Here is a 56,252-nt window from a genome sequence, read left to right as displayed (position 1 = left end):
GACGACTGGATCATGCTGGTGCTCGCCGCCGGTTCGGTCGGGTTGCTCGGGTTCATGGTGCTCAGCCCGCCCACGCGCGACGTCGGGTTCATCATCTTCTCCATCGACTGCGGGATCTGCGGGATCTTCCTGCTCGAGTTCCTGTGGCGGTGGCGGAAACGGCGGTGGGCGCGGAAGTTCCTCGTACGCAACTGGTACGAGCTGTTCGCCATGATCCCGGTCGCGCACCCCGCGATGGCCGCGCACAAGTTCATCAGCGTCGTCCTGCTGCTCGTGCGGATCGGGCGGGCCGCGGACCGGGCCGTCGGCGAGCAGTTCACCTACCGGCTCGTCGACAAGCTGTCCGAGCCGATCGTGAAGGCGATCAAGAAACCGGTGACCATCGCGGTGCTCGACGAGGTCGTCAAGGTGCTCGAAACCGGCAACTACCCGGAGAACCTGGCCAAATCGCTCGGGGCGCACAAGGACGAGCTGCGCTCGATCATCGCCGAGAAGATCGCCGCGGACCCGCAGCTCGGGAAGCTCAAGCGGCTGCCCTTCCACGACGAGATCGTGCGCGCCTGCGTCGACACCTCGTTCCGCGTGCTGCTGGAGGTCCTCCTCGACCCGCGGATCGACGACTTCTTCTCCGCCGTGGTCCGCGACAACCGCGAGCAGATCCGGCTGGCCGTGCAGCTCGGGCTCAACGAGGTCGACGACGAAGACCGGGAGAAGGCCCTCGGCGTGCGCACCCAGCGCGCGGCCGCGCACGAGTACGACCGGCTGCACCCGGGCTCACGACCGTGACTCCAGGTACGCGCCGAGCCGCGCGGCCGCGGCGAGCATCGCCAGGCCACGGGCGGTCAGCCGGTCCTGCCAGGTTTCGAGCGCCTCGGCCAGCGACTCCGTGCCACCCGCGGTGCGGACCTGCTCGACGACCGTCGCGATGTGGGCCAGCGGGTAGCCGCCGCGGCGGAGCAGGTGGGCCAGTTCGGCGTCGCGGATGTCGGCCGCCTGGAAGACCCGGTGGCCGGTCGCCCGGTTCCGCGAAGGCACCAGGATGCCCGCGCGTTCCCAGGCCCGCACGGTCGCCGCGGTGACGCCGAGGCGGTGCGCGAGCTCGCCGATCGACCAGCCGGCGGCGACCGGCGCGGGGGCGGGCCCGGTCGTCAGGTGCCCGATCGCCGTGCGGACCGTGTTGAGGGTTTCCCGGTCCCGGAGCAGCTGCTCGTGGCCGCGGTCGACGAGCGTCAGCGCGCGGGGTAAGTCGCCGTCGTTGGCCGCGTGCATGATCCCGCCGGCCGTGGCGTGCCCGTAGGCCGGGACCAGCGCGAGGAACGCGCGGAGGGCGGCCGCGTGGGCTTCGGTGTAAATCCGGTAGCCGCTCGCGGTGCGGGCCGCCGGCGGGAGGAAGCCGTCCTGTTCGTAGTTGCGGACCGCCTGCGTGGAGATGCCGTGCTCGCGGGCCAGGTCAGCAGGTCTCAACCGAGTCTTCAAGGATACGATTCAACCACATGGACCTCACCGACTTCACCGCCGAGCTGCTCGGGCTGGGCGAGCCGACCCACTTCGAGCCGGCCTGCGCGTGGCTGCGCAACGACCTCTTCGCCCGGCTCGCCGAGCACGGCTTCCGGTCGATCGCCCTGGAGACCGACCGCGTCGCCGCGCTCGACGGCGGCTTCTCGCACAACCTGGGCGAAGTGGCCGCCAACCAGCAGCTGCTGAAGTGGCTGCGCGAGTACAACGACAAGGCCGACGAGCCGCTGACCTTCCACGGCTTCGACGCCCCGACCGAGATGTTCAGCGCCCCCAGCCCGCGCGGCTACCTCGAGCACGTCCGCGACTACCTGGGCCTGGACGTCGACATCGCGGCGCTGACCGGCGACGACGAGCGGTGGAGCCGTCAGGAGGCGATCCTCGACCCGGCCCAGTCGCCCGGCGCGTCGCCCGAGGCCCGCGAGCTGCGGGTCATCGCCGACGACCTGCTCGTCGCCCTCCACGCCGTCGCGCCCCGGCGGGACGCCGCCTGGGAGCGGGCCAAGGTGCACGCCCTCGCGGGACGCGGCTTGCTGCGCTACCACGCGGCGTCCGCCCAGCCCGGCGACCGGGACACGAGGATTTCGCGGCTCGCGGGCATGCGCGCGGTGCTCATGGCCGAGAACCTCCTGGACATCCGGGCCATCGAGGCACCCCGCGGCCCGACGCTGGTGTTCGCGCACAACGGCCACCTGCAACGTTCGGGGGCCGGCGCGGGCGCGATCGTCGGGGCCCTCCTCGGCGACCGGTACGCGTTCGTCGCCGGCAGCCTCGGCCGCAGCGAAGCCATCGGCCTCGGCGAGCCGGCGCCGGACACCTACGAAGGCGTGCTCCAGCGGGGCACCGAAACCTGGCGGCTGGCCGCCGTCCCGGCCGGGCGCCGGCGCACCGACACCAAGCCCGAACGCGGCTATTTCGGCCTCGACGCCGCCGTGCTCGAAAGTGCCACGGCGGTGTGGCATATAGCCCTAGGCACGGAAAGCCCCCGCACCGAGCCGGGTGCGGGGGCTGCCGAGTACCCGGTTACGGGTAGCTGACCACGTTGACCGGCACCGTGCCCGAAGGCGTGACGCCGCCGGTGTCGTTGATGACGTGCGTGATCGTGCCGCGGTAGTTGAGCGACACCGTCAGCAGGCTGTGGAACCGGACGCCGCTGGTGTTCGGCACCTCGAACGCGTGGTAGCTGGACACCGCGGGGTTCGTGTCGAAGAAGCAGTAGCTCCCGAGACCCCACGCCTCATGGGACGTCACGTTCGACCCGACCTTGTAGGCGGCGTACCCGGCGACACCCGATGGCGCGTTCCACGACGCCTGGTTCGGCACGTCGTAGGGCATCTCGTTCTGGAAGAAGATCGTCCGGCCGCCCTGGCCGTTCCAGATCACCTGGTACTTCTGGTAGTGCTCGACGAACAGGCCGGTGGCCAGCACGTTCGCGCCGTTCACCACGAGCCCGGTGTCGGCCGTGTTGGTGTTCCAGCCGTACGTGCCCGCGTTGCCGTGGTCGGCCCGCCACGCCCAGATGTGGTCGATGATCGTGTTGGCGCTGTTGACGATCAGGCTGTTCGTCGCCTTGCCGGCGATCGCGCCGCCGATCCGGAAGAACACGTCCTGGACCGTCGTCGGGTTCGAAGCGTGCGACGCCGACGAGCCGGACTGCCCGACCGTGAGCAGGGCCTGCGAGTTCGTCGTGCCCGCGTCGAAGAGCAGGCCCTTGAGCCGCACGCCGTCCACATCGGACACCTGCATCGCGTTGACGCCGTTGTCGGGCACCAGCGTCGGGTAGCCGATGCCGAGGATCGTCGTGTTCGCCTTGGTCACGTTGAGCGTCTGGTTGAGGTGGTAGACGCCCGGTGTGAAGAACAGGTTGCAGCCGGAGGCGAGGGCGTTGTTGATCGACGCGGCCGTGTCACCGGACTTGACGACGTAGAACTGGCTCATCGGCGCCGACGTGCCCGGGGTGCTGCCGTTCGCCCAGCTCGGGCCGGACGCGTTGGTGCGCAGGGACGGCAGGAACACGCGGTACTTGCCGGTGCCGTCGACGTAGAGGTAAGGCACGTCGCGCGAGACCGGGGTCGTCGCGAGCGTGGTCTCGGGCGGGTTCGGGAAGGTGGTCGCCGGCGCGCCGCTGGTGCCGGAGAAGACCATGTTCCAGACGCCGCCGTTCCAGCTGCCGAGCTGCGAGTCGCGGGTGTACCACTGCTGCTGCGACACCGACGCGGCTTGGCCGGCCACCTTGGTGTCGGCGATGTAGCCGCCGCTGGCGAAGCCGTAGCTCGCCGGGTACAGCTGCAGCCCGCCGCGGACGTCCATCCGGCGGAACGGCGCGGCCTGCGCCACCGCCCACCGCTCGTTGCCGCCGGACGGGTTGACGGCCATGTTCTCGGCCGAGCGCCAGAAGTTCTGCAGCGCGACGCCGTTGTCGGAGGCGTTGAAGGCGTCGACCGTGACGTCCCCGTTGATCAGGACATCACCCGGGTTCTGCCCGAGACCGGCGACCGAGGTGTAGAAGCCGACGTTGTCGTGCACGTTGTTGTAGGTGCCCGGCTTGAACAGGTGCGCGACGCGCCGGTCCGCCATCTGCGCGGTCAGCGTGTCCTTCTGGTTGTTGAAGTCGGTGTCCAGCTGCGCCTGGATCGTCGCCGCGGACATGCCCGGGTCGAAGATCCGCACGTTCGGCCCGAAGTTCGGGGTGTCGGACTGCGTCGGGCAGCCGGCTTGCGTGCCGATCGTGTAGCTGGCGCTCGACACCGGGGACGTCGTCGATCCGGACTTGAGGGCGATCGCGTTGACCGTGCGGGAGTTCGGGACGCTGATCGGTCCGCTGTAGAGCGTGGAGGACGCGGTCGGCGTCGAGCCGTCCACCGTGTACCGGATGGTCGCGCCCGCGGTGGCGCTGCTGATCGTCACCGTCTGGGCGCTCGAGTACGTGCCGCCCGGCGGGCTGAACGTCGGCGCCGCGACCGTCGTCGTGCCGCCGCCGACGGTGTAGCTGAAGTGCGGGGTGTCGTACTGCGGGCCGCTCTTCTCGTAGGTGAACCAGTAGTCGAGGACGTTTCCGCTGCTCAGGCCGTTGACGGTGGTCCGCCAGGTGCCGGAGCCGTTGGTCATCCGGACGTTCTGCTGACCGACGCCCGGTACGCCGGTGTAGTGGATGTCCACGTACAGCGCCGGGGTCGTCGGGGTGAAGCTGATCTGCACCTGGCTGGCACTGGGCTGCGTGACGCTCTGCGTGTAGTCGTCCGCGGCCAGCGCGGCCGGGGCGCTCAGCCCGGCCACCACCAGCACTGCCGAGGCGACGAGCGCGAGGCCCGGGCCGCGTCGTCGTAACTTGTCCAAGGTCCGGTTCACGCCGTGACACCTCCGCCGTTGGGGATTCCACGAGGCATTTGTTGCGAGTCACAACAAAGTAGCTCCCGCTCAACGGTGCTTCGGTCACTTTTCGGTAACACTTGTCTGGACCAATAATTCGAAGGGGGTGAGAAGGTTCGTCGCCGTTCGTCCGGTTCGCCGCGCGGTGGGCGAATGACTGAACCGAGAAACATCCGCTTGCCGGGTGACCTCGAACGAGTGACGTGCGACGATCCGCTGCCACACCTCGTCCCCTACCGAGGAGTAGGCCATGGCGTCTCCACGGCTGTTCCGGTCCCTCGTCGTCCTCTCCCTGATCGCGGCCCCGCTGACGGTGGCCGGCTCGACCGCCGAAGCGACGCCGCTGCAGAGCGGTGGGGTGGTCAGCTTCGGCTGCGCGACCTCCGGCAAGTTCCACTGCCTCGGCAAGGTGATCCGGTCGCCGAAGGGCGCCGGCCCGCTGCTGAACTCGACCCCGGTCGGCTACGGCCCGGCCGAGATCCAGGCCGCCTACCACCTGGGCGGGCTGCACGCGAACGGCCGCACAGTGGCCATTGTGGACGCTCACGACGCGCCGACCGCCGAGGCCGACCTGGCGAAGTTCCGCGCCGCACGGGGACTTTCGCCGTGCACGACGGCCAACGGCTGCTTCACGAAGGTCAACCAGAACGGCGCGGCGAGCCCGCTGCCCGCACCCGACTACGGCTGGGCGATGGAGATCAGCCTCGACCTCGACGCGGTGTCGGCGACCTGCCCGGACTGCCACATCCTGCTGGTGGAGGCCGACTCCCCGGACACCGACCCGCTGATGACGGCGGTCGACACGGCCGCGGCGACGCCGGGCGTGGTGGCGATCTCCAACAGCTACGGCGGCGCGGAGGACTCGACCGTCCTCACCGCGGACGCCCACCTGAACCACCCGGGCATCGCGGTCACGGCGTCCTCGGGCGACTCCGGCTTCGGCGTCAGCTGGCCGGCGTCCTCGCCGTACGTGACGGCGGTGGGCGGCACGACCCTGAAGAAGGCGGCGACCACCACGCGCGGCTGGACCGAGACGGCGTGGAAGGGCAGCGGCAGCGGGTGTTCGGCCCTGGAAGCGAAACCGTCCTGGCAGCACGACACCGGCTGTGCGAAGAGGACGGTCGCGGACGTCTCGGCCGTCGCGGACCCGGCCACCGGGCTCGGGGTGTACGACACGTACAACAGCTGCGGCAGCTCGTCGTGGTGCGACCTCCTGCTGTCCCTGGGCCTGGCCCAGGGTGCGGACGGCTGGGTCCAGGTCGGCGGCACGAGCCTGTCGTCCCCGGTGATCGCGAGCGTGTACGCGCTGGCGGGCAACGCGGTGACGTCGGGGTCGTACCCGTACGCGCACACTAGCGGGCTCTACGACGTGACGTCGGGTTCGAACGGCACCTGCGGCGGCACGTACCTCTGCACGGCGGGCGCCGGGTACGACGGGCCGACCGGGCTGGGCACGCCGAACGGGACGTCAGCGTTCTGAGCGCCGGACCGGCTCGCCGATCGCCGCGGTCAGCTCCGCGTCGATCCGCGGGCGGAGGTCGCCGAAGACGCAGACCGTCTCCTCCCACGGGTGCCCGAAGGTGTCCAGGCGGAGGTCACGGGTGAGGTAGAGGGCGTAGTCCCCGTCCGGGAAGACGGCGCCGGGCCGGCGCGGTCCGGCGCCGCCGACCCGGGCGGGGTCGAAGCGGTAGCCGACGTGCTGCCAGTCGAGCGAGTACAGCTCCTCGCCGGGCTCGACGGCCGCGCGGAGTCCCTTGTGGACGATGTCCTCCAATGCGTTCAGCTGTGGGTCGGTGAGGTCGCCGACGTGCCAGGTCGCCGACCCGGGTGGTTCGGTGATGCCGGGGAACTCCCGCATGCCGGGCCGGAAGGCGAACCGCGCGGAGAGGCGTGCCCAGAGCTCGTCGTACTCCGGCTCGGAGAACAGCCGGCGGACCGGCCGGGTCCGCGCCGGCTCGCCGGGCGCGGCCAGGTGGTGGCGGGTGACCGTGGTGACCTCGCGCATCCCGGCGGCTTCGAAGGCGCTCCGCAGGGCACCGGTGGCCTCCGCGAGCAGGAAGCGCACCTCCGGGTACGGTCCGGCGAGCCGCCAGTCGTGGGCGACGAGCGTGGCGGCCAAGCCGGGATCGGTGACCCCGCCGAGCACCATGACCTCCCCGGACTCTTCCAGCCAGGCGGCACGGTCGCCGTCGAGGACGACCTCGGCCGACCGGTTCGAGTGGGCGGAGTCGGCGAGGAACTCCCGGAACGGGCGGCGGTGCGGGCCGCTCTTCGCGGCCGGCTCCGCGACCCGCTGAAGCCCGGCCCAGTCGTGGCCGGCCCGGGGCAGCGTCGTGGTGTCCGTCCCGATCGGACAGCGGAGCACCGCACGTTCCGGCTCGGCGGTGAAGCCGGCGGCGAGCAGGATCCCGGAGAGGCGTGCGTCGCCGTACACCGGCCACACCACCGGCTCGTTGCGCTGCGCGAAGGCCGTCACCTGCCGGTGCACCAGCGCTTCGAGGCCGCGCTCGGGCAGCGGTCCGTGACTCACCTCGCCGTGCGTGCCGTAGTGGGTCCGGACCACCGGGCCGTCGCGGTGGACCACCGCGCCCACCGGCGGCAAGCGGTGCGATGCCTCCTCCATGCCGCCGATCCTGCCCGGTCGGGTGACGTTCGCGCAGCGCGTTTTCGCTGCTCGGCCCGCGGGGTAAGGATGTCGGCATGCTGGACACCGAAGTCCTGTCGCGGACGGCTCCGCGGGCGCTCGACGTCGTCACCCCGCTCGGGGACGTGCGGTTCGCCGTCCGCGCCGGTGGCTGGGACGTGCCTGCGAGACCCGAGCTGACCTGGGGCCTCGCGTCCGGGGCCCGGCTCTGCCGCTGGCGGCACCAGGCCGTGCGGCTGGACGTCCTCTGCGGGGCCACCGCGTCCGGGCTGCCCGGGGTCACCCGCGAGACCACCATCCTGCGGGTGCTGGCCCGGGAGGACGTCGGCGAGTTCGTCGTCCAGGCCGAGCTGGCCGGCGCGCCGCACGAGGACCGGACCTGGGAAAGCGCCTTCACCGCCGAGACCGCCGACGCCGTGGTGAGCGTCGGCGGCCCCGGGGCCGAGCTGCTGCGGCGGTGCTCGCGGGCCGGCCAGCACGTGCCGCCGTACTGGTCGCGGCTGGTCGGCGGGGACGCCGTCGAGCGGACCGGGGGCCGGCTCACCTGGCGGCTGCCCCGGGTCGACCGCGGCGACTACGCCGAGCTGTGGGTGTCCGTCGCGTGGTGCGCGCCGGGCGGGGACCCGGGCCGCGCCGTCGAGATCGACGCGGCCCGGGTGCTGCGGGAGCTAACCCAGTGAAATCCGGTCCAGATCCGGCGCCCCGGCGCGGTCGTTGCCGATCCGGATCGTATTGGCGCCCGCGGTCAGCGGCACCGGGACCGAAGTGGTGTACGGGGTGTTGTTCCCGACGCCGGTGACCTTGACCTCCACCGGCGCACCGCCGTTCACCGACACGAAGTACGACCGGTCGCCGTTGACGGTGAAGTCCAGGTGCAGGGTGTACTGACCCGCCGACGGCACCGTCACGCCCGGGAACGTCACCGCCGCCCCCGGCCCGATGTTGCGCACCTTCTGCCCGCCCGAGCACGGCGAGCAGCCGGTGACGCCGGCGTCGCCGATGTCGTTCGCCGAGTCCTCCGCCTCACGCATGAAGACCCGGTCCGCGGGCCGCGCCTTCACCTGCACCGGCTTGCTGACGGACTTCGCGCGCCCGAGCGTCCGGAACGACGCCGTCACCGGGATGCTGACGTCCTGGGCCGCCGGCGCGGTCACCGTCCACGACCCGCTCAGCACCTGGCCGAGCCCGAGAGCGGACGTCGTCGCCGGGCCGCCCGTCACCGTCCAGCCCGCCGGGACCACCGGCGCCAGCGACACCTGGTCGATCGGGTCGTCGACGTCCAGCCGCAGCGACGCATCGATCCGCAGCGACTGCTGACCGGGTGAAACCCATTGGATGCCGGCGGGTTGCACGGTCAACGTGGTCTTCGGCGTGTACGACTCCGGTGGCATCGGCGCCACCGCGATCCGGTCGAGGTCGGCCGTTCCGGAGACCTTGATCGTGTTGGCCCCCGCGTTGAGCGGCACCGGGATCGCGCCCGGGGCGGCGACCGGGATCGGCGCGGCGCCGTTGACGCTCACCGAGAGCGTGCCCGGCCCGGTGGTGTCCAGCTGCAGCCGGGACGGACCGGTGGCCTGCACGTTCCGGAAGACGACGGCGCCGCGGTCGAGGCCGGTCACCGCGTTCGTGCCCGAGCAGGCCTCGCACCACACCGGCGTCGCCTTGCCCTCGAAGCCGTTGCGCCACGACTCCGCTTCCAGGGGCACCTCGCCGCGCGGGTCGGGGTAGCCGTAGGCGACGTCGATCTCGTCGAGGGCCAGCTGCCGGTAGTACGGCTTGGCCTGCGGCCCGGACCACGTGTTCAGCACCTCGAGCTGCAGGTACCGGGCGTGCACCTCGCCGACGTCGATGAACTGGACGCCCCGGTTGCTCGGCAGGGCACCGGTGCGGACCGTGCGCCAGGTCTTGCCGTCGTCGCTGGCGTGGACGCGGTAGTCCTTGATGCGCGCGGAATCCTCGGCGCGGCCGAAGGACTCCCGCGCGTACGTCGGCGACGATTCGCGCTCGTGCACCGCCAGGTAGGCTGTCGACCGCTTCCGGCCCAGGTCCAGCGTCACGGACACCGGGAGCCGGCCGCCCGCGTCCCAGAAGTTCAGGTAGCTGCCGTCGACGAGGTTCGCCGCCGAAGCCGCGTTGGCGGACGCGGTCGCCTTGATCGTGCTCTTGTCGTAGAAGTACTGCTGTCCGGCGGTGTCCACTTCGAACACCGTGTCGTAGGTGTCCCAGCTTTCGATGTCCAGAATGGACAGATAACCGCCGGACTGGGCGAACCGCATCGGCTTCCCGGTGCGCAGGTCGGACACGCCGGTGACGCGGTAGCCGTTGTCCCGCAGCCGGACCAGGTTCGTCGACGGCCGCGTGACGACGTGCACGTACTGCGTGCGGCCCTTGAGGGTGATCACGCCGTGGGCGCCGTCGTTCCAGAAGCCCGGCTGCATGCCGCCGTACATGTACCCGCCGCCCTCGGTGCCGGTCAGCGATTCGCGGATCGGCTGCGTCCAGGACGCCATGAAGTTGTTGAACGCCTCCTGCTGCGGCGGGAACTTGCCGTTCAGCATGGCCGTTTCGGCCATCAGCGACTTGATCGACGAGCCCGCGTTGGTGATGTAGCGGCCGGTGGAGAGCCGGAAGTCGACGGCCTGGTCGCCGCCGCTGTACCACCAGTCGCCGTTGGTCGGCAGCTTGTAGTCGGCCTCGGTGAGCCGCGGCATCGGCGTGTAGACGGCCTGCGGGTAGTCGTACGACGGCGTCATGCCGGTCTTCTGCTCGTTGCTGACCGTGTCCATGATCGGCGTGTCTTCGTTGTTGTTGCTCAGCAGCCAGGACGGCCGCTTCTCGCGGATGTGCTCGTAGAGCCCGTGCTGCTCCCAGTACTCGTTGTCGTTGTCGATCCAGAACCCGGCGAGATCGGAGTAGCGGTCCATGACCTCGTCGAACAGGTCGTAGGAGAACTCGCCGAAGCCGGGCCGGGTCGTCAGGTCGACCTGGTGGCCCTTGTAGGCCGAGTAGGCGGCCGAGTCGAGGGACTCGTGGCCGGTTTCGTTGTGCCACTGGGGATCGTCGGTCATGTAGAGCATGACGCGCACGCCCTTGGCCTGGCCCGCGGCGATCAGCTCGCCGAGGAAGTCGCGCTGTGTCGAGCAGCTGCCGGGGATCTTCGACGGCCACGGCCGCGCGTACCCCAGCCGGCTGTGGAAGGTGGTGAGGACGACGTAGGACGCACCCAGTTTCTTGGCTTCGTCGATCCAGTAGCCCGGCGTCCAGCCGCCGGCGGTGACGTCGCGCTCCCAGGCGGCGCAGTCGGTGTGCCGTGGCGCGGTGAACATGCCCCAGTGCAGGAACAGCCCGGCCGTCGAGGCCCGCAGCCAGTCCTGACGCGGGTGGTACAGCTCGGCGTTCGCGGGACTGACCAGGCTCGCCACCAGCGCGACGGCGGCGGCGAGGCAGGCAAGCATTCGGATTCTCAAAGGACCTCCTCGTCCGGAGAGATCCGATGATTGGTTCCTCATATATCGTACGTCAAGGGAAGATGCCGCTCATCGGCACATAGTCGTCCGATCTGTCACAAACCCGCGGCCCCGGCCGTCAGGGAGGTGATTGCACCCCGAAAGGACGGACCCCGTGAACGACGAGCTCCTGGCCCGCAGCTTCGAGACCCACCGCGACCACCTGCGGTCCGTCGCCTACCGAATGCTGGGCTCGCTGACCGAGGCCGAGGACGCCGTCCAGGAAGCGTGGCTGAAGCTCAGCCGGAGCGACCCCGCGGCCGTGGCGAACCTGGCCGGGTGGCTCACCACCGTCGTCGGGCGGGTCTGCCTCGACATGCTGCGCTCCCGGAAAGCCCGGCGCGAGGAACCGTGGAACACCCTGGTGCCCGACCCGATCGTCAGCCGCGAGGACGCCGGGCCCGAGCACGAGGCGCTGATGGCCGACTCGGTCGGGCTCGCGCTGCTGGTCGTGCTCGACACGCTCACCCCGGCCGAACGGCTCGCGTTCGTGCTGCGGGACATGTTCGCGCTGCCGTTCGGGGAGATCGCCCAAGTCGTCGGCCGGTCCGAGGCGGCGACCCGGCAGCTCGCGAGCCGCGCCCGGCGGCGGGTCCAGGGTGCCCCGGTCGCGCCGGACCCGGATCTGGCCCGCCAGCGCGAAGTCGTCGACGCCTTCCTGGCGGCCGCCCGCGGCGGGGACTTCGACGCGCTGGTCGCGGTCCTCGACCCGGAGGTCGTGCTGCGCGCCGACCACGGCGCGGCCCGGGGCGGCTCGATCGAGGTCCGCGGCGCGGCGGCGGTCGCCGACCAGGCACTGACGTTCTCGCGCCTCAACGCCGGCGGCGGCGTGGTGCACCGAGCGCTGGTCAACGGCGCGGCGGGCGTGGTCGCCACCCGCGAAGGGCGGCCGTTCTCGGTGCTGGGCTTCACGGTCGCGGGCGGCCGGATCGTCGAGATCGACATCGTCGCCGACCCCGCCCGCCTCGGCCGGCTGGACCTGGCCGTGCTCGACTAATGTCCTGAGTCGTTAATTATTGGTCACCGTAGGCATTAGTCAATGCCGAGCTCGAAGTTGGCGCCGCTGGTTCTGTCCGACGAAGAACGCCGGGTCTTGGAAGGCTGGTCGCGACGCCGGGCCACTGCTCAGGGACTGGCCATGCGAGCGCGGATCGTGCTCACCTGCGCCGAGGGTGGATCCAGCACCGAGGTCTCCGAACGACTGCAGCTCAACCGAAGCACCGTAGCGACCTGGCGGGCGCGGTTCGTCCGCGACAGACTCGACGGCCTGTCCGACGAACCGCGCCCCGGCCGACCCCGCACCATCACCGACGACCAAGTCGAACACGCCGTGGTCACCACCCTGGAAACCAAGCCGGCCAACGCCACTCACTGGTCGACCCGGTCCCTGGCCGCGCAGGTCGGGATGACGCAGTCGGCAGTGTCGCGGATCTGGCGGGCGTTCGGCCTCAAACCACACAAGGTCGACACGTTCAAGATCAGCAAGGATCCACTGTTCGTGGACAAGGTCCGCGACGTCGTCGGCCTGTATCTCGATCCGCCCGCCAAGGCCGTGGTGCTGTGCGTGGACGAAAAGACCCAGATCCAGGCACTGGACCGCTCCGCCCCGATGCTGCCCGGCGTGCCCGAACGACAGAGCTTCGACTACGTCCGCCACGGCACCACCAGCCTGTTCGCCGCCCTGGAAGTCGCCACCGGCCAGGTGATCAGCGCGGTCAAACGCCGTCACCGGCACCAGGAGTTCCTCGCCTTCCTGCGCACCATCGACAAGACCGTGCCCACTGAACTGGATGTGCACGTCATCCTGGACAATCTGTCCACCCACAAGACTCCAGCGGTGAAGTCCTGGCTGCTCAAGCACCCGCGATTCCACCTGCACTTCACCCCGACCAGCTCGTCCTGGCTCAACCTGGTCGAACGATTCTTCTCCGAGATCACCGTCAAACTCTTCCGACGCGGTGTCCACCGCTCGGTCAGCGCACTGGAGAAAGACATCCGCGGCTGGATCGAGCAGTGGAACACCAATCCCAAGCCCTACGTCTGGACCCGCACCGCCGACCAGATCCTCGAATCCCTCGCCGCCTACTGCCACCGAATTACCGACTCAGGACACTAACCGTCCACGACCGCGCCGGTTTCGCCGGTGGTCAGGGCGGTCTCGCCGGCGTCGTCGAAGTGCAGGTAGCGGGTGCGGCCGTCCGCGTACCGCCGCACCGCGTCGGCCACCACGACCACCAGTTCGCCGTCTTCGATCGCGTAGTGGTCGTCCGGGCTCAGGACTTCGTGGATGTGCGAGCCGTTCGTCACCAGGGTGCGGACGCGGCGGCCGGTGTGGTCGTAGCTGTACAGCGCGTTGACGCCGTCGTCGCCGTGGACCCCGCGCAGCCGGCCGAACGCGTCCCGGATCTCGCTGCCCGGCCCGGGCGCAACCGCCGGGCCGGGCTCGATGTCGCGCACCAGACCGCCCGGGCCGGTGAGCACGTGCCGTCCGTCGGCCCAGTGCTCGCTGACGCCGTTCGCGTAGTGCACCGCGGTGCGGCGGCCGGCCAAGTCGTAGTCGACGGCGTCGACGAACCCCGGCACGCTCACCAGCCGCCCGACCTCGTCGTACTGGTGGTGCACGGTCAGCCGCCCGTCGCCGGCATCGGGGTAGGACACCGCCGACACCCGGCCGTCGGCCCGGCGGGTCACGTCGAGCCGGTACTCGACGGCCACGTGCGCCGGACGCCAGCGCTTCTCGGCCGGCCGGCCGAGCGCGTCGTACCCGAACTGGGTCACCCCGCATTCATCGGTGACGCGCACCAGCCGTCCGCAGCTGTGCGGCCCCGCGCCGTGCGGCACCGCGAGCCCGCCGTCGTGGTGGGTGAACGTGGTGACCGGCGTGCCGCGCGGGTCGTCGACCAGCACCGCGACCACCCGCCCGATCGCATCCCGGACCCGGAACACCGTGTGCCCGCCCGCGGTCCGCGACTCGACGACGTGGCCGGCCGCGTCCCGGACGTGCACCGCGCCATCCGAGTCACGCAGCTCCCGCCCGAGCAGGTCATGCACGCCGACGGACGCAACCCGGCCTTCCCGGACCGGAAGCGGACGGCCCAGCGCGTCGTACCGGAACTCCTCCGGCGACGGCAGCGGGTCACCGTCCCGGAACGCCCGGCTCGTCCGGCACACCAGGCCGCGCGCGCAGTACTCGTGGTGCTCGTCGACGACGTCGCCGAGCAGTTCCGCGTGCCGCCGCTCCACCAGCCGGCCGGCGCCGTCGCGCAGCTCCGCGGTCACCAGCACTTCCGCCTCGCCCGACACCGCCCGCTGCTCGGTCGTGACGCGGGTGCCGTCGTAGCGGTGCCGGACGGTCGGCAGGTCCGCCGAGTCACCCGGCCGCACCACCGTTTCGGGCCGGCCCAGCGGGTCGTGGGTCAGCGTGGTCACCGCGCCCGCCGGATCGGTCACCTCGCACACCCGGGCCGTGCGGACGTCGTGGCGGGTGATCGTCACGTTGCCCAGCGGGTCCGTGGCCACCTCGGGGAAGCAGCGATCGGCCGAGTACCGGACCTCCCGGGTGTGACCGAGCGGGTCCGTCGTCGTGGTGCGCAGCCCGGAGACGGTGTCGAGCCGGCCGTGGAACGTCGTGACCCACCAGCCTTCCTCGCCGGGACGGCGGTGGTAGCCGTGGTGGCGCAGGTCGGGCGGGCGCGCGCCGTAGACGTCGGCGACGAGCGCGTCGGTGAGCACCAGTTCCTCCCGCGCGGTCAGCAGGCCGTGCGAACCGGCGAAACCGTCGGGCTCTTCGTCGTAGCGGAAGATCGTGTCGGACAGCACTTTCCCGGTGCCGTCCACCGCGCGGACCCGCGCCGGGAGCGCGGTGAACCGGTGTTCGGGATCGGTGACGTACTTCGTCCGGGTCTCGCGCACGACCGGGTCGTGCCCGGGCCGTTCGGTCGTCGCCACCTCCCGGGTCGGGTTCCCGGCCGAATCGAAGGCCGTCTCCGTCGTGGTGACCGAAACCGGCGTCTCCCGGCGTTCGAACTCCGTCGTCACCGATCGCGTCCACTGTGGACGGCGCAGGTGCTCGACGCGGCGGTAGGGCCGGTCCGCCGCCGCGGAGCCGTCGAGGCCGTAGACCTCTTCCTTGGCCAGCAGCCCTTCGCCGCCGAACCAGCGCACGGTCCGCAGGGTCGGGGCGTACTCGTCGCCGAGGTCGTCCTGGACGACGCGGCCGAAGCCGGGCGCCCGGCTGTCGTGGTACTCGAACTCCGTCACGCCCACGTGGCCGGTGCCCGACTCGCGCAGCGAGACCCGCCGGACCACCGGCACCGACGCGACGGTCGCGTACTCGATCGCGGTCCGCAGCCCCATCCCGTTGTCGATTTCGCACAGCCGCCCGGTGCGGGGCGGGTCTTCGAAGGAGTGGTACGGCACGGCGTCGAGCACGGACACCCCGCCGCCGGAGCGCGCCCGCGCGGCCACCTGGACCCGCCGCGGTGACGGTGCTTCCAGGGCGGCGTAGCCCAGCCGCAGGACCGGAGCGGCGGTTTCGGTGCCGTGCGTGTCGAAGCCGGTCAGGGCCACGGACGTCAGCAGGGACGCGCCGGTGACGTCGTCGGCGTCGTAGCCGAGGGTCCACCGCCGCACCAGCGGCCGCGCCGAGGCGGGCACCCGCAGATCGATCCGCGCGCACCGCAGCGCCGTCGTGACGAGGGTGCCGCCGCGGCCCCGGCGCAGCACGTCCGGCCGCGGTTCGTAGCTGAATTCCACTTCGTACGGGCCGTAGGCGACGCGCGTGAGGTAGGCCTGGCCGCTGTGGTGCGCCCAGGCGAACGTCGCGGCGGTGCCGAAGGCGTCCTCGGTCCGGTCGAGGTACCAGGTCGAGCCGTCGCCCGGGCCGAGGAAGTGCCGGAGGCCCGATCGGGTGGTGAGCAGGAAGCCGTCGCCGCGGCGGACCAGCCGGCCCGCCGCACCGGACGGCGCGTGGTCGTCCGCCGGCCCGACGTGCGGCAGCGGCACGGTGAACCCGCCGCCGAACGGGCCGTTCGCCGCACCGGTCGTGTACCGCAGGGCGAGCGCGGGCGCGCTGCCGCCGGGACCGGGCGGCAGGTCGAGCGGCACCGTGAAGCAGCCGCCGCCGGTCGCCGGTTCCGGTGTGAAGGCGGCTTCGTGCGTGCTCGACCGGAGCACAACCATGGTCATCTCCCCGCATGGATCCGTGACTGTGGAGGGCCAAGTGGGTGAGCCGGGGGCGCCAGATACGTCGTCACCCGTTTGCCGTGGCCGTTATGCATTCGTGATGTCGGTGTCGTATCCCAGGTGCGGCCCACGGGTCTTTCCCGGGTGCCGTTGGTGATCAGTGACGGGGGCAGAGGCAGCAGGAGGGTGGACCCGATGGTCGTCAGGTTCGTGCGGGACGAGACCGCGGAAGCAGCGACGGAGGACGCAAGGACGCTCAACGAACTCCCGGTCCCGCCGAGGCAGGTGCTGGACCGGCACGGCGCCCGCGTGCTCGACCCGGCGACGGCCGTCGTCGCGGCCGGGCAGCCGGCCCCGCGCACCACCGTGTACCGGCCGGCCGTGTTCCTGTTGCCCCAGCGGTACCTGCGCGACCAGGAGACGCTGTCGGCGATCAACCGCGTGCTCGCCCGCATCGGTCTTTACGCCGCCCCGGCCGACCGCGGCGGCGACGCCAAGGAGCTCGCCCGCGTCCGGCAGTTCGACGACGTGCCCGTCCGCGCCCTGCTGCACGTGCGCGAAGACGCCGATCCGGTCGTCGTCGACTGCTGGAAGGCGCTCCAGCTGCTGCGGGCCGCCGCCTCGGGTGAGCGGCCGGAACTGGATCCGGACGTCGTCCGGGAGATGTCCGTCGAGCACCTGATGTTCACGACACCGGTGTTCGGCGGGGTGCCGTGGGAGACCAGCGGCCTCGGCGGCACGCCGTGGGAGACCAGCGGGTTCGGCGCGGGCAGCTCGTACGGGCGCACCCACGGCGCCAACCGGATCCCGGTGACGCTGGCCGCCGCCCCGCCGTACCGCAGCGAGAAGCCCGCCCACCGGCGGCCGGTGATCGCCGTGCTCGACACCGGCATCGGCCCGCACCCGTGGTTCGGGCTGGCCGACCGCTCCGGCCCGCCGCCCGCCGGTTCCGGGCTCGCCGTCGCCCCGGACATCCAGGCCGCGATCCTGCAGGCGGAGCTCGGCTCCGGCACGACCGCGCCCACCCAGCTGCTCCACGACTACTGGGACGCGCCGACGACCGGCCAGCCGCTGATCGGCGACATCGACACCGACACCGGGCACGGCCTGTTCATCGCCGGCATCGTCCGGCAGGCCTGCCCCGAAGCCGACACGCTCGCCATCCGCGTGGTCCACAGCGACGGCGTCGCGTACGAAGCCGACGTCCTGCTCGCGCTGCACCTGCTCGCCGACCGCGTCCGCAACGCGCAGGCGAACAACCGCCCGCAGGACATGGTGGACGTCGTTTCGATCTCGATGGGCTACTATGTCGAAGACCCGGCGGACGTCGCCTTCACCGGCCAGTTCGGTTCGGTGATCGCGGAGCTGCTCGGCCTCGGGGTGCTGGTCGTCGCGGCCGCGGGCAACGACGCCACCACGCGCCGGTTCTACCCGGCCGCCTTCGCCGACCAGCCGCTCGGCGGCGGCAGCGGCCCGCAGGTGATCAGCGTCGGGGCACTCAACCCCGATGTCGCCACCAGCAAGGCGCTGTTCTCCAACGAAGGCCCGTGGGTGCACTGCTGGGCGACCGGCGCCGGCGTCGTCAGCACGTACCCGACCGACGTCCGCGGCACCGCGGCCGCCGACCACGAGGTGCCGGGCTTCGGCCGCAACTCCTTCGACCCCGACGACTACAGCGCCGGCTTCGCGGTCTGGGACGGGACGTCGTTCGCGGCGCCGCTCGCCGCCGCCGAGCTCGGCAAGGCCCTGCTGCAGTCCGGGGACCTGGCCACGGTCGACCGGGAAACCGTCGTCAAGCGCGCCTGGACCGCGCTGGGCTCGCTGTGAACGTGGCCAAGACCGACCACGCTCGCGTGGCGACCCTGTTCGACGCCGCGCGGCAGGGCGACCGCGCGGCGCTGGACGAGCTGGTTTCCCTGCTCACGCCGTTGCTCTGGCAGGTGGCGCGCGACCAGGGACTCGACGCCGATCAGGCGGCCGACGTCGTGCAGACGACGTGGCTGCGGCTGCTCGGTTCGTTCGCGGAGATCCGCTCGCCGGTCGCGCTGACCGGCTGGCTGATCACCGTCACCAAGCGGGAGGCCTGGCGCACGGGGGAAAAGCGCCAGGTCGAGCGGCCGCTGCCGGAACTCCCGGAGCGGCTGACCGAAGCATCGCCGGCACCCGAGGAGGGGGTGCTGCGCGAGGACCAGCGCGTGCGCTTGTGGCGCGCGGTGGACACCTTGCCCGAACGCTGCCGCAGCCTGCTGCGGATCGTGGCGTTCGTGCACCGGCCGGACTACGCCGAAGTCGGCGCCCGGCTGGGCATGCCGAGGGGGAGTATCGGCCCGACCAGGGGACGCTGCCTCGCGCGCCTGCGCGAGCAGCTACTCGCCAACGGCGAAGGAGATTGGCTGTGACGACCGTCGAACCACCAGGCGCGAACGAGCCCTTGGACGAGCTCGACTTCCGGCTGCTGGCCGGCGTGCGCGAGCTGTGGGAAGACGCCGACCCGATGCCTCCCACGCTGGTGGAGCAGATCCGCTTCGCGATCCAGCTGGAGGACGTCGACCTGGAGGTGATGCGCATCCGGGAGCAGGAGGCCGCCGCCGCGGGCGCGCGCAGTGCCGCCGAGCAGGGCAGGCTCATCACGTTCGACAGCGAAAGCTTGACGATCATGGTGAACGTGAGCCCGGAGCCGGGGGGAACGATCCGCCTGGACGGCTGGCTCACGCCCCCGGCCGAGCACCCGATCGAGGTCCGCACGAGCTCGGGCCCGCTGACGACGACGTCGGACCCGGAGGGCCGGTTCGCGGTGAGCGGGGTGCCGCACGGGATGGTCCAGGTGCTGGTGCGCACGGCGGGCCGGTCGAGGACGGTGAGCACACCGGCGATCGAGCTCTGACCCGCTGAAACCGTGGTGCGCGCCGGGCGGGGGCCGGCTCGGGAAGGTCGCGAATGACTCATTCGGGACCTCCGACGTCCCGAATGAGTCATTCGCGACGCCGCGGGCGGGGAGAATCCGCGGTCCGCGAGCTCTGCCTGATACCTCTGACTCGGAGGTACGATCCGGGGCGTCCTTCCCCGGCCGAAAGGGCAGCCCGTGGTCGCGTCGCCGAGGGTCGAAGACCGGGTCCGCGACCTGCACCGCCGGGCGGTCGCGGCGACCAACAACGGCCAGCCGGTGGTCGGCGGCCGGCTGATCCGGTCCGCCGCGCGGCTGCTCGGCCTGCCTGCCACCGAACCTCCGAACGGGTGGCCCGCCTGGCCCGACCTCGCCACGCGCGTCCTCGGCACCTACGCCGCCGTCGAAACCGCGCTCGGCAACAGCGCCCGCGGGCTCGCCCTGCTCGACGAGGCCGACGTCCTCGTGTCCGACGCCGGGCGCGGGATCCTGCGCCAGCAACGGGGTCTCGTGCTCATCCTGATCGGCCGGATGGACGAAGCCCTCGCCTGCTTCGACGAGGCCATCCCGCTGCTGCGGCAGGCCGGCGAGTTCGTCGTGCTCGCCCGGACGCTGCTCAACCGCGCGATGCTGCACCAGTACGCCGGGCGCGTCCGGCTCGCGCTCGCCGACCTCGACCAGTGCGAGCAGATCGGGGCGACCCAGCCCGAGGAAGACGGCCTGGCCCGGATCTTCGCCAAAGCCGCGCACGGCCGCGGCCAGGCACGGGTGCTCACCGGCGACATCCCGGGCGCGCTGCGCGACTTCGACGCGGCGAGCGGGTTCTACGCCGACCAGAGCGTCGGGATGCTGCCGGTGCTGGCCGTCGACAAGGCGCGGGCGCTGCTGGCCGCCGGGCTGCCGCACGAAGCCGCCGCCGAACTGGACGCGGCGCTCGAGCAGTTCCCGCGGCTGCGGATGAACCAGGAACACGCCGAGGCCGAGCTGACCAGGGCGCTGGCCGCGCTGGCGAGCGGCGACCCGGCGGCCGCGCGGAGCTGGGCCGGGCGGGCCGAACGCCGGTTTCGCCGTCGTGGCAACGAAACCTGGGCGGCGGTGGCGCACCTGACCGTGCTGCGCGCGGACTTCGCGGCCGGACGCCGGATCGCCCGCGTCTCCGCCGAGGCGACCGCGCTGGCGGACCGGCTCACCGGGCTGGGCCTGCGCAACGACGCCGAAATCGCGGCCCTGCTGGCGGCCCGGGCCCGGATCGCGCTCGGCGACCTCGACGGCGCCCGCGCCGGCATCGCCCCGCGCGACCGCCGGACCGCGCCACTGGAAAACCGCCTGGTCCGGCGGCTCGCGCTGGCCGAACTCGGCGCCGCGAGCGGCCACCGGCGCGTCACCTTCGCGAACGCCCGGGCCGGGCTGACGCAGCTGCAGCGGCACCGCAGCCGGTTCGGCAGCGTCGACCTGCAGACCGGGACGACGTCGCTGGGCAAGGAACTCGCCGACGCGGGGCTCGCCGCCGCGCTCGCCCAGCGCTCGCCGGGGGTGGTGTTCCGCTGGCTCGACCGCTCGCGCGCGCAGGCGTTCCGGTTCCGGCCGGTGCGCCCGCCGGCGCACCCGGAGACCGTCGACGCCGTCGCGGAACTGCGGTTCCTGTCGATGCAGATCCGTGCGGGCGAGCTGGCCGGGAAGCCGGACGCCCAGGCCGCGAAGCGGTGTGCCGCGCTGGAACGGGAAATCCGCGCCAAGGGCTGGCAGGCCGAGGGCGTCGACGCCGACCACGCCGAGGCGAAGCTGCGCGAAATCGGGGACGAACTGGCGGCGACCGGCAGCGCGATGGTCTGCTTCCTGGCCGACCGCGGGGCGTTGTGCGCGCAGGTGATCGCGAACCACCGGGTGGCGCTGGTCGAGCTCGGCCCGGCGGCGGCGGTCGCGGAGCCGGTCGCGCGGCTGCACAGCGACCTCGACGCCCTGTGCGGGCGCCAGCTGCCGCCGCAGCTGGACCGGGTCATCCGTCGTTCGGTGCGGACGCAGGTCACCGCGCTGGACGCGATCCTGCTGGCCCCGCTGGCGTCCCGGCTCGGCGACCTCGACGTCGTCGTCGTACCGACCGGCGCGCTGTCGGCGATCCCGTGGGGGCTGCTGCCGACGCTGCACGGCCGCCCGGTGACGGTCACGCCGTCGTCGTCGGCGTGGTTCGACGCGGGCCGCCGGTCCGGCCGGGCGACCGGCGCACCGCTGCTCGTCGCGGGTTCCGACCTGACCCACGCCGAGGCCGAAGTCGCCCGCCTGGCGCCGCTGTACCCGGACGCCGAGGTGCTGACCGGCCCGGACGCGACGGTCGCGGCGACGCTCAAGGCGTTCGACGGCTGCCGCCTGGCCCACTTCGCCGCACACGGCCACCACGAGCAGGAGAACGTGCTGTTCTCCCGGCTCAACCTGGCCGACGGGCCCCTGATGGCCTACGACGTCCAGCAGCTGGCGACGGCCCCGGAGCAGGTGGTGCTGTCCTCGTGCGACGTCGGCCAGACGGTGGTGCGGGCGGGCGACGAGGTCCTCGGCTTCACGGCGGCGCTGCTCTACGGCGGCAGCCGCACGGTGGTCTCGAGCGTGGCCCGGGTCGACGACCGCACGGCGGGCGGCGTGATGCTGGCGTTCCACAAGGCGCTGGCGGCGGGCACGCCCCCGGCGCGCGCCTTGGCGGACGCGGCGCAGGCCGAACCGCTGATGCCGTTCGTCTGCTTCGGCCGCAGCTGACTCCCGTACCGACGTCCAGCGGTCGCGTTGACTCCCACGACCTGGAGTTGCCCCTTGGGGCCGGACACCTTGATTCCAGACGGTGGTCTGGAGAGAGGATGTCCTGGTGTCTGGCAGGTCGAAGTATCCGGAGCAGTTCCGTCGTGACGCTGTTGAGCTGGTGAACTCGAGTGATCGGCCGTTGCGGCAGGTCGCCCGGGACCTGGGGGTCAATCACGAGACCTTGCGCTCGTGGGTGAACACCGCCAAGCAGGCCAGCGAAGCCGGACCGGTGGAGGATTCGGCGGTGACCGATGAGGTGACGCGGTTGCGCAAGCAGGTCGCTGAGCTGGAGAAGGAGAAGGAGATCCTGCGGAAAGCGGCCGCCTATTTTGCGCGCGAGATGGATCGATGATCTACCGCTACCGGTTCATCTCCGAACACCGCGCCACCTACGGCGTGAGGCGGTTGTGCCAGGTCCTGGGCATGCGGCGGCAGGGATTCCACGAGTGGGTCGCCGCCGAAGCCGGCCGCGTCCGGCGGGCGGAAGCCGAGGCCGATCTGGTGCGGGTGATCACCTCGATTCATGCCGAGCACCGCAGGGCCTACGGGGTCCCGCGGATCACCGCCGAGCTGCACCGCCGCGGCCACCGGGTCAACCACAAGCGGGTGGAGCGGCTGATGCGCGAACACGGGCCTGGCCGGGATCACCCGCCGCAAACGCCGCACCACCACCACCCGTCCCGCTGCCGGCCCGGTCACGCCGGTCGGTGATCTGATCCGGCGGGACTTCACCGCCACCGCGCCCGGCCAACGGCTCGTCGGGGACATCACCTGCCTGCCCACCTTCGAAGGCTGGCTCTATCTGGCCACCGTCATCGACCTGCACACCCGTGAGGTCGTCGGGCACGCCATGGCCGACCACATGCGCACTGACCTGGTCTGCGACGCGATCGCCCTCGCGACTGATCCACCCGTCGGTGGGGCGGGTCGGGTCCTGCTACGACAACGCCGTCGCCGAAGCCTTCTTCGCCACCTTGAAAACCGAAATCGGTGTCTCGATCTGGCGGACCCGAACCCAAGCCCGCCAGGACGTGTTCACCTGGCTGCACTACTACAACCACACCAGGCTGCACTCCACAAACGGCCACCACACCCAGCCGAAATCCGAACCAGCTACCGTCAACCCTCAGCTGCCTGAAAACCCCGTGTCCGCCTCACCGGGGCAACTCCAGACCTGTGATCGAAGGGTCGACACGCGTGATTGGAGGGTCGACACGCGTGATTGAAGGGTCGACACGGCGGAAACGGCCACCCACCCGGGGTCGGATGTCAACGGCATTCTGGCCGATCCGGCCTGACGTCACTCGATCGAGTGAAGCGTGGACCCGGGCGTCATTCCTGGCGGAGGGTTCCCTCTTCTTCGGTGCGGCGGTAACCGGCCGGCACGCCCCCCGACTGGCCGGTTACCGCTGCGAGTTCCCTACTCACGGTGGAGCAGCACGACGGAGTCCGTCCCGTCGACGCGCAGGTACCCCGTGGTCTCCAGGTCCGCCAGCGCCGCCGCCTTCGTCGCGAGCGTCGTCGGCCAGGACTGTTCCGGCTGCGCCACGACCACCCACTCCGGCCGCTCGTTCGTCACGCCGTCGAAGAACCGCACCGTGCAGCGGGACGTCAGGTGCGGGGCGAGGCGGTTGGACGCCAGCACGGTCGCGCCGTCGGGGATCCGCGCCAGGACCGCGTCGATCCCCGCCCGCTGCGCCGGCGTCCAGACGCCGTCGGTCAGGTGCGCCGCTTGCAGGCCGAGCGAAGCCAGCCCGGCGACCACCGCGCACACCGGCACCCATCGGGTGAGCCGGCGGGCGCCGTGCACGCCGGCGATGAACACGATCGGCATCAGCACCGCGCTGTAGTGGTAACCCAGGCCCCAGTAGCGGTCGTTCGCCGAAACCAGCCGCCACAGCAGCGTCGGCACCGCCAGGAGCAGCAGCGGCGACCGCAGCGCCGCGAACGCCGTCGGCGCCAGCAAGGCCAGCAGCATCGAAACCTTGACGATCGCCCCGCCGAACGGGTTGAAGCCGCTGCCGTGCGCGTACGCGCCCGCCGGGTTCAGCGCCGGCAGCACGACCACGAACAGCAGCGCGGACGTGGCGACGCCGAAGACGATCACCGTCCAGCCGAGCCGCCGCTGCCGGTTCAGCACCAGCACCACGCCGACCGCGGCGAGCGTCAGCGGCAGGTCCTCCTTGACCAGCACCAGCGGCAGCGCGCACCAGACCGCGGCCCGCCACCGTTCGCGCAGCAGGTGCTCGGCGGTGAAGGCCAGCATCGGGACGGCGAAGCAGACCTCGTGGAAGTCGAAGTTGACGGCGGACAGCAGACCCCACGAGAGCACGTACCCGGCGCCCACGAGCGCACCCCGGCGGGCGCCGAGCAGCCGGCTCGCGCACCGCGTCACCGGCACCGCGGACAGCGCGAACAGCAGGGCCTGGGCGACCAGCAGGCACCCCGGCGACGGCCAGAGCAGGTAGAACGGCGCCAGCACCGCCAGGATCGGGTGGAAGTGGTCGCCGAGGGTCGGCCAGTCCGCGCCGAGCAGGTCCGACACCGGCCAGTGCCCGTGGGCGTAGGACCGCACCGCCTGTTCGAAGATCCCCAGGTCGAACCCGCTCGCGTCGAACGTCCGCAGCCGCTGCAGCGACCAGGCGGCATACCCGGCGAAGGCGACCGCGGCGACGACGTAGGGGATCGCGCGGGTTTCGCGCGTGCGCGCGGGGGACGGCGCGAGATCGATCAGCATGGCGGGATGCTCGTGCGGCCACGCTGAACCGGAGCTTAAGCAAGCTGAAGAAGCCTTCAGGCCAGCGGCAAGCGCAGCTCCAGGCAGGCGCCGGATGTGCTCTTCGCGACGCGCAACGTGCCGCCGTGCGCCCGCGCGATCTCCGCGGCGATCGCCAGGCCCAGCCCGGAGCCGCCGTCTTCGCGGGCGCGGTCGTCGTCGAGCCGCACGAACCGGTCGAAGACGCGCTCGCGGTCCTCGGCCGGGATGCCGGGCCCGTCGTCCCGCACGGTCAGCACGGCCTGGCCGCCGGACGCGGCGAGCGTGATCGTCACCCGGCTCTTCGCGTGCCGCTCGGCGTTGTCGACCAGGTTGCGCAGGACGCGCTCCAGCCGTCCCGCGTGCCCCTGGACCACCGGGGCGTCGTGGAGTTCCGGGCGCACCTCGACGCCGTCGCGAGGGAGCCGTCCGGCCAGGTGCCCGGTGACGAGGTCCCCGAGCACGATCCGGGTGGTCCCGGCCGGCCGGCCGGCGTCCAGCTTGCTGAGCAGCAGCAGGTCCCCGGTGAGGGTTTCCATCCGCGACACGTCCAGGACGGCGTTTTCGACGCTGCGGCGCCAATCGAGCCGGTCGGGGTGGGCGAGCTGGACCTCCAGCTGGGTGCGCAGCGACGCCAGCGGCGTGCGCAGCTCGTGCGAGGCGTCCGCGGTGAACTGGCTCTGCCGCTGCACGGACCGGTCGAGCCGCGCGAGCATCTCGTTCATCGTGACGGCGAGCTCGGCGATCTCGTCACCGGAGTCGGGCACGGGGACGCGGCGGCCGAGGTCGGTCGCGCGCACGCCGTCGACCTCGGCCCGGATGGCCCCGACCGCGCGCAGCGACCGCCGCACGGCGAACCAGGCGACGGCGCCGATGAACAGCGAGGCGGCCGGTACCCCGCCCCAGAGGAGCTGCCGCGCGGTGGCCACCGTCTCGAGGCCGACGGGGTCGAGCTTCTCCGCGGACACGACCGCGTAGTGGCGGTCCTTCGTCCGGGCCGTGCTGTAGAGCTGGTCGTCGAGGCCGAACGGCTGGACGATGACGCAGTCCGGCCCGTAGACCCGGACCGGCTCGCTACCGGAGAACTTCTTCGGGCTGCCGAGCGAGCAGTCGGCCGCCTGCAGGCTGATCATGTACCCGCCGCCCTTGGGGTACCGCTCCGGCACGTCGGCCGGGGCGACGCCCGCGTTCAGCAGCGCGAGCAGCGCGTCGGCCTTGTCGCTCGCCCGGGCACTGGCGTTGGGTTCGAGGCTGCTCTGCAGCGCGTTCACGAACCAGTACGCCCCGAAGCCGAGCACCACGGCCGACGCGAGGGCGGCGAAGAGGGCGACCCGCCACCGGGTCGACCGGGGCAGGATCCGGGCCACCCGCAGAAGATAACCGCACCTTCGAAGAACCGGGTGTGGCCTCCGCCGCCTACCGTTTTGTCTGTGACGAATGCACAGTGGCAGGCGGTGCGGACCGCGCTGGCGGAGACCGGCGAGCGGTTCGCGGACATCGTGGAGAACGCGCCGGACCCGGGCGCCAAGGCGATCGGGGTCTGGTCGGTCGCCGAGACGGCGGCGCACGTCGGCTGGATCGCGCACGTCTACACGGCCCTGGTGCACGGCGACGGCCGCTCGCTGCCGTTGCCGGAGCTGGAGGAGCAGATCGCGAAGGCCACCATCGAGACGGTCTCGGCGATGAACGACGTCGCGCAGGAGGCCTACCCCGAGCGTGACCCGCGCCTGCTGGCCAAGCAGCTGCGCGCGGACATCGCCGAGCTGCTGCGCGCCGGCGGCGAGTACGGCCCGGACAAGGTGATCGACTGGCTCGGCGGCAGCCGGGTGCCGCTGCCCGGCCTGTTCGCGCACCTGCTCAACGAGCTGGAGATCCACGGCCACGACATCGCCCGCGCGAGCGGGCAGGACTGGCGGATCGAGGCGGCGCACGTGGGGATGTTCCTGGACCTGTTCTTCACCGGCATGGTCCGCAACGACCTCGGACGCCTGCTCGCCCACGCCAAGCCGTCGCCCCGCCGGGTCGCGGTGGAGTTCCGTTCCGACCACACGGCGCCGGTGATGCTGGTTTTGCAGCACGGCGAGCTGCGGGCGGAAGAACCCGACGGCACGGCGGACGCGCGCCTGACCTTCGACCCGGCCGTCCTGGTGCCGATGATGTTCGGCCGGATCTCCCCGCTGCGCGCGGTGGGCACCGGCAAGGTCCGCGTCGGCGGCCGCCGCCCGTGGCGGCTGCCGGAGTTCCTCCGCACGGTCCACATGCCGTAGGCCGGGTCAGGCGGAAGACCAGCCGTCGCCCCATTCGGCGTCGCGGGCGTCCCGGTAGCGCGGGCCCTGCTTCTTCGAAACCGCCACCCCCGGCTTCAGCCCGTCGGCCGTGCAGAGGTCCAGCGCCACCCAGCCCTTGTGCTTCTTCGGGTGCCGGATGATCCGCGCCTCCGGCCGCTCGGGCCGGAGCCGCGACGCGACGACGTACGAGAACTTCTCGTCCTCGAACCCGAGCGTGCCCGCCTTGAGCCGCCGGTGCAGGCCCGAGCGCGGCAGCCGCGCGGCGAAGTGGCACCAGTCCCGGCCGGGCACGATCGGGCACGCGCCGTCGTGCGGACACGGCGCGACCACGTGCAGGCCGAGCTCGATCAGTTCGGCCCGGGCGGCCCGGATCCGTTCGTAGCCGGCCGGCGTGCCGGGTTCGATGAGCGCGACGGTGGTGGCTTTGGCGGCCAGCCACCGCACGACGTCGGTGCGCGTGGCGTCCGGCAGCTCGCCGAGTACGTAGGAGAGCGTGACGAGGTCGGCGTCGGGGGCGGGCGACGCCGGATCGACGAGCCCGCGCCGCCACTCGGCGTCCCGGACCGCGCCCCGGCCGCTGCCGGAGGCGAGCCGCTTGCCGAGCCCGATGGCCCCGGCCACCTGCTCCAGCACGGTGCACTCGGCCAGCGAAGGCCACACGTCCGCGGCAGCCCACACGGCGGCACCGGTGCCCCCGCCGACGTCGATCTGGGTACGCGGCTCGAAGCCGGGAGCGCGTAGGGCCGCTTCGGCAAGGACGGCGTGTACGGCGGCGTAAGTGGCCGGCATGCGGTAGCCGGCGTACGCGGCGATGTCGGCTTCGGAGCTGAGGATCGGCGAAGTGGCCGCGTCACCTTGGCGGTAGCGCGCGCTGAGGCGATCGACGGACTGGGTCAGCCGGGCCACGGGGTGCCGGGCCAGCTCGTCGTCGAGCGCGGAGGAGAGATCATCGGGGAGTACCGCCACGACGGGCAGATTAGCCGGGTGCCCCCGCGCACGAGCGCGGCGGCCGGTGCGGCCGGCCGGTGATCCCCGGTCCGGATTGTCCCCCGGAATCGGCCCTGAGCTGCTAGTTTTCCCGCGCCAAAAGTTTTTTGCGACGGCTGTCGATCCGGTGCCCGGCCGTTCGACGCGTAGGCAGAAGCGAACGAAGGGAGACCGCGGTGCGGTTCATGGTGATCGTCAAGACCAACGAAGACTCCGAGGCGGGCAAGGGCCCCAGCGCCGAGCTGCTCGAGGAGATGGGGAAGTTCAACGAAGAGCTGGTCAAGGCCGGTGTCCTGCTCGCCGGCGAAGGGCTCACGCCGAGCTCGCAGGGCGCGCGCGTCATCTTCTCCGGCAGCGAGGAGCCCAAGGTCGTCGACGGCCCGTTCGCCGAGACCAAGGAGCTCGTCGGCGGCTTCTGGATCCTGCAGTGCCGGGATCGCGAAGAGTGCATCGAGTGGATCAAGCGGATGCCCAACCCCGAGGGCCAGGCCGGCGAGGTCGAGATCCGCCGGGTCGCCGAGGCGTCGGACTTCGAGAACATGACGCCGGAAGTCGCCGAAATGGAAGGCCGGCTGCGGGCGCAGTCCGCCGGGCAGGCGTGACCGTGCGGTTCCTGGTGATCGTCAAGGCCAGCCCCGAATCGGAGGCGCCCGGGTTCCAGCCCAGCGCCGAAGAGCTGACCGAGATGACGAAGTTCAACGAGCGGCTGTTCGCCGAGGGCCGGATCGAGCTCGCCGAGGGGCTCACGTCCAGCGCCGACGGCTCGCGCGTCCTGTTCCAGGGCGACGCGGAGCCCAAGGTCATCGACGGCCCGTTCGCCGAGACCAAGGAGCTGATCGCCGGGTTCTGGGTGCTCAAGGGCGAGTCCCTCGAAGAGGTCGTCGAGCTGATGAAGCAGGTCCCGAACCTCGGCCCGGGCGAGGGCGTCCTGGAGATCCGGCCGATCGACGAGTAGTGGGTTGCACCGCGGAAGATCACCCTGTCTGATGGCCGGGTGACGGTTGCGGACGCCCGGAGAACGGTCGAAACGGTCTGGCGGATCGAGTCGCCGCGCCTCATCGCGGGCCTGGCCCGGATGGCTCGCGGCGACGTCGGTCTCGCCGAAGAACTGGCGCAGGACGCGCTGGTCGCGGCGCTGGAACAGTGGCCGGACTCCGGCGTCCCCCGCAATCCCGGCGCGTGGCTGATGACGATCGCCAAGCGCCGCGCGGTCGACCAGTTCCGCCGCAACGAGCGGTACGCCGAGAAACTCGAGGAAGTCGGGCGCGACCAGCGGCTCGGCGACGGCGTCCTGCCGGACTTCGACGCCGCGCTCGACGACCACATCGAGGACGACGTCCTCCGCTTGCTGTTCGTCGCCTGCCACCCGGTGCTGAACACGCAGGCGCGGGTCGCGCTGACGCTGCGCATGCTCGGCGGCCTGACGACCGACGAGATCGCGCGCGCCTTCCTGGTCCGCGAGTCGACGATCGCCCAGCGGATCGTCCGGGCGAAGAAGGCCCTCGCCGCGGCGAAGGTGCCCTTCGAGGTGCCGGAGGGCGACGAGCGCGTCGCCCGGCTGTCGTCCGTGCTCGAAGTCATCTACCTGGTGTTCAACGAGGGCTACTCGGCCACGCGCGGCGACGACTGGATGCGGCCGGCGCTCTGCGAGGAGGCGATGCGGCTCGGCCGCGTGCTCGCCGGGCTGATGCCGGGCGAGTCGGAGGTCCACGGCCTGGTGGCGCTGATGGAGCTGCAGGCGTCGCGCGCGAAGGCCCGCACCGGCCCGAACGGCGAGCCGGTGCTGCTGCTGGACCAGGACCGCGCCCGCTGGGACCGGTTCCTGATCCAGCACGGCCTCGCGGCGCTGGCGTTGTCCGAGCACATCGCCGAAGGCGCGTACGGCCCGTACTCGGCCCAGGCGGCGATCGCGGCCTGCCACGCCCGGGCGCGGACGGCCGAGGAAACGGACTGGGCCCGCATCGCGGCGCTCTACGAAGGCCTCGGCAAGCTCCAGCCGTCCCCGGTGATCGAGCTGAACCGCGGGGTGGCGGTGGCGATGGCGTACGGGCCGGCGGCGGGCCTGGAAGTGGTCGACGCGGTCGCCGGCGACCCGGCGCTGAAGGACTACCACCTGCTGCCCAGCGTGCGCGGTGACCTGCTGGAGAAGCTCGGCCGCCGCGCGGAAGCCGAGCAGGAGTTCCGGCGAGCCGCGGAGATGACGGAGAACTCCCGCGAACGTGCCCTGCTGCTGGACCGCGCGAAGGCGGTCGCCGGCTGAGGCGTCTCTCAGGCGGATAGCAATACTCTCCATTTCAGATAGTTAAACTATCCGAATGGAGGGGACTGTGGGGAATACTGTGACCAGGCGGGCCGTCCTGGGTGGCGGTGCCGCGAGTGCGGCGGCCGTGCTCGCCGGGGCGTCGAGCGCTTCGGCTTCGGCTCCGGTGCAGGGCCGGTTCGACGGCAAGGTCGTGCTGATCACCGGCGCCACCTCGGGCATCGGGCGGGAGGCCGCGCTCGCGTTCGCGGCCCAGGGCGCCCGGGTGGGGTTCTGTGGCCGGCGGGCCGAACTCGGCCGCGAGGTGGAGCGCGAGCTGCGTGGCCGCGGGTGCTACGTCCGGGCCGACGTCCGCGAGCCGGCCCAGGTCGAGTCCTTTGTGGACACGGTGGTGCGCCGCTGGGGCCGGCTGGACGTCGCGTTCAACAACGCGGGCATCACCCTCGCGAAGCCGCTGCACGAAATCGGCGTCGACGAATGGGAGGACGTCCAGCGGACCAACGCGCGCGGGGTCTTCCTCGCGATCAAGCACGAGGTCCCGCACCTGCTCGAAAACGGCGGCGTCATCATCTGCACCGCGTCGTCGCAAGCCGGGCACACCCGGCCCGGGCACGCGGCGTACACCGCCAGCAAGCGGGCGATCCAGGGCATCGTGAAAGCCGCCGCGCTCGACTACGGCGCCCAGGGGATCCGGGTGCTGTCGATCGACCCGGGGACCACGGACACCGCGTTCGTCCGCCCGCCGGGCATCCCCGACGACCAGTGGGCGCAGTTCAAGCGGGCGTGGGGCCCGCTGAACGTCCACGGCCTGCCGAGGATGGCCGAGCCGAAGGAAATCGCCGCCGCTGTCGTGGCCTTGGCGTCGCCCGGCTTCTCCTACCTCACCGGGACGTCCGTGCTGGTGGACGGCGGCCTCGGCACCGGACGCCCGATGATCATGCCGCCCCGGGGTTAGCGGCCGCGCCAGGCGAGCGGGGACAGCGTCATCGCCGCCTCGGCGACCTTCCGCGCGGTCTCCGTCTTGAGGCCTTTCCGCGCCGACTCGATCCACTCGTCGACCGGGCGGACGCCGATGTCCCGGTACTCCAGGGCCTGCAGGAGCATCTCCAGTTTGTCCGCGTCCTTGGCGCACAACGCTTCCGCGGACTCCCGCGTCTCGTACTCGTCGACGGCCTCGCGAACCAGGTCCCGGGACCGCTCGGGGAGCGAGGCCGTCTGGTCGGCGGTGATCTGCCGCGGCTCCGGCTTGCGCAGGTAGTCGCCGGCCGTCAGCGGGAGGTCGCCCGTGCGCGTCTCCTGCGTGTCGTGCCACAGCGCGAGGAAGGCCGCCCGCTCCGGGGACGCGCCTTCCTCCGCCGCGAGCAGCGCCGCGAGCTGGGCGGCGCGCAGGCTGTGCTCGCCGACCGACTCCGGGTCGCGGACCCCCGCGTGCCACCAGCCCGACCGGCGGACGCGCTTGAGGAGCCCGAGCTCGTAGCCGAACGAGGCCAGCGCTTCAGAGGTCATGCCGCCCAGCCTAGGGCGACGGGATCAGCGCCGTCAGGATCGTCGCCTGGAGGAGCGAAATCACGCCGACCACCGCGGTGAGCAGCAGCGACCACAGGAACGTCTGCCGCAGCAGCGAGCCTTCCTTGCCGCTCTGCCCGATCGCCGTCGCGCCGATCGACAGGTTCTGCGGCGAGATCATCTTGCCCATCACGCCGCCCGAGGTGTTCGTCGCGCCGGCCAGGATCGGGTTCAGGCCGAGCTGCTGCGCCGAGATCACCTGCATCGGGCCGAACAGGCTGTTCGTCGACGCGTCCGAGCCGGTCAGGAACACGCCCAGCCAGCCGATGTAGGCCGAGAACAGCGGGAAGACCACGCCGGTCGTCGCCAGGGCGAGGCCCAGCGTCTGCGTCGCGCCCGAGTAGTTCATCACGAACGCGATGGCCAGGATCATGAAGATCGTCGCCAGCGCCCAGCGCATCTGGTGCAGCGTTTTGGCGTACGTCGTCAGCAGCAGGTTCGCCCGCCCGCCCATCGCGAACCCGGCGATCACCGCCGCGATCAGCGCGACCGTGCCGGGCGAGAAGAGGAAGTCGACGGTCAGCGTCGCCGCGTACGGCGCGTTCTTGGCGGTGATCGGCGGGTGCTGGACGACGTGGTTGTGCAGCCCCGGCCAGGCGAAGACCCAGTCGGCCTTGTGCAGCAGCTTCGTCAGGTCGAGCCAGGTGGGGAGGTTCTTGAAGATCGTCCCGATCCGCGACAGGAAGATCGCCAGGATCAGGATGATGTAAGGCATCCACGCGTACAGCGCGCCGCGCTCGGCCTGGGCGGCGCCGAGGCTCTTGGCCGGGGTGGCTTCTTCGCCGTCGAAGCGCCACACCGTCGCGGGCTGCCAGAAGCGGGTCAGGATCCACAGCGCGGCCATCGCGGTGAGCGCGGCGAGGACGTCGACCAGGCTGGCACTGATGTAGTTGGACGCGACGAACTGCATGACCGCGAAGGCGAGCCCGGCGGTCAGCACGGCCGGCCACACCTCGAGCATGCGCTTCCAGCCGGCCAGGACGACGACCAGGAACGCCGGGATGATCAGCGCCAGCAGCGGGACCTGGCGGCCGACCGCCGCCGAGAAGAGCTCGGTCGCCTGGTCCTGCTTGAGGTGCATGATCGGCGCGGTCAGCCGGCCGAGCACGATCAGCGGGTTGCCCAGCCCGCCGAACGCGACCGGCGCGGTGTTCGCCAGCAGTGCCAGCACGACGGCCTTCACCGGCGGGAACCCGAGCGCGGCCATCATCGCCGCGGTGATCGCGATCGGCGACCCGCCGCCGGCGACGCCTTCGAGCAGCGCGCCGAAGCTGAACGCGATGAGCAGCGCCTGCAGCCGCCGGTCCTCGCTGAACCCGGCGAGCACCCGCTTGATCGCGTCGAACCGGCCGGTGGCGACGGTGACGTTGTGGAAGTACACGGCGTGGAAGGCGATCCAGGCCACCGACCACACGCCGAACACGATGCCCATCGCGGCGGAGTCGAACGCCAGCGCGGCCGGCATCCGGTAGAGCAGGAGGGCGACGCCGAGCGCCGTCACCAGTGCCAGTGCCGCGGAGAGGTGCGCGGAGAACCGGATCACCCCGAGCGAAACCAGCAGCACGATGATCGGGAGCGCGGCGAGCAGCGCGGAAAGCCACAGCCCGCCCGCCGGCTGGTAGTCCTGGATCCAGGTCACGGTCGGCTCCTTTGCCGGTTTCGCGGGTGGTCAGGCCGGCCGGCTCCGGACGTACCCGAGCCGCAGCGACAGGGCGGCGGCGGTCCCGGCCACCGAGGCCCCGAGTTCGTCGAGCCGCCGCAGCACGCGCGGAGCGGGCCCGGCGATGCTGATGGCGGCGATCGGCCGCCCCGAGTGGTCCCGCACGGCGGCGGCGACGCACCCGACGTCGGGCTCGTTCTCGACCTCGTCGATCGCCCACCCGCGGCGGCTGGTCTTCGCGAGCTCGTCGAGCAGCCGGTGCGGGTCGATGATGGTCTTGAGGGTGAGCGAGTCGAGCTTCATCCGCCGCACGCGTTCGAGCCGATCGGCCTCGGGCAGCGCGGCGAGCCACGCCTTCCCGAGCGACGTCGCGTGCTGCGGCCGCCGCGTGCCGAGCCGGCAGGCGAGGGTGACGGCACTGGCACTGCGTTCGGTGGCGACGTAGACCATGGTGTCGTTGTCGGGAACGGCGAGGTAGGTGGTTTCGCCGGACCGTTCGGCGAGCGAGGCGAGGTACCGCGGAGCGCACCGGTGCAGATCGGTGGCGGCCATCGCCCGGGCCCCGAGTTCGACGAGCCGCGTGCCGAGCCGCACCCGCCCGGTGACCTGGTCGGCTTCGAGGTACTCGAGGTTCTTGAGGGTGCCGACGATCCGGTAGGCGGCGCTGCGGGAAAGCCCCAGTTGCCGCGCGATCGCATTGGTGGAAATCTCCTGGTGCCGCCCGACGTGCTCCAGCACGGCAAGCCCGCGTTCGAGAGTTCCGCTTTGTTCGAGCCCGCGCTCCGGTCCCACGACGCCCTCCATTTCCCGCTGAGCGGCACGCCTTTCCGCTGGCTGGGGTTGGACGGTAACACCTCCGATGTATCTGCGGTAGATCTTGGAAAGTTTCGCGACAATGCGAGTAGTTGTGGATGCTAATTGGTTCAACATCCGATGGTTAAGTTTCCTACCTATGGCGGTTGCGCGGCTCCGAGCGGCGGCGTTCGACAGGTTCGACAGGTGGGTTGTTCATATGTGTGAATGTGCGGCCGCGTTGTCCACGGGGTGACGGCAATGTGGACAAAGCGGCGGTGATGGGCGTTCTTTCCGCCGGTGCGGGTGCCGGCGCTCCTCGAAGGTCGCGAATGACTCATTCGGGACCTCGGACGTCCCGAATGAGTCATTCGCGACACTGCAGGCGCCGCCGGTGCGCGAGTTGCCCGTCTTCGCCGGAACCCTGGCTGGGGGCGACGAGCTCGGTGGGGAGGTCTGGGTGGGGTGCCGGTTGGGCGTCCGCGTCTCGTTCGGGCCGGTGGAGTGCCCTGGTGCGCCCCAGCCCACCGCGAAGGCCGCCCGCGAGACGCGCGCCACGGACTCAGGAAAATCACAGCGGCTCGCAGGCACCATCCAGGCGATGTCCCTGCGAAGTCCCCTCCGTACCCGCGCGTCCGTGGCCGCCGGGCGGCTTACCGCCTGGCTCTCGCGCAGCTCCGGGCTGGGCCGCGGCGGGATGATCGGTGGCCGCGTCACCCTGGCCCTCGATCCGCTCGCCCTGCGCCGGCTCGGGCGTGAACGCACCGTTGTGCTCGTCACCGGCACCAACGGCAAGACGACCACCTCGCTGATGCTCACCCGCGCGCTCGAAACGCTCGCCGAGGTCGCCGCCAACAGCGATGGCGCGAACATGCCCGATGGCGTCCTCGCCGCCCTGACCGCCCGCCCCGGCGCGCCCTACGCGGTCCTCGAGGTCGACGAAACCTACGTCCCCTGGGTCGCCGACCAGGTCCGGCCCGCCGTCCTCGTCCTGCTCAACCTCAGCCGCGACCAGCTCGACCGGGTCGGCGAGGTCCGCGCCACCGAACGCGACCTGCGGGCCGCCATCGCCGGCCTGGACGGCACCGTCGTCGTCGCGAACTGTGACGACGTCCTCGTGACCTCCGCCGCGAGCGCCGCCGCGAAGGCCGTCTGGGTCGGCGCCGGCCGCCGCTGGACCGGGGACTCGACGGCGTGCCCGCGCTGCGAAGGCCGCGTCGAAACCCAGGACCGGCACTGGAGCTGCGGGTGCGGCCTCGCCCGCCCGGAACCCGGGTGGACGCTCGACGGCGAGCTCGTGGTCACCCCCGGTGGCCGTCAGGTCGACCTCGACCTGCGGCTGCCCGGCGAGGTCAACCGCGCGAACGCCGCCCTCGCGCTCGCCGCGGCGCACCGGCTCGGCGTGCCGCCGCACACCGCCGCCGCCCGGCTGCGGACCATCACCGACATCGGCGGCCGCTACCGGACGATCCGCCGGTCACGGCACTCCGTGCGGCTGATGCTGGCCAAGAACCCGGCCGGCTGGGTGGAAACGCTGCGCGTGCTGGACGAGGACACCCCGGTCGTCGTCGCGGTCAACGCCCAGGAGGCCGACGGCCGCGACCTGTCCTGGCTGTGGGACGTCCACTTCGAACGGCTCCGCGGGCGCCAAGTCGTCGTCACCGGCGAGCGCGGCGCCGACCTGTCCGTCCGGCTCTGCTACGCCGAGGTCGCGCACTGGGCCGAACCGGACCCGGTCACCGCGATCGACGCGCTGCCGCCCGGCGCGGTCGAGCTGGTCGCCAACTACACCGCGTTCCGCGACCTGGTGGGCAGGTTGCCGAGTGGCTGATTCGACCGTCCACATCGGACTTCTGTTGCCCGAGGTGCTCGGCACCTACGGCGACACCGGCAACGCCCAGGTGCTCGGCAAGCGGCTGCAGTGGCGCGGGCTCGACGCCGAGGTGGTCCCGGTCGGGCTCGGCGAACCGGTGCCGTCCACTTTGGACCTCTACCTGCTCGGCGGCGGCGAAGACGGCGCCCAGGTGCTGGCCGCCGCGCACCTGCGCAAGTACCCGGGCCTGCGCCGGGCCGTCGCGGCCGGTGCGGTCGTCTTCGGCGTGTGCGCCGGCCTGCAGGTGCTCGGCACCCGCTTCCGCGGCCTCGACGGCGTCGACCACGACGGGCTCGGCCTGCTCGACGTCACCACCGAACCCGGCGAGCAGCGCGCGGTCGCCGAGCTGGTCGCGACACCGTCCCGGCTGCTGGACGGCGAGGCGCTGACCGGGTTCGAAAACCACCTGGGCGTCAGCAAGCTCGGCGCCGGCAGCGAGCCGCTCGGGCGGGTCGTGCGCGGCACCGGCAACGGCGACGGCACCGAGGGCGCGGTGACCGACCGGGTCGTCGGCACCTACCTGCACGGCCCGGCGCTCGCCCGCAACCCCGCGCTGGCCGACCTGCTGCTGGCCTGGACGGTCGGGCACCCGCTCGGCCCGCTGGACCTGGCCGAGGTCGAGCGGCTGCGCGGGGAGCGGCTCGCCGTCCCGCGCCGGCGCCGGGGCGCGTGACGGGGTGGCGGCGAGCGTCCCGTCGCTGGTCCGCCCGCGTACCGGCCTCGTTCGTGGTTACGCTGCGTTGGTGAGACTGGGCAAGGTGGTCGCCGCGACCGGCGTCCGGATGCGCACCACCGCGGTGGCGGTGTTCGCGCTCGCGCTGGCCATCGCCGTCGGCTGCGTGGTCGTGGTGCTGCTGCTGGAGGAGTCGCTCGACCGCAGCGTCACCGAGAGTGCCCGCAGCACCGGGCGGCAGGTCGCCATCCAGCTCATCCGCGAGGGCGCGCGCGACCTGAGCGCGAGCGACGTCGCCAGCACCGGCGACACCGAGGCCGTCACGCAGGTCCTGGACGCGCGCGGGACGCCGATCGCGAGCGACCCGGCGATCGTCGGGCACCCGCCGCTGACCACGGCCCGCCCGGTCGTCGGGCACGAGATCGTCGAAACGCTGCCGCTCGGGCTGAACGGCGACAACGACGACTACCGCGTCGTGTCGCAGGAGGTGACCGGTCCGGGCGGGCCGTTCACCGTGATCTCCGCGCGCTCGCTGGAACCGGTCACGGAGGCCTCGACACGGCTGACGCTGCTGCTCGGCCTGATCGCCGTGCCGCTGCTGGCCATCGCCGGGCTCGCGGTGTACCGCGCGGTCGGCTCGGCGCTGCGGCCGGTCGAGCGGATGCGCCGGACCGTCGCGGAGATCTCCACGCGCGACCTCGCCGCGCGCGTGCCGCTGCCGCCGGGCGGCGACGAGGTGCACCGCCTGGCCGTGACGCTCAACGAAATGCTGTCCCGGCTCGCGTCGGCCCAGGCCGCGCAACGCCGGTTCGTCGCGGACGCCAGCCACGAACTGAGATCACCGCTCTCGACGATAAGCACCGCTCTCGACGTCTCCGGGCGGCACCCGGAGAGCACCGGCGACCTGGTGCCGGTGATCGCCCGGGAAACCGCGCGGCTGCGCGAGCTCGTCGACGACCTGCTCATGCTGGCCCGCACCGACGACGCGACCGACCGGCCGCAGCGCACCGAGGTCGACCTCGACGACATCGTCCGCGCCGAAGCCGAGCGCGTCCGCGGGGAGACCACGGCGGACGTCGAAGTGCGCGCGGGGCCGGCGAAGGTGCACGGCAGCGAGGCCCAGCTGCGGCGGGCCGTGCGCAACCTGGTCGACAACGCCCGCGGGCACGCGCGCTCGCGCATCCGCGTCAGCAGCGCGGTGCGCGGCGACCTGGCCGTCATCGAGGTGAGCGACGACGGCCCCGGCGTCGCGGAAGCCGACCGGGAGCGGATCTTCGAGCGGTTCGTCCGGCTCGACGCGTCGCGGCAGCGCGGGCACGGCGGGACCGGGCTGGGCCTGCCGATCGTGGCCGGCATCGCGGCCCGCCACGGCGGCCGGGCGCGCTACGCCGAGTCCGGCGAGCCGGGCGCGCGGTTCGTGATCGAGCTGCCGGTGATCGAACTGCCGAAGGAGGAGTAGTGCGCCTGCTGATCGTGGAGGACGAGCGCGAGTTCGCGGAGACGCTGCGGCGCGGTCTGGTGGCCGAGGGCTTCACCGCCGACGTCGCGCACACCGGCCGCGAGGGCCTCTGGCGGGCGACCGAGCACGCGTACGACGTCGTGGTGCTCGACATCATGCTGCCCGAGCTGTCCGGCTACGAGGTGCTCAAACGCCTGCGCGCGGCGGAGAACTGGACGCCGGTGCTGATGCTGACGGCCAAGGACGGCGAGTACGACGAAGCCGACGCGTTCGACCTCGGCGCCGACGACTACCTGTCCAAACCGTTCTCCTTCGTCGTGCTGATCGCCCGGCTGCGCGCGTTGCTGCGGCGCGGCGCCCCGGCCCGGCCGGCCGTGCTGGAGGCCGGCGACCTGCGGCTCGACCCGTCCGCCCGTACTGTCCACAGGGGACAAAAGCGGATCGAGCTCACCGCGCGGGAGTTCGGGTTGCTGGAGTTCCTGCTGCGGCGGGCCGGAACGGCGTTGTCGAAGAACGAGATCCTGAGCCACGTCTGGGACGCGCACTACGACGGCGACGAGAACGTCGTCGAGGTGTACATCGGCTATCTCCGGCGCAAGATCGACACGCCGTTCGGCACCCACACCATCGAGACGGTCCGCGGGGTCGGCTACCGCCTGGTGGACGTTACTCGATCGTAATCAATCGGGCGTTTTCCGGAAATTGGTTCCGCTGGCCGCCCACGTGCTGCGCCATTTGTCGCCCGTGGTTGCCGCGGACCGCCCAATCGTGCGCGCGAACCGGTGAAAAATGCCGTCCCGCGACGGCCCTGCACGTGAACGTCGGTGTTGCTACGGTGGGCACCCACCCCGTGACTAGGAAAGCGATGACGGAATCGCCACTGCCGTTGCCTGCCCAAAACAAAAATGCGCCCGATGCCGCCGGGAAATCCGTTTCCCGGCTCCGCGCCGCCGATGCCATTCGGGCCGCGAAGGACCAGTTCGCCATGGTGACCGGGCTCACTCCGCACGCCGTGACCGGGATCCGCGGCCGGGGCGACGGCGGCTGGTCCGTGCTCGTCGACGTCGTCGAGCTGGCCCGGATTCCGGACTCCACCAGTGTGATGGCCACCTACCGGGTGGACGTCGACGCCGACGGCGAACTCGGCGCGTGCGAGCGGCTGCGCCGGTTCACGCGGGGCGCCACCGATTCCTGAAAGGAAGGTCGACACGATTGGCCGCTTCGTCCGATTCGTTGGCGGACATTCTGGAACGCGTGCTCGACAAGGGCGTCGTCATCGCCGGTGACATCGGCGTCAGCGTCGTCGACGTCGAATTGCTGACGCTGCGGATCCGGCTGTTCATCGCGTCCGCGCAGACCGCCCGGGAAATGGGCATGGACTGGTGGACCAACGATCCGTTCTTCGCCCCGAATGCCGCGCGAGCGGAACTGGGGGCGTCCGACCTGGCGGCGCGCGTCGCCGAATTGGAGGCCCGGCTGCCCGTGCCGGGCGGGAGGGAAGAACCGCGGTGAGCACCGGAAACTGGCTCTGCGCGTACGCGATCACCCGCAACCGTCCGTCCGCTTTGGACATCGGGCCCGCGCCGCGGCTGATCGGCTACCGCGACCTCGGCGTGGTGGTCGCCGAGGTGGCGCCGGCGCGCTTCGACCGCATCGACACGCTCGACCCGGTCGACGGCACGCTCGCCGAGCTGGCCCGCGAGCACGACGCCGTGGTGCGCGCGGTGTTCCGCAGCGAACCGGTGCTGCCGCTGCGGTTCGGCACGGTCCTCGACGGCGAAGACGCCGCGCTCCGGCTCCTGCAGGCGGGCTACGACCAGGCCCGCGACTGCCTCGACGAGGTGGCCGGCCACCGCGAGTGGGGCGTCCGGGTGCGGCATTCGGAGCCGGCGGCGACCACCCGGCCGGACGCGGCGGGCCTGACCGGGACGCAGTACCTGGTCCGGCGGCGCGAACGGCTGAAGGCGATCCAGCGCGCCCGCGAAGACGTGGCCGGCGCGGCCGGCCGGCTCCAGGAGGCGCTGCGGCGGCAGTCGGCGGACAGTGTGGAACGCGCCCGGCCGCACGGCGTGCTGATGAACACGGCGTACCTGGTGGAGACCGGTCGTGAGGCGGACTTCCACGCGGAGGTCGAGTGGTTCACCCGCGAGCTGAGCGCGGCGGGGGCGACGGTGGAGACGTCGGGCCCCTGGCCGCCGTACTCGTTCACCGACCTCGAGCTCGGAGCGACGGCGAATGGCTGAACCCGACCTGCTGCCCGAGGTCTTCACCCCGTCCGGCACCAACGCCGCCGAGGCCATCGTCGACCTGCTCGACCGGGTCGTGCACCGCGGCGCCGTCGTCACCGGGGACGTCATCATCTCCCTCGCCGGCATCGACCTCGTGCGGCTCGACCTGCGGTTGCTGCTGCTCGGGCTGGAAGGCGAGCCCGGATGACCCAGCGGATCGCCGCCGACGCCGGCCGCGGGCTCGGGCACCTCGTCGTCACCGTGCTCGACATCCTCAAGGAAGTGCTGGAGCGGCAGGCCCTGCGCCGGCTCGACGCCGGCACCCTCACCCCGGCCCAGGTCGAAGCGCTCGGCCAGGCCCTCATCGCGCTGGAGCTCCGGTTCGCCGAGATCCGCGCCGCCCTCGATGACATCCCCGCAACCGAAGGAGCGAAGTGACCAGACCGGGGCAGACCGGTGGCGGACTCGCCGACACCCTCAACATCCTGCTGGACAAGGGACTCGTCATCGACGCCACGGTGAAGGTGTCCCTGATCGGGATCGAACTGCTGTCGATCGAGGCCAGGGTGGTGATCGCCAGCGTCGACACCTACATCCGCTACCTCGAAGCGATGCAGCGGGTGAACGCGCAGGCGCAGCAGCCCAACCCCGGGCAGGTCTCCATCGGGCTCGACCAGACCGTCGGGCTGATCCCGCCCCCGCCGCCGACCTCCGCGGTGGCCGTGCCCCCGGCGCCGGCCATCCCCGTCGAACAGCCGTGACGCTGCAGCTCTACGGCGTCGTCCGGGCCGGGCACCCGCGCGCACCGCGCACGGTCTGCTGGGAGGACCTCGCGATGGTCGTCGGCGACCCCGAGCCCGACCCGGCCGCGCACCTGGCGGTGGTGTCCGCGCTCGTCGAGGGCGGCCCGGTGCTGCCGGTCCGGTTCGGCACGGTGGCCGAGGACGAGGACGCCGTCCGCACCGAGGTGCTCGCCCCGGCCGCGGACACCTACCGCGCCGACCTCGACCGGCTCGACGGCCTGGCCGAGGTGCACGTCTGCCTGCGGTTCACCGAACCCGGGTCGGCGTGGCGGGCGGCCCGCTCGGACGTGCTGCTGTCGCGGGTCGCCGAACGCGCCCGCGACTCCGTGGCGCTGCCGGCGGGCGAGAGCGCCGACGAGCGGTGGGCGTTCCTGGTCGGCTTGGGCGATCTGCTCGTCGTCCGGGACGCCGTCGCCGGGCTCGCGCGCGACGACGGTGTCCAGGCCGATTGGCTCGGGCCCCTGCCCGCGTACAGCTTCCTCGACCGGCGGACGTGCTCCCGCTGGAGCTGGTGAGCGGAGGCGGAACAGTCGCTGAACACTCGTCCCGGCGCTGGCCGCACCGGCCCGCCGCCGGTGATCCTGGTGCCGTGACCAGCAGTGAAGTCGCCGCGCTGCCGCGTGCGTTCGGCGGGCCCGGCGCCGGGCCGGGGCAGTTCCGCGCGCCCTCGGGGATCGCCGTCGACTCGCGCGGCCGCGTCTGGGTGGCCGACACCGGCAACGACCGGGTCCAGGCCTTCACCCGCGACGGCGCGCTCGTGCGCGTCCTGGCCGGGCGGCTCAAGGCGCCCGAGGGCGTCGCGGTCGACGCGGCGGGCAACGTCTACGTCGCCGACACCGGCAACCGCCGCGTGGTGCAGTTTTCGTGGCAGGGCGGCTTCGTGCGCGAGTTCGGCGGCCTGGACCGGCCCCGCGCGGTGGCGCTCGACCGAGCCGGGCGGCTGCTGGTCGACGACACCGGGCGCGTCGCCCGGTTCGACATCCGCACCGGCGCCGCGCTACCCGACACGGCCGAGCCGATCGGCTCGCCGAGGGACATGGCCGACGACGGCGCGGGCGGCGTCTGGGTCACCGAGCCGGGCAACCACCGGATCGTCCACTTCGGAGCTAGCTCTTCGTGATCGAGGCGGTCGCGCGGACGACCGCGGTGCACCGGTTCTCGACGTAGGCGAGCCCACCCTTCTCGGCGATGCGGCGCGCTTCGGCGGAGACGATGCCCTGTTGCAGCCACAGCGCTTTGGCGCCGATTTCGACGGCCTCGCGGGCGATGCCCGGCGCTTCGGGGGACGGCCGGAAGACGTCGACGAGGTCCACCGGCTCCGGGATGTCCTTCAGCGACCGGTACACCTTTTCGCCGAGCAGCTCGGTCGCGGTCGGGTGCACCGGGATGATCCGGAAGCCGTGGGCCTGCAGGACCGCCGGGACGCCGTGCGCGGCCTTGGCCGGATCGCGGCTCAGGCCGACGACGGCGATGGTGTTCGCGCCGGCGAGGATTTCCTCTGCGTTCATACCGGTGGAACGCTGCACCGGGGTCAAAGCTTCCAGAGCCGCAGGCCGCGCACCCGGTAGACGGGCCAGATCACGTGCCACGGCTTACGCCGGGCGAAGGTCGCGGCGCAGGTCAGGATGTTGCGGGCGGACGTCGTGGCGACCTCGTGGCGGTCCGGCCAGATTTCGCCCTTGGCGCCGACCGCGATCCGGAAGACGGTCAGCAGGCCACGGCCCTGCAGGTCGTACTTCGCGCCGGTGTCCCCGGAGCCGGGGGCCAGCTCCGCGATCTCGGCGCCGAACGCGCGGGCGGCCTGCGGCGCGACCTCGGCGGGCACGACGCCGACACTGCGCGTGATCGCCTTGCCGTGCATGCGCCGCGCGTAGCGGAACAGCAGCGCCCGCTCCCACCACGGCAGCAGCCGGTGGTGCTGCAGGAGGGCGGCGCACTCGCCGTGCCCGATCGCGAAGATGCTCGTGAGCTCGTCGTAGGCGCCGTTCGTGGCCGGTTCGTTCAGGTGCAGCCGGACCTCGAAGCGGGTGCGCGCGGTGAGTTCGTCGAGCAGCTCGCGGTGATCGAGCCGCGCCTTCGCGCGGGAGAGCGACCAGTCGGACATCGGACCTCCAGACGTCGCGCACAGGCTAGTTGGCGCACGACGCCCGGACCACGCTTTCAGCCGATCTTCTCGCCGTACATCTCGCCGAGCGGGTCGGAGATCAGCTCGACGCGGGCACCGTCCGGATCGGACAGGTAGATGGAGGTCTTGCTCTCCAGCAGGTACTTCACCCCGGCCTCGTCGAGCTTGTCCTTGATCGCGCTCCACCGTTCGGGCGTGACCGAGAGGGCCAGGTGGTGCAGGCCACCGAGGACTTCCGCGTACGGGCCGAGGTCCAGACCGGGCAGGTCGAAGAAGGCGACCGCGTTGCCGTTGCCGACGTCGAAGAAGAAGTGGCTCGAGCCGGGGTAGTCCCGGTTTTCGATGAGTTCGGTGAGCGGGAAGCCGAGGATGTCCTGGTAGAACTCGATGGTCCGCTCGACGTCGCTGGAGATCAGCGCGGTGTGGTGGATGCCGCGCCCGTTCGTCGCCGGGCGTTCGGCGGCCGGGCGCAGGTGGCGCTCGCGCAGCGCGTCGCGGGCTTCGGCGAGCTTGGTGACCTCGGCCTGGGTCGGTGCCATGTCCCTCACGTCCCTTCCTGGTGGTGTTCTCCACGCTACGCTCGATTTATCTCGCGCGCAAGAGATTGCCCGGCGAGAGTTCCGCTGGACGGAACATCCGCGCTTGTGCCTGCCCGCCGCGCACGGCAGAGTCCCGGAGGTGGATGTCAGCAAGGTGCAGGAGGCCGCGGCCGCACTGGCGGGGGCCTACGCCACGCGCGAGCCGATCGAGCCGCTGATCAAGACGTATCCCGACGCGGGTGTCGAGGACGCCTACCGGATCCAGCAGGAGCAGGTGCGGCACTGGGTCGAGGGCGGCGACGCCGTCCGCGGCCACAAGGTCGGCCTCGCGTCGGCGGCGATGCAGCGGCAGATGGGCGTCGACCAGCCCGACTACGGGCACCTCACCGGCAGCATGTTCCACCTCGAGCACCAGCCGATCCCGACGTCGGCGTTCCTGCAGCCGCGGATCGAGCCGGAGATCGCCTTCGTGCTCGGCTCGGCCCTGCGCGGCCCGGGCGTGACGGTCGCCGACGCGGTCCGGGCGGTCGACTTCGTGCTGCCGTCGCTGGAGATCGTCGACTCCCGCATCCGGGACTGGAAGATCTCGCTGTTCGACACGATCGCGGACAACGCGTCGTCGGGCGGGGTGGTGCTCGGCAGCAAGCCGACTGCGTTGGGTTCGGTCGATCTCCGGTTGGCGGGTTGCGTGCTGTACCAGAACGGTGCGGTGGCGGCGACGGGCGCGGGCGGCGCGGTGCTCGGGTCGCCGTTGAACTCGCTGGTGTGGCTGGCGAACACGGTGGGGCCGCTGGGGGTGACCCTGGAGCCCGGCCACGTCGTGCTGCCGGGCTCGATGACCCGGGCGATCCCGGTGTCCCCGGGCGACACGATCGTCGCGACGATCGCCGGCCTCGGCAGCGTCACCGCGGTGTTTTCGGAGGAATCGTGAACGTGCGAGAGGCAGCCGCTTCGTTGTTGGGAACGGTCTCGGAGCGGGCGCCGCTCTCGGAGGAGTGGCCGGACCTGGACGTCGACACGGCGTACGCGATCCAGGACGAGGCGTTGCGCCAGCGGCGGGCCCGCGGGGAGACGCTGATCGGGGTGAAGCTGGGGCTGACGTCCCGCGCCAAGCAGCAGCGGATGGGCATCGACGCACCGTTGCTGGCCTGGCTGACGGACGCGATGGTGCTGCCGGCGGGCGTGCCGGTGCCGTCGCTGATCCACCCGCGAGCCGAGCCGGAGCTGGTGTTCGTCATGGGACGCCGGCTGGCGGGCCCGGGCGTGACGGCGGCAACGGCCCTGGCGGCGGTCGACCGCGTGTACGGCGGCATCGAGGTGATCGACAGCCGCTATGCGGACTACCGGTTCACGCTGCCGGACGCCGTCGCGGACAACGGGTCGTCGGCGTACTTCAGCGTAGGACCGGTGGGGGTCCCGCCGGCGTCGCTGGACCTGTCCCTGGAGGCGGCGTTGCTGGAGGTCGACGGCCAGATCGTCGACACGGCCACGGGTGCGGCCGTCCTGGGCCACCCGGCGGAGGCGCTCGCTTTGGCGGCCAACGCCCTCGCATCCCGGGGCTTGGCGTTGGAGCCGGGCTGGCTGGTCCTGACCGGCGGCATGACGGACGCGGTCCCGCTCCGCCGCGGGTCCCGCATCGCCGCCCACTTTTCCCACCTGGGCTCCCTCACTCTCGCCACCTGACCCGCCGAGCACGCGAGATGCCCCGCTAGTCAAGGGAGTTCCGCCGCTGGACACGGGAGTTCCGCGCCCGATCACGCGACATGCGACCTCGATCACGCGAGTGACGAGGTCCGGCCCGGCGACCTCGCGTGCCTGGAGGGTCGGCCGGCGAGCCGACCGACCGGGCACCCGGGCCGACCGTGTGGGTACGCCCGGCCGACCGGCTGGGTGCGCGGCCCGGTCGGTCGAGTGGGCGGGCTGGCCGGTTGGGTGGGCGGGTCGGCCGGTTGGGTGCGCGGTCCGGTTGGTTGGGTGGGCGGGCTGGTCGGTTGGGTGCGCGGCCTGATCGGTCGAGTGGGCGGGCCGACCGGCGGAATAGGCGGCCCGAGCGTGTGAGTGCGCGGCCCGACCGGTTGGGTGCGCGGGGCGGGTGCGCGGGCGTGGCGGGGTGCGGTCAGGGTGGGCCGTTGCGGTAGGCGCGGGCCTGGATCTCGTACAGCTCGTGGTAGACGCCGCCCGCTTTGATCAGGTCGTCGTGGGTGCCTTCTTCGATCAACCTTCCCTTCTCCAGGACCAGGATCCGGTCTGCCGAACGGATGTTGGCCAGCCGGTGGGTCACCAGGACCGTCGTGCGGCGGCCGCGGCCCGAACGGCTTGCGTGCTGGAGGCCGGCGAACACCCGGGCCTCCGCGCGGGCGTCGAGGGCTGCTGTCGGCTCGTCGGCCACCAGGACCGACGCGTCCCGGTAGATTCCCCGGGCGATGCCCATGCGCTGCCACTGGCCGCCCGACAGGTCGTGGCCCTCGTCGAACTTCTTCGACAGCACCGTTTTCTCCTTGGCGGGCAGGGATTCGATCACCTCGTCCGCGCCCGAGTAGTCGACCGCTTCGTGCCAGGCGTGGCCCTCCGGGTCCGGGCGGCCGAGGCGGCCGATCGTGATGTTGTTCGCCGCCGTCATCGGCCACTCCGCCGGCTCCTGGGCGATCACCGCGATGTTCGCGTGCACCGATGCCGGGTCGGCCGCCGCCAGGTCGACGTCGTCCCAGCGGACCGTTCCCTCGTCCGGTGGGTAGAGCCCGGTGAGCAGCTTGCCGAGGGTGGTCTTGCCCGAGCCGTTCTCGCCGACCAGCGCGACCACCTCGCCGCGCCGGATCGTCACCGAGATGTCGCGCAGCGCCGGGCTGTCGCGGCCCGGGTAGGTGAACGTGACGCCGTCCAGCCGGATCTCGCCCGGGTCCGCGGGCGCTGTCGCCGACGCCGGCGGCGGCTGCCGCTTCCGGGACTCCGCGAGCAGCTGGTTGTAGAACCCGATGTAGAAGGAGTCCTCGTACAGCGAGTTGACCGCGCGCATGGTGTTGGACAGCGCCGTCGACGCCGTGCGCATCGCCAGCACCGCCGTGCCGGCCAGCGCCAGCTCCATCCCGCCGGTGTAGAGCAGCCATCCGAGCACCAGGTACGCCACGGCCGTGCCGAAGCCCGCCGCCGCCCGGCCGGTCGTGCGCACCAGGTTGCTCCGGTGCGCCAGCCGGATCTCCTCGCGCGTGAGGCTCCGCGAGATGCGCCGGTACTCGCCGAGCAACGGCTCCTGCAGCGTCAGCGCGTGCCGCTCGAGGGCCATCGAGCGCCAGGTGGCGACCTCTTCGACGACCGACTTGCGGATGTTGCGCCCGACGGTGTCCAGGAAGTGCCGGTAGTTCAGCTTTGCGATGCGCGCGGCGGACCAGCCGTCGGCCGCCGCGGCGAGCAGCAGCACCGGGGCCAGCCACGGGTTCAGCAGCCCGGCCGTGATCATCGCCGCCGCCAGCGAGATGACCGACGACGTCAGGTCGGCCAGCCGCCGCAAGCTCATCTCGATGGCCCGCACACCGAACCGCGCGCCCTGCCGGGCCAGCTCCCGGAAGTCCGCGTCTTCGAACGCGATCAGCCCGACGCGCACGACTGCGGCCGTCACCGCGTCGTCCGCCGCCGCGGTGACCCGGGGCCGCAGCGCGCCTTCGACGGCGGCGACGGCCGCGTCCAGCAACGCCCGCGCCGCGTACGACCCGGTGACGACCGCGATCGCGGGCAGCGATTGCAGCACGCGCTCCGGCGTCGGCCCCTGTTCGAGCAGCGCGGTGAAGACGTTCGCCGTGGCGAGCAGCCCGAACGCCGTGACGCAGCCGGAGACGACGTGCACGACGGCGGCCAGCAGCGTCAACCGTGGCGACGTGCGCCAGGCCAGCCGCAGCACGACCGAGATCGCCGTGGGCAGCGTGCGCACGGCTTGGCCAAAGCTCGACGCGGCCACGCGTTCGTCGACGCGTGCCCACTCGGGCATCTTCAAATTCTCGACCCCGATCAGCGGGGGCGGGTCGGCGGTTCCGGTCACGTCCCCATCTGTACTCCGGGGGTCCGACAGTTTCTGGCCCGCTACTGGCCCTTCCGGGTGTACCGGGCGCGCAAAAACGGCCGGTACTCCGGGTTTTCACCCATCCGGACGTCGATCTCGTGCGTCAGCGTCCCGCCGTCCGGGGTGAGCCGGTGCCGCGCCACCCCGCGCGCGGTCACCTTCTCCAGGGTCAGCGTCGCGCCGCTCCAGCCGCCACGGGCGGGCGACTCGGGCGGGTAGCCGTAGCTGTCGAAGCCGTACCAGAGCGTCTCGCCGGTGGCCGGATCCGCGGTGAAGACGTTGTGGCCGAGGAACTCCGACCCGTCCTCGCGGCGCTGCCGGTAGTGCTGGACGACGGCGAAACCGTTGAGCGCCAAGCGGTATTCGCAGTCCGCGTGCGCGGTCGAGGCCGGCGCCCACGGCGAGGCGGCGAGGTCCTCCGTGCCGGTCCAGTCGCCGACGAACGCTTTCAGCGCGTCGTGCGCCGGGCCGAGGCGGGGCATGTCCATGGTCGTCTCCATTTCGACAGGTGCCTGTCGATGTGCGAGACTAGCACGCATGCGGTCACCCCGAGCCGAAACGTTCACCCGCGTGATCGACGCGGTCTTCGCGTGCAACGGCGGGTTCCTCGCCGCGGGCGACGCGCTGACCGAGCCGGTCGGGCTGACCGCGGCGCAGTGGCAGGTCCTCGGCTTCCTGGAGGACGGCCCGGCGACCGCGGCGGAGGTGGCACGCCGGCGCGGGTTGCGCCGGCAGAGCGTGCAGGAGACGGTGAACCGCTTGCTGCGCAACGGAATGCTGGACCGCCTGCCGAACCCCGCCGACGCGCGGGCGCCGTTGCTGTCGTTGACGCGGCGGGCGCGCGCGGCAATGCGGGAGCTGGGCGCGGCGCAGGTCGCCTGGGCGGAGGACGTGGCGGCCGAGGTGTCACAGGAGGATCTGGAGACGACGCTGCGCACGCTGCAGCGATTGCGCGCGGTGGTCGCCCAGCCGCGCTTGCTGTGACTAGCGGGTCGCGCCGGGGCCGGCGAGCACGTCGACGTCGTTGGCGTGCATCGGCTCGCCGCAGTGGGCACAGCGCAGGTCGACGCTGCTGATCTCGCCGCACGCGTGGTGGCGGTAGAGCACCGGCGGCCCGGCCTCGCCCGCCAGCCACTTGTCGCCCCAGCGGGTCATCACCATCAGCATGTCGACCAGCTCGGTGCCCTTCTCGGTCAGGACGTACTCGTAGCGCGGACGGCGGTCGTACGGGCGGCGCTCGAGGACCTGCTGCTCGACCAGGTGGTTCAGCCGTTCGGTGAGCACCTTGCGCGAGATGCCGAGGTCCGCCTGGAGCTGCTCGAACCGGCTGAACCCGGCCCAGATGTCCCGCAGGATCAGCGGTGACCACGGTTCGCCGATGACGTCGAGCGTGCGCGCGATCGAGCACGCGGCCAGGTCGCTGAAGTTCGTGCGCTGCATGAGGCGAGTTTAGCACTCGGGGTTCCCTCAGGGAACTTGAGCTGCTACGGTTCTGGAGTCTCCTGAAGGAACCCAGAAGGGAATGCCACGATGAGCAAGGTCTTCAGCGCCCACGCCGTGTCGGTCGACGGCTACATCACCGGCCGCGGCGCGCGCCCCGGCCAGGGCCTCGGCGACGGCGGGACGCTCTTCGACTGGTACTCCGACGGGGACACCCGGAGCCGGGTCTTCGACTTCTTCAAGCTCAGCGAGCCCAGCGCCCGCATCTTCGACTCGCTCGCCGGCCGGGTGGGCGCGATCGTGGCGGGCCGCAACACCTACGAAGACTCGGAGCACTTCGGCGGCGGCAGCCCGCACCCGAACGCGCCGCTCTTCCTGGTCAGCCACCGGCCCGCGCCGGAGCTGACCGAGCGGCAGACGCTCGTCGGCAACGTCGAAGACGCGATCGCGGCGGCCCGCGAGGCGGCCGGCGGCAAGGACGTCGGCCTGATGGGCGGCGGTGTCCTGGCCTCGGCGCTCCAGGCCGGTCTCGTCGACGAAATCGTCCTCCACCAGATCCCCGTGCTGCTCGGCGGCGGCCGGTCGTTCTTCCAGGAGCTGCCCGCGCACGTGCGGCTGAGCCTGGTCGAGGCCGTGGCCGCGCCCGGCGTCACCCACCTCCACTACACCGTCGCCTGAACCCCGACCACCACAAGGAGCCGACCATGCTCGACGCCGACGTCCGCCGCATCCTCGCCACCACCGCGATCGGTCACCTCGCGACCGTCCTGCCCGACGGCGCGCCCCATTCGGTCCCGGTCTGGGTCGACCCGGAGGGCGACCACATCGCCATCCTGACCGGCCCGGACTCGCGCAAGGCCCGCAACCTGCGCCGCGACCCGCGGGTCGCGCTTTCCCTGACCCCGCCGGACAACCCGTTCGAGCCGGTGATCATCCGCGGCCGGGTGGCCGAGTGGATCGAGGGCGATGCTGCGTGGGAGATCGTGGACCGGATCGCGACGAAGTACATCGGGCGCCCGTACTCGCGGGAGCAGGAGCGGGTGGTGGCGCTGATCGAGGTGGAGCGGCAGAGCGTGGGGATGGGCTGAAGGGTCAGTCCGGCTTCACCCCCAGCAGGGTCAGGAACGTGCGGAACCCGGCCGACATGTCGACCTCCTCCGGGTCCAGGAGCCACTGCAGCTGCAGGCCGTCGAGCAGGGCGATGGCCAAGGGGGCCAGCTGCTCCGGCGTTGTTCCCGGCGGGAGCTCGTCGCGGTGGCGCTCCAGCATCTGGGCCATGCCGGCGCGGACCCGGGTGTAGCGGTCCTGGAAGTACTTGCGGGCCGGGTGGTCTTCCGTGACGCTGTCCGCCGACAGCACCGTGTACGTCTGGACGATGCCCGGCCGCGTGGCGTTGTAATCGACCAGTTCCGCCAGCTGGTTCACCGTCATCGCCGAGGGGTCGCCCGCGCGGGCGTGGCCGAAGTGCAGCAGGTCCCACTCGTCGCGGGTTTCCAGGACCGCCGCCAGCAGGTCCTCCTTCGTGGGGAAGTAGTGCATCAGCCCCTGCTGCGTCAGCCCGACGCGCTCGGCGACCGCGGCGAGGGACGTGCCTCGGTAGCCGCGCTCGGCGATCACCTCGAACGCCGCTCGGACGATGCTGGCTCGGCGGTCGGCGCCCCTGGCCCGGGTCATGATCCCGAGCCTACGGGACAAGCTGTCACGAAAGAATAACGTTCACTACTCGACGCCAGGTAGGGTGACGGCAGGACCGATCGCGGAGGATGCGCATGAGCTTCGACGTCGAGGCGCTGCTGGCCGAACTCGACCTGGACGCCAAGGCGAGCCTGCTCGCCGGCCAGGACGTCTGGTCCCTTCCCGCGCTGCCGGGGATCGGGCTGGCGTCGCTGGTGCTCTCCGACGGCCCGGTCGGCGTCCGCGGGACGCGCTGGAGCCCGGACGACCCCTCCGTCACCCTGCCCAGCCCCACCGCGCTCGCCGCGAGCTGGGACCCGCGCCTGGCGGTCAAGACCGGCCGCCTGCTCGCGCAGGAAGCCCGGCGCAAGGGCGTGCACGTGCTGCTCGCCCCGACGGTCAACCTCCACCGCTCGCCGCTGGGCGGCCGGCACTTCGAGTGCTACTCCGAAGACCCCCTCCTCACCGGGATGATCGGCGCCGGCTACGTCACCGGCGTGCAGGACGGCGGGGTCGCCGTCACGGTCAAGCACTTCGTCGCCAACGACTTCGAGACCGAACGCTTCACCGCCGACGTCCGCGTCGGCGAGCGCGCCCTGCGCGAGCTCTACCTCGCGCCGTTCGAACTCATCGTCCGGCGCGCGAAGCCGTGGGGGATCATGGCCGCCTACAACGGCGTCAACGGCACCACGATGACCCAGCACGCCGGACTCCTCAATGGCGTGCTGCGCGGCGAATGGGGCTTCGACGGCTTCGTCGTCTCCGACTGGCTGGCCGCGCGCGACACCGTCGCCTCCGCCAACGGCGGCCTCGACGTGGCCATGCCCGGCCCCCGCACGGTGTTCGGCGCCCGGCTCGCCGAAGCCGTCCGCGGCGGCGAAGTCGACGAAGCCGTCGTCGACGCCATGGCGCGCCGCGTGCTCCTGCTCGCGCACCGGACCGGCGCGCTCGGCGGCAGCCCCGCGCCCGAGGAGTCCGATGTGGACGGTGACGCGATCGCGCGCGAGGTCGCGCACCGGTCGTTCGTGCTGCTCCGCAACGAAACCGGCCTGCTGCCCCTGCGGGAGCCGCAGAGCATCGCGCTCATCGGCGCGCTCGCTGCGGACCCGAAGATCCTGGGCGGTGGCAGTGCCACCGTGTTCCCCGACCACGTCGTCTCCCCTCTCGACGGCCTGAAAGCGGCCGTTCCCGAAGGCACCGAGCTCGTCTACGCACCCGGTGCCGATCCGCGGACGACGTTACCGACCGCCACCGACAATTTCCGGATCCGCGCGACCGCTCGTGCCGCCGACGGCACCGAACTCGCGCAATTCCCCTTGCGCAAAGCCAGGATCGACTGGATCGGCGAACTGCCGGCCGGCCTCGACGTCGGCACGCTCGCCTCGGTCGAGATCGCCGGCACGTTCCTCCCGGACGCGGACGGCACGCACACCTTCGGCATCACCGGTCCCGGCGACCTCCGCCTCACCGTCGCCGGCCAGACCGTCTTCGACGGCGTGAACCTGCCGGAGGGCGGCGACATCTTCACGTCGATCATGCAGGTCCACGAGCAGCGCCGGGAGGTCGAGCTGACCGCGGGCGAACCGGTCGACGTCAGCCTGACCTACTGGATCCCGTCGGAGATGGCGGAGTTCGCGAGGGGCACCTTCGCCTGGGTCACCTTCGCGCTCGGGCACCGCGGCCCGGTCCTCGACCCGGACGCGAGCCTCGAAGAAGCCGTGGCCCTCGCGGCGAAGTCGGAGGTCGCCGTCGTCGTGGTCGGCACGACCGCCGAGGTCGAGAGCGAAGGCTTCGACCGGACTTCCCTGGCCCTGCCCGGCCGTCAGGACGAACTCGTCGCCCGGGTCGCCGAAGCGAATCGCAACACCGTCGTGGTCGTCAACGCCGGCTCCCCGGTCGAGCTGCCGTGGCGCGACGACGTCGCCGCGGTGTTGCTCACCTGGTTTCCCGGCCAGGCCGGCGGCGACGCGCTCGCCGACGTCCTCTTCGGCCGCGAAGAGCCCGGCGGCCGCCTGCCGACGACCTGGCCGGCGAAGCTCGAAGACGCGCCGGTCACCGACGTGACGCCGGAACAAGGCGTGCTCGAGTACGGCGAAGGCGTGTACATCGGTTACGGCGCTTGGGCCCGCACCGATCGGCAACCCGCGTACTGGTTCGGCCAAGGTCAGGGCTACACGACGTGGGAGTACGAAGAAATCGACGCTTACCCGGACGAGGAAGGCGGCGCGCGGGTCCGGGTCCGCGTCCGCAACACGGGAACGCGCACCGGGCGCGAAGTCGTCCAGCTCTACCTCGTCCCGACCGAGCGCGGCGACCGGCCGCACCGCTGGCTGGCCGGGTTCGCGAGCGTCGAAGCCCGGCCCGGAGCGGCCGTGGAGGCCGACATCGCCATCACGGCGAGGTCGGCCGAGGTCTGGCGCGAAGGCTGGCAGCACATCGCGGGCGAGTACGTCGTGGAGGCGTCGCACTCCTACGCCGAACCGCGGCTGAGCACGCGCGTGGTGCTGCAGAAAATCCGTTGATCACCGCGGGCGGGACCGGCTAGGGTCGCGGACGCACCCTCGACCAGGCGAAAGGAGGTGGGACCGATGATCACGCAACCGATCACGCGCTCCCACCCGGCCACGAGGGTGCCGGCTGTCTGACCGGGAGCGCGTCCTCCCGGAAGGATTTCCATGACCGAACTGGTCGTGCGCCCGCTCGAAGCGGGCGAAGAAGCACTGTTCACCTCCCTGCCCGACCGCGGACTCGTCGGCCGCAAACTGCTCGGCGACGACTTCGAGGAGATGGCGAAGCGGGGCGAATACCCGCCCGAACGGGTCTGGGTCGCGCTGCGCGACGACGTCGTCGTGGCCCGTGCCGCCTGGTGGGCCAAGTCCCGCGACGACGACCCGGTCGCCCTGGACTGGTTCGACTTCACCGACTCCGACGCGGCCGTCCGCCTGCTGAAAACCGCACCGCTGCACGCCGAATACGCGCTCCACACGCCGCCGGCGTGGCGGGACGACCCGGAGGTCGCGGCCGAGGTCAACAGCCGGGTCGAAGCGGCCGAAAAGGCGGGCTACCGCAAGCTCGTCGAGCGCTACCGCTTCCGCTGGACGCCGGAAAACGGCCTGCCGGAGAAGACCGGCCGGCTCGAGTTCCGGCCGGAGCCGGACGACGACGTCGTCCTCGAGGTCTTCAAGCGGGTGCACGTCGGCAGCCTCGACGCGCACGTGCGGAAGACCGTCGAAGAGCACGGCATCGACGCGGCCGCGCAGGAAGACCTCGAGATCATGAAGTGGATGCCGGGGCCGCGGGACTGGTGGCGGCTGGCGTACACGCCCGTGGGCGAGCTGGTCGGCCTCGTCCTGCCGAGCCGCAACGTCTACGACCCGGTGATCGGCTACGTCGCCGTGGTGCCGGAGCACCGGGGCCACGGCTACGCCTACGACATGCTGGTCGAGGCCACCCACGACCTGGTCGGCTACGGCGCGGACCGGATCGTCGCGGGCACCGACGTCGGCAACGTCCCGATGGCGAAGACGTTCGCGAAGGCGGGCTACCCGGTGGCGCAGCACCGCATCGACTTCGTGTGACGCCCGGGGCGGCCGTGTCTTGCCCGGCGCGGCCGCCCCGCGGTACCTTCGCTAGAGCGATCTATCAAATCGGGGGCCGTCATGGACAGAGGACTGACACCGCTTCGCGTGATTCTCGGCTTCTCGCTGGTCAGCACGGCCATCCATTACGCGCACAACGCCATCCGGTACGCGGACTACCCACAGCTGCAGGGCATCTCGCCGCTCGTCGGCGGCATCACGGTCGCCGTCGCCTGGGTGGTGCTCACGGCGTTCGGCTGGCTCGGCTACCGCGCGTACGCGGACGGCCGGTACCACCGCGCGCTGGCGTACCTCTTGGTCTACTCGCTGGCCGGAATGGTCACGCTCGGCCACTTCCTCACCGGTGTCCCGCAGATCCCCGCGTTCTGGTTCGCGACGATCTTCACCGACGCCGCCGCCGGCCTGACATTGTGGGTGTTCCTCACCTGGGCGTGGACGACGCTCGACCGGGTGACCACCCGAGATCAAGTTTCTACACAACGTTGACGTCCGTCTGACTCATGTAGACAATCGAGGGGTGACCACCACCACACCGGTCGCCTTCGACCGCCGTCCGGACGAGTACCGCCACTGGCGCCTGCGGGTCGACGGGGAGGTGGCCTGGCTGGAGCTGGACGTCGACGAGCAGGGCGGGCTGGTCCCCGGCTACGAGCTCAAGCTCAACTCCTACGACCTCGGCGTCGACATCGAGCTGTACGACGCCACGCAGCGGCTGCGGTTCGAACACCCCGGAGTCCGCGTGGTCATCGTGACCAGCGCCAAGGACAAGGTGTTCTGCGCCGGTGCGAACATCCGCATGCTCGCCGCGTCGGAGCACCACTGGAAGGTCAACTTCTGCAAGTTCACCAACGAGACCCGCAACGGCATGGAGGACGCCACCGAGCACTCCGGCCAGACGTACGTGGCCGCGGTGAACGGCACCTGCGCCGGCGGCGGCTACGAAATCGCGCTGGCCTGCGAAAAGATCTTCCTGATCGACGACAACTCCTCGACCGTCGCGCTGCCGGAGGTGCCGCTGCTCGGCGTGCTGCCCGGCACCGGCGGCCTCACGAGGGTCGTCGACAAGCGCCGCGTGCGCCGGGACCTCGCCGACGTCTTCGCCACGCGCCCGGACGGCGTCAAGGGCAAGACGGCGGTCGACTGGCGGCTGGTCGACGAACTGGTGCCCCGCCAGGACTTCCGCGAGAAGGTCCTGGAAAAGGCGCGGGAACTCGCCCGGCGCTCGGAAAAGCCGGTGGAGCAAGGCATCGAGCTGACCCCGCTCGAACATCGCTATGTCGACATCGAGGTCGAGAAGAACCAGGCCACGATCACCATCAAGGGCCCCGACAAGGACCCCGATGACCTGCACGCAGAGGGCGCGGACGGCTGGTTCCTCGCGATGACCCGCGAGCTCGACGACGCCATCCTGCGGCTGCGCACCAACGAGGTCGAGGCCGGGACGTGGATCCTGCGGACGCAAGGCGACCCGGCGAAGGTGCGTGCGCACGAAGAGGCTGTCCTGGGGCAGAAGGACTGGCTCGCCAACGAGATCACGCACTACTTCAAGCGCACCCTCAAGCGCCTCGACGTCACCAGCCGCAGCCTGATC

At 71.9% G+C, this 56,252-nt stretch carries 57 protein-coding genes and 1 pseudogene (2 of these 58 only partly in view); 40 read left to right on the top strand and 18 right to left on the bottom strand.

The window, feature by feature from the left end; genetic code table 11:
* A protein-coding gene (locus tag H5965_RS08845) for an ion transporter (protein ID WP_310968912.1) crosses the window boundary here: on the top strand, positions 1-786 show its 3' portion. The gene continues 57 nt to the left of window position 1, outside the view; 786 of the gene's 843 nt are visible here — the last part of the coding sequence; its start codon lies off the left edge, out of view; the stop codon is at positions 784-786.
* Here the strand turns inward: H5965_RS08845 and H5965_RS08840 are convergent.
* Entirely contained in the window at positions 775-1,476 is a 702-nt protein-coding gene (locus H5965_RS08840) for a MerR family transcriptional regulator (RefSeq protein ID WP_310968911.1), read from the bottom strand. The genes H5965_RS08845 and H5965_RS08840 overlap by 12 nt on opposite strands.
* 17 nt (positions 1,477-1,493) lie before the next feature.
* On the opposite strand from H5965_RS08840, the gene H5965_RS08835 reads away from it, so the two are divergent.
* Positions 1,494-2,552, top strand: coding sequence for an erythromycin esterase family protein (locus H5965_RS08835; protein ID WP_310968909.1), 1,059 nt, complete (start codon positions 1,494-1,496; stop codon positions 2,550-2,552).
* On the opposite strand, the gene H5965_RS08830 is transcribed toward H5965_RS08835, so the two are convergent.
* A complete protein-coding gene (locus tag H5965_RS08830) occupies positions 2,539-4,863 on the bottom strand; it encodes a chitobiase/beta-hexosaminidase C-terminal domain-containing protein (RefSeq protein ID WP_310968908.1) in 2,325 nt (774 codons plus the stop codon). The two genes, H5965_RS08835 and H5965_RS08830, sit on opposite strands and share 14 nt — an antisense overlap.
* 271 nt (positions 4,864-5,134) lie before the next feature.
* Here H5965_RS08830 and H5965_RS08825 point away from each other — a divergent pair, with 271 nt between their 5' ends.
* Complete coding sequence (locus H5965_RS08825; RefSeq protein WP_310968907.1) at positions 5,135-6,364, top strand: S53 family peptidase; 1,230 nt, start codon at positions 5,135-5,137, stop codon at positions 6,362-6,364.
* Here H5965_RS08825 and H5965_RS08820 read toward each other — a convergent pair.
* A complete protein-coding gene (locus H5965_RS08820) occupies positions 6,353-7,507 on the bottom strand; it encodes a DUF2716 domain-containing protein (protein ID WP_310968906.1) in 1,155 nt (384 codons plus the stop codon). The two genes, H5965_RS08825 and H5965_RS08820, sit on opposite strands and share 12 nt — an antisense overlap.
* A 77-nt stretch (positions 7,508-7,584) precedes the next feature.
* Between H5965_RS08820 and H5965_RS08815 the strand changes: the two genes are divergently transcribed.
* Positions 7,585-8,208: a hypothetical protein gene (locus H5965_RS08815; protein WP_310968905.1), complete on the top strand. Its 624-nt coding sequence runs from the start codon at positions 7,585-7,587 to the stop codon at positions 8,206-8,208.
* Here H5965_RS08815 and H5965_RS08810 read toward each other — a convergent pair.
* Positions 8,197-10,995, bottom strand: a complete 2,799-nt coding sequence (locus tag H5965_RS08810) for an alpha-L-fucosidase (RefSeq protein ID WP_310968903.1) — start codon at positions 10,993-10,995, stop codon at positions 8,197-8,199. The genes H5965_RS08815 and H5965_RS08810 overlap by 12 nt on opposite strands.
* 154 nt (positions 10,996-11,149) lie before the next feature.
* Here H5965_RS08810 and H5965_RS08805 point away from each other — a divergent pair, with 154 nt between their 5' ends.
* Entirely contained in the window at positions 11,150-12,031 is an 882-nt protein-coding gene (locus tag H5965_RS08805) for a sigma-70 family RNA polymerase sigma factor (protein WP_310968902.1), read from the top strand.
* A gap of 42 nt (positions 12,032-12,073) precedes the next feature.
* Complete coding sequence (locus H5965_RS08800) at positions 12,074-13,150, top strand: IS630 family transposase (RefSeq protein ID WP_310968901.1); 1,077 nt, start codon at positions 12,074-12,076, stop codon at positions 13,148-13,150.
* On the opposite strand, the gene H5965_RS08795 is transcribed toward H5965_RS08800, so the two are convergent.
* The gene (locus H5965_RS08795; protein WP_310968899.1) at positions 13,147-16,215 is read right to left on the bottom strand and encodes a SpvB/TcaC N-terminal domain-containing protein; all 3,069 of its coding nucleotides are present in this window, start codon (positions 16,213-16,215) and stop codon (positions 13,147-13,149) included. The two genes, H5965_RS08800 and H5965_RS08795, sit on opposite strands and share 4 nt — an antisense overlap.
* 198 nt (positions 16,216-16,413) lie before the next feature.
* Here H5965_RS08795 and H5965_RS08790 point away from each other — a divergent pair, with 198 nt between their 5' ends.
* From H5965_RS08790 to H5965_RS46120, 8 genes and pseudogenes are all read left to right on the top strand, one after another.
* The gene (locus H5965_RS08790; RefSeq protein ID WP_310968897.1) at positions 16,414-18,045 is read left to right on the top strand and encodes a S8 family serine peptidase; all 1,632 of its coding nucleotides are present in this window, start codon (positions 16,414-16,416) and stop codon (positions 18,043-18,045) included.
* Positions 18,042-18,617 (top strand): sigma-70 family RNA polymerase sigma factor, encoded by a 576-nt coding sequence (locus tag H5965_RS08785; protein ID WP_310968895.1) that lies wholly within the window; start codon positions 18,042-18,044, stop codon positions 18,615-18,617. Before H5965_RS08790 ends, H5965_RS08785 begins: the two co-directional genes overlap by 4 nt.
* On the top strand, positions 18,614-19,102 hold the full coding sequence (locus tag H5965_RS08780) for a hypothetical protein (RefSeq protein WP_310968894.1): 489 nt from the start codon (positions 18,614-18,616) through the stop codon (positions 19,100-19,102). Before H5965_RS08785 ends, H5965_RS08780 begins: the two co-directional genes overlap by 4 nt.
* 198 nt (positions 19,103-19,300) lie before the next feature.
* A complete protein-coding gene (locus H5965_RS08775; RefSeq protein WP_310968893.1) occupies positions 19,301-21,847 on the top strand; it encodes a CHAT domain-containing tetratricopeptide repeat protein in 2,547 nt (848 codons plus the stop codon).
* A 106-nt stretch (positions 21,848-21,953) separates the two neighbouring features.
* Positions 21,954-22,241 carry a transposase gene (locus H5965_RS08770; RefSeq protein ID WP_310968891.1) on the top strand — a complete coding sequence of 96 codons (288 nt, stop codon included), beginning with the start codon at positions 21,954-21,956 and terminating at the stop codon, positions 22,239-22,241.
* Positions 22,238-22,600 (top strand): IS3 family transposase, encoded by a 363-nt coding sequence (locus tag H5965_RS08765; protein ID WP_310968890.1) that lies wholly within the window; start codon positions 22,238-22,240, stop codon positions 22,598-22,600. The genes H5965_RS08770 and H5965_RS08765 overlap by 4 nt, the downstream gene beginning before the upstream one ends.
* Positions 22,524-22,778: pseudogene (locus H5965_RS46125) on the top strand (DDE-type integrase/transposase/recombinase); the annotation flags it as partial. The gene H5965_RS08765 and the pseudogene H5965_RS46125, both read left to right, overlap by 77 nt.
* Positions 22,720-23,115: an integrase core domain-containing protein gene (locus H5965_RS46120; RefSeq protein WP_396136880.1), complete on the top strand. Its 396-nt coding sequence runs from the start codon at positions 22,720-22,722 to the stop codon at positions 23,113-23,115. The pseudogene H5965_RS46125 and the gene H5965_RS46120, both read left to right, overlap by 59 nt.
* A 194-nt stretch (positions 23,116-23,309) precedes the next feature.
* Here the strand turns inward: H5965_RS46120 and H5965_RS08760 are convergent, their stop codons facing one another.
* Both H5965_RS08760 and H5965_RS08755 read right to left on the bottom strand, forming a co-directional pair.
* A complete protein-coding gene (locus H5965_RS08760; RefSeq protein WP_310968888.1) occupies positions 23,310-24,626 on the bottom strand; it encodes a DUF2079 domain-containing protein in 1,317 nt (438 codons plus the stop codon).
* A 56-nt stretch (positions 24,627-24,682) separates the two neighbouring features.
* Positions 24,683-26,011: a HAMP domain-containing sensor histidine kinase gene (locus H5965_RS08755; protein WP_310968887.1), complete on the bottom strand. Its 1,329-nt coding sequence runs from the start codon at positions 26,009-26,011 to the stop codon at positions 24,683-24,685.
* 63 nt (positions 26,012-26,074) lie between these two features.
* On the opposite strand from H5965_RS08755, the gene H5965_RS08750 reads away from it, so the two are divergent.
* Complete coding sequence (locus H5965_RS08750; protein WP_310968885.1) at positions 26,075-26,911, top strand: maleylpyruvate isomerase N-terminal domain-containing protein; 837 nt, start codon at positions 26,075-26,077, stop codon at positions 26,909-26,911.
* Positions 26,912-26,917: 6 nt separating this feature from the next.
* On the opposite strand, the gene H5965_RS08745 is transcribed toward H5965_RS08750, so the two are convergent.
* Positions 26,918-27,898 (bottom strand): small ribosomal subunit Rsm22 family protein, encoded by a 981-nt coding sequence (locus H5965_RS08745; RefSeq protein WP_310968884.1) that lies wholly within the window; start codon positions 27,896-27,898, stop codon positions 26,918-26,920.
* 197 nt (positions 27,899-28,095) lie between these two features.
* Between H5965_RS08745 and H5965_RS08740 the strand changes: the two genes are divergently transcribed.
* From H5965_RS08740 to H5965_RS08725, 4 genes are all read left to right on the top strand, one after another.
* On the top strand, positions 28,096-28,521 hold the full coding sequence (locus H5965_RS08740; RefSeq protein ID WP_310968882.1) for a YciI family protein: 426 nt from the start codon (positions 28,096-28,098) through the stop codon (positions 28,519-28,521).
* Positions 28,518-28,874, top strand: a complete 357-nt coding sequence (locus tag H5965_RS08735; RefSeq protein ID WP_310968880.1) for a YciI family protein — start codon at positions 28,518-28,520, stop codon at positions 28,872-28,874. Before H5965_RS08740 ends, H5965_RS08735 begins: the two co-directional genes overlap by 4 nt.
* A 39-nt stretch (positions 28,875-28,913) precedes the next feature.
* A complete protein-coding gene (locus H5965_RS08730; RefSeq protein WP_310968879.1) occupies positions 28,914-30,179 on the top strand; it encodes an RNA polymerase sigma factor in 1,266 nt (421 codons plus the stop codon).
* A 79-nt stretch (positions 30,180-30,258) separates the two neighbouring features.
* On the top strand, positions 30,259-31,134 hold the full coding sequence (locus tag H5965_RS08725; protein WP_310968878.1) for an SDR family oxidoreductase: 876 nt from the start codon (positions 30,259-30,261) through the stop codon (positions 31,132-31,134).
* Here the strand turns inward: H5965_RS08725 and H5965_RS08720 are convergent.
* The 3 genes from H5965_RS08720 to H5965_RS08710 are packed head-to-tail and all read right to left on the bottom strand — an operon-like array spanning position 31,131 to position 34,197.
* Complete coding sequence (locus H5965_RS08720) at positions 31,131-31,685, bottom strand: HD domain-containing protein (protein WP_310968877.1); 555 nt, start codon at positions 31,683-31,685, stop codon at positions 31,131-31,133. The two genes, H5965_RS08725 and H5965_RS08720, sit on opposite strands and share 4 nt — an antisense overlap.
* Positions 31,686-31,695: 10 nt before the next feature.
* Positions 31,696-33,384: a lactate permease LctP family transporter gene (locus H5965_RS08715; protein ID WP_310968876.1), complete on the bottom strand. Its 1,689-nt coding sequence runs from the start codon at positions 33,382-33,384 to the stop codon at positions 31,696-31,698.
* Between the two features lie 30 nt (positions 33,385-33,414).
* Entirely contained in the window at positions 33,415-34,197 is a 783-nt protein-coding gene (locus tag H5965_RS08710) for an IclR family transcriptional regulator (RefSeq protein ID WP_086837775.1), read from the bottom strand.
* A gap of 601 nt (positions 34,198-34,798) precedes the next feature.
* Here H5965_RS08710 and H5965_RS08705 point away from each other — a divergent pair.
* The 12 genes from H5965_RS08705 (at position 34,799) to H5965_RS08650 (ending at position 42,353) form a co-directional block, all read left to right on the top strand.
* Complete coding sequence (locus tag H5965_RS08705; RefSeq protein WP_310968874.1) at positions 34,799-36,028, top strand: MurT ligase domain-containing protein; 1,230 nt, start codon at positions 34,799-34,801, stop codon at positions 36,026-36,028.
* A complete protein-coding gene (locus H5965_RS08700) occupies positions 36,021-36,743 on the top strand; it encodes a glutamine amidotransferase (protein ID WP_310968873.1) in 723 nt (240 codons plus the stop codon). The genes H5965_RS08705 and H5965_RS08700 overlap by 8 nt, the downstream gene beginning before the upstream one ends.
* 70 nt (positions 36,744-36,813) lie before the next feature.
* Positions 36,814-38,202 (top strand): ATP-binding protein, encoded by a 1,389-nt coding sequence (locus H5965_RS08695; RefSeq protein ID WP_310968871.1) that lies wholly within the window; start codon positions 36,814-36,816, stop codon positions 38,200-38,202.
* Complete coding sequence (locus H5965_RS08690; RefSeq protein ID WP_310968869.1) at positions 38,202-38,882, top strand: response regulator transcription factor; 681 nt, start codon at positions 38,202-38,204, stop codon at positions 38,880-38,882. The genes H5965_RS08695 and H5965_RS08690 overlap by 1 nt, the downstream gene beginning before the upstream one ends.
* A gap of 185 nt (positions 38,883-39,067) precedes the next feature.
* On the top strand, positions 39,068-39,397 hold the full coding sequence (locus H5965_RS08685; protein ID WP_310969664.1) for a gas vesicle protein: 330 nt from the start codon (positions 39,068-39,070) through the stop codon (positions 39,395-39,397).
* 17 nt (positions 39,398-39,414) lie between these two features.
* On the top strand, positions 39,415-39,714 hold the full coding sequence (locus H5965_RS08680) for a gas vesicle protein (protein ID WP_310968868.1): 300 nt from the start codon (positions 39,415-39,417) through the stop codon (positions 39,712-39,714).
* Positions 39,711-40,445: a GvpL/GvpF family gas vesicle protein gene (locus H5965_RS08675; protein WP_310968867.1), complete on the top strand. Its 735-nt coding sequence runs from the start codon at positions 39,711-39,713 to the stop codon at positions 40,443-40,445. The genes H5965_RS08680 and H5965_RS08675 overlap by 4 nt, the downstream gene beginning before the upstream one ends.
* A complete protein-coding gene (gene gvpJ, locus H5965_RS08670) occupies positions 40,438-40,638 on the top strand; it encodes a gas vesicle protein GvpJ (RefSeq protein ID WP_310968865.1) in 201 nt (66 codons plus the stop codon). The genes H5965_RS08675 and gvpJ (H5965_RS08670) overlap by 8 nt, the downstream gene beginning before the upstream one ends.
* On the top strand, positions 40,635-40,868 hold the full coding sequence (locus tag H5965_RS08665) for a gas vesicle protein K (RefSeq protein ID WP_310968864.1): 234 nt from the start codon (positions 40,635-40,637) through the stop codon (positions 40,866-40,868). Before gvpJ (H5965_RS08670) ends, H5965_RS08665 begins: the two co-directional genes overlap by 4 nt.
* Positions 40,865-41,191, top strand: a complete 327-nt coding sequence (gene gvpJ / locus H5965_RS08660) for a gas vesicle protein GvpJ (RefSeq protein WP_310968862.1) — start codon at positions 40,865-40,867, stop codon at positions 41,189-41,191. The genes H5965_RS08665 and gvpJ (H5965_RS08660) overlap by 4 nt, the downstream gene beginning before the upstream one ends.
* Complete coding sequence (locus H5965_RS08655) at positions 41,188-41,748, top strand: GvpL/GvpF family gas vesicle protein (RefSeq protein WP_310968860.1); 561 nt, start codon at positions 41,188-41,190, stop codon at positions 41,746-41,748. Before gvpJ (H5965_RS08660) ends, H5965_RS08655 begins: the two co-directional genes overlap by 4 nt.
* A 74-nt stretch (positions 41,749-41,822) precedes the next feature.
* Positions 41,823-42,353 (top strand): NHL repeat-containing protein, encoded by a 531-nt coding sequence (locus H5965_RS08650; protein WP_310968859.1) that lies wholly within the window; start codon positions 41,823-41,825, stop codon positions 42,351-42,353.
* Here H5965_RS08650 and H5965_RS08645 read toward each other — a convergent pair.
* The 3 genes from H5965_RS08645 to H5965_RS08635 are packed head-to-tail and all read right to left on the bottom strand — an operon-like array spanning position 42,340 to position 43,897.
* On the bottom strand, positions 42,340-42,741 hold the full coding sequence (locus tag H5965_RS08645; RefSeq protein ID WP_310968858.1) for a CoA-binding protein: 402 nt from the start codon (positions 42,739-42,741) through the stop codon (positions 42,340-42,342). The two genes, H5965_RS08650 and H5965_RS08645, sit on opposite strands and share 14 nt — an antisense overlap.
* A gap of 23 nt (positions 42,742-42,764) precedes the next feature.
* Positions 42,765-43,337, bottom strand: a complete 573-nt coding sequence (locus H5965_RS08640) for a hypothetical protein (protein WP_310968857.1) — start codon at positions 43,335-43,337, stop codon at positions 42,765-42,767.
* Between the two features lie 56 nt (positions 43,338-43,393).
* Complete coding sequence (locus H5965_RS08635) at positions 43,394-43,897, bottom strand: VOC family protein (protein ID WP_310968855.1); 504 nt, start codon at positions 43,895-43,897, stop codon at positions 43,394-43,396.
* Between the two features lie 139 nt (positions 43,898-44,036).
* On the opposite strand from H5965_RS08635, the gene H5965_RS08630 reads away from it, so the two are divergent.
* Both H5965_RS08630 and H5965_RS08625 read left to right on the top strand, forming a co-directional pair.
* Positions 44,037-44,828 carry a 2-keto-4-pentenoate hydratase gene (locus tag H5965_RS08630; RefSeq protein ID WP_310968854.1) on the top strand — a complete coding sequence of 264 codons (792 nt, stop codon included), beginning with the start codon at positions 44,037-44,039 and terminating at the stop codon, positions 44,826-44,828.
* A complete protein-coding gene (locus tag H5965_RS08625) occupies positions 44,825-45,580 on the top strand; it encodes a fumarylacetoacetate hydrolase family protein (protein WP_310968852.1) in 756 nt (251 codons plus the stop codon). The genes H5965_RS08630 and H5965_RS08625 overlap by 4 nt, the downstream gene beginning before the upstream one ends.
* Before the next feature lie 433 nt (positions 45,581-46,013).
* Here the strand turns inward: H5965_RS08625 and H5965_RS08620 are convergent, their stop codons facing one another.
* Both H5965_RS08620 and H5965_RS08615 read right to left on the bottom strand, forming a co-directional pair.
* A complete protein-coding gene (locus H5965_RS08620) occupies positions 46,014-47,927 on the bottom strand; it encodes an ABC transporter ATP-binding protein (RefSeq protein WP_310968850.1) in 1,914 nt (637 codons plus the stop codon).
* Between the two features lie 41 nt (positions 47,928-47,968).
* Positions 47,969-48,436, bottom strand: a complete 468-nt coding sequence (locus H5965_RS08615) for a DUF1579 family protein (protein WP_310968849.1) — start codon at positions 48,434-48,436, stop codon at positions 47,969-47,971.
* A gap of 49 nt (positions 48,437-48,485) precedes the next feature.
* On the opposite strand from H5965_RS08615, the gene H5965_RS08610 reads away from it, so the two are divergent.
* Positions 48,486-48,932 (top strand): MarR family winged helix-turn-helix transcriptional regulator, encoded by a 447-nt coding sequence (locus H5965_RS08610; RefSeq protein WP_310968847.1) that lies wholly within the window; start codon positions 48,486-48,488, stop codon positions 48,930-48,932.
* On the opposite strand, the gene H5965_RS08605 is transcribed toward H5965_RS08610, so the two are convergent.
* Positions 48,933-49,388: a helix-turn-helix domain-containing protein gene (locus H5965_RS08605; RefSeq protein ID WP_310968846.1), complete on the bottom strand. Its 456-nt coding sequence runs from the start codon at positions 49,386-49,388 to the stop codon at positions 48,933-48,935.
* Positions 49,389-49,478: 90 nt separating this feature from the next.
* Here H5965_RS08605 and H5965_RS08600 point away from each other — a divergent pair, with 90 nt between their 5' ends.
* Both H5965_RS08600 and H5965_RS08595 read left to right on the top strand, forming a co-directional pair.
* The gene (locus tag H5965_RS08600) at positions 49,479-50,066 is read left to right on the top strand and encodes a dihydrofolate reductase family protein (RefSeq protein WP_310968845.1); all 588 of its coding nucleotides are present in this window, start codon (positions 49,479-49,481) and stop codon (positions 50,064-50,066) included.
* A gap of 26 nt (positions 50,067-50,092) precedes the next feature.
* Positions 50,093-50,476, top strand: a complete 384-nt coding sequence (locus tag H5965_RS08595; RefSeq protein ID WP_310968844.1) for a PPOX class F420-dependent oxidoreductase — start codon at positions 50,093-50,095, stop codon at positions 50,474-50,476.
* Positions 50,477-50,480: 4 nt separating this feature from the next.
* On the opposite strand, the gene H5965_RS08590 is transcribed toward H5965_RS08595, so the two are convergent.
* Positions 50,481-51,062, bottom strand: coding sequence for a TetR/AcrR family transcriptional regulator (locus H5965_RS08590; RefSeq protein WP_310968842.1), 582 nt, complete (start codon positions 51,060-51,062; stop codon positions 50,481-50,483).
* Between the two features lie 95 nt (positions 51,063-51,157).
* Between H5965_RS08590 and H5965_RS08585 the strand changes: the two genes are divergently transcribed.
* The 4 genes from H5965_RS08585 to boxC all read left to right on the top strand — a co-directional run.
* Entirely contained in the window at positions 51,158-53,584 is a 2,427-nt protein-coding gene (locus H5965_RS08585; protein WP_310968841.1) for a glycoside hydrolase family 3 C-terminal domain-containing protein, read from the top strand.
* Positions 53,585-53,737: 153 nt separating this feature from the next.
* A complete protein-coding gene (locus H5965_RS08580) occupies positions 53,738-54,640 on the top strand; it encodes a GNAT family protein (RefSeq protein ID WP_310968840.1) in 903 nt (300 codons plus the stop codon).
* 81 nt (positions 54,641-54,721) lie between these two features.
* Positions 54,722-55,147 carry a hypothetical protein gene (locus H5965_RS08575; protein WP_310968839.1) on the top strand — a complete coding sequence of 142 codons (426 nt, stop codon included), beginning with the start codon at positions 54,722-54,724 and terminating at the stop codon, positions 55,145-55,147.
* A gap of 31 nt (positions 55,148-55,178) precedes the next feature.
* Positions 55,179-56,252, top strand: the 5' portion of a protein-coding gene (boxC, locus tag H5965_RS08570) for a 2,3-epoxybenzoyl-CoA dihydrolase (protein ID WP_310968837.1). The gene runs 546 nt beyond the window's last position; only the first 1,074 of its 1,620 coding nucleotides appear in the window; its start codon is at positions 55,179-55,181; its stop codon lies off the right edge, out of view.

This window comes from Amycolatopsis sp. 505 (genome assembly GCF_031625235.1).
GTDB lineage: Bacteria > Actinomycetota > Actinomycetes > Mycobacteriales > Pseudonocardiaceae > Amycolatopsis.
Note: the sequence above shows the minus strand (reverse complement) of the source record. Positions and strands in the feature narration are given on the sequence as shown.

Bases quoted from the DNA above. Each gene is read 5' to 3' on its own strand.
- H5965_RS08835 (WP_310968909.1), top strand. From the start codon at position 1,494: ATGGACCTCACCGACTTCACCGCCGAGCTGCTCGGGCTGGGCGAGCCG.
- H5965_RS08825 (WP_310968907.1), top strand. From the start codon at position 5,135: ATGGCGTCTCCACGGCTGTTCCGGTCCCTCGTCGTCCTCTCCCTGATC.
- H5965_RS08820 (WP_310968906.1), bottom strand. From the start codon at position 7,507: ATGGAGGAGGCATCGCACCGCTTGCCGCCGGTGGGCGCGGTGGTCCAC.
- H5965_RS08815 (WP_310968905.1), top strand. From the start codon at position 7,585: ATGCTGGACACCGAAGTCCTGTCGCGGACGGCTCCGCGGGCGCTCGAC.
- H5965_RS08800 (WP_310968901.1), top strand. From the start codon at position 12,074: ATGCCGAGCTCGAAGTTGGCGCCGCTGGTTCTGTCCGACGAAGAACGC.
- H5965_RS08795 (WP_310968899.1), bottom strand. From the start codon at position 16,215: ATGGTTGTGCTCCGGTCGAGCACGCACGAAGCCGCCTTCACACCGGAA.
- H5965_RS08790 (WP_310968897.1), top strand. From the start codon at position 16,414: ATGGTCGTCAGGTTCGTGCGGGACGAGACCGCGGAAGCAGCGACGGAG.
- H5965_RS08765 (WP_310968890.1), top strand. From the start codon at position 22,238: ATGATCTACCGCTACCGGTTCATCTCCGAACACCGCGCCACCTACGGC.
- H5965_RS08760 (WP_310968888.1), bottom strand. From the start codon at position 24,626: ATGCTGATCGATCTCGCGCCGTCCCCCGCGCGCACGCGCGAAACCCGC.
- H5965_RS08720 (WP_310968877.1), bottom strand. From the start codon at position 31,685: ATGACCTCTGAAGCGCTGGCCTCGTTCGGCTACGAGCTCGGGCTCCTC.
- H5965_RS08705 (WP_310968874.1), top strand. From the start codon at position 34,799: ATGTCCCTGCGAAGTCCCCTCCGTACCCGCGCGTCCGTGGCCGCCGGG.
- H5965_RS08685 (WP_310969664.1), top strand. From the start codon at position 39,068: ATGACGGAATCGCCACTGCCGTTGCCTGCCCAAAACAAAAATGCGCCC.
- gvpJ (WP_310968865.1), top strand. From the start codon at position 40,438: ATGGCTGAACCCGACCTGCTGCCCGAGGTCTTCACCCCGTCCGGCACC.
- H5965_RS08665 (WP_310968864.1), top strand. From the start codon at position 40,635: ATGACCCAGCGGATCGCCGCCGACGCCGGCCGCGGGCTCGGGCACCTC.
- H5965_RS08645 (WP_310968858.1), bottom strand. From the start codon at position 42,741: ATGAACGCAGAGGAAATCCTCGCCGGCGCGAACACCATCGCCGTCGTC.
- H5965_RS08640 (WP_310968857.1), bottom strand. From the start codon at position 43,337: ATGTCCGACTGGTCGCTCTCCCGCGCGAAGGCGCGGCTCGATCACCGC.
- H5965_RS08635 (WP_310968855.1), bottom strand. From the start codon at position 43,897: ATGGCACCGACCCAGGCCGAGGTCACCAAGCTCGCCGAAGCCCGCGAC.
- H5965_RS08615 (WP_310968849.1), bottom strand. From the start codon at position 48,436: ATGGACATGCCCCGCCTCGGCCCGGCGCACGACGCGCTGAAAGCGTTC.
- H5965_RS08610 (WP_310968847.1), top strand. From the start codon at position 48,486: ATGCGGTCACCCCGAGCCGAAACGTTCACCCGCGTGATCGACGCGGTC.
- H5965_RS08605 (WP_310968846.1), bottom strand. From the start codon at position 49,388: ATGCAGCGCACGAACTTCAGCGACCTGGCCGCGTGCTCGATCGCGCGC.
- H5965_RS08600 (WP_310968845.1), top strand. From the start codon at position 49,479: ATGAGCAAGGTCTTCAGCGCCCACGCCGTGTCGGTCGACGGCTACATC.
- H5965_RS08595 (WP_310968844.1), top strand. From the start codon at position 50,093: ATGCTCGACGCCGACGTCCGCCGCATCCTCGCCACCACCGCGATCGGT.
- H5965_RS08590 (WP_310968842.1), bottom strand. From the start codon at position 51,062: ATGACCCGGGCCAGGGGCGCCGACCGCCGAGCCAGCATCGTCCGAGCG.
- H5965_RS08585 (WP_310968841.1), top strand. From the start codon at position 51,158: ATGAGCTTCGACGTCGAGGCGCTGCTGGCCGAACTCGACCTGGACGCC.
- H5965_RS08580 (WP_310968840.1), top strand. From the start codon at position 53,738: ATGACCGAACTGGTCGTGCGCCCGCTCGAAGCGGGCGAAGAAGCACTG.
- H5965_RS08575 (WP_310968839.1), top strand. From the start codon at position 54,722: ATGGACAGAGGACTGACACCGCTTCGCGTGATTCTCGGCTTCTCGCTG.